At 67.1% G+C, this 57671-nt stretch carries 51 protein-coding genes (1 of these 51 running past the window's edge); 31 read left to right on the top strand and 20 right to left on the bottom strand.

Translation table 11 applies throughout. The features are described 5' to 3' along the window. The coding region (locus A5753_RS04580) for a PPE family protein (protein WP_156655943.1) at positions 1 to 976 on the bottom strand (976 nt) is incomplete at its 3' end. Positions 977 to 1070: 94 nt separating this feature from the next. After that, positions 1071 to 1979: an oxygenase MpaB family protein gene (locus A5753_RS04585; protein WP_067123888.1), complete on the bottom strand. Its 909-nt coding sequence runs from the start codon at positions 1977 to 1979 to the stop codon at positions 1071 to 1073. A 92-nt stretch (positions 1980 to 2071) separates the two neighbouring features. Here A5753_RS04585 and A5753_RS04590 point away from each other — a divergent pair, with 92 nt between their 5' ends. Beyond that, on the top strand, positions 2072 to 2725 hold the full coding sequence (locus A5753_RS04590; RefSeq protein ID WP_369829291.1) for a TetR/AcrR family transcriptional regulator: 654 nt from the start codon (positions 2072 to 2074) through the stop codon (positions 2723 to 2725). Positions 2726 to 2767: 42 nt separating this feature from the next. Here A5753_RS04590 and A5753_RS04595 read toward each other — a convergent pair whose 3' ends face one another. Further along, entirely contained in the window at positions 2768 to 3316 is a 549-nt protein-coding gene (locus A5753_RS04595) for a hypothetical protein (protein ID WP_067123892.1), read from the bottom strand. Positions 3317 to 3346: 30 nt separating this feature from the next. Next, complete coding sequence (locus A5753_RS04600; RefSeq protein ID WP_067123894.1) at positions 3347 to 3928, bottom strand: VOC family protein; 582 nt, start codon at positions 3926 to 3928, stop codon at positions 3347 to 3349. 141 nt (positions 3929 to 4069) lie between these two features. On the opposite strand from A5753_RS04600, the gene A5753_RS04605 reads away from it, so the two are divergent. The 4 genes from A5753_RS04605 (at position 4070) to A5753_RS04620 (ending at position 9494) form a co-directional block, all read left to right on the top strand. After that, the gene (locus A5753_RS04605) at positions 4070 to 4660 is read left to right on the top strand and encodes a TetR/AcrR family transcriptional regulator (RefSeq protein WP_197694585.1); all 591 of its coding nucleotides are present in this window, start codon (positions 4070 to 4072) and stop codon (positions 4658 to 4660) included. Positions 4661 to 4674: 14 nt separating this feature from the next. Then, the gene (locus A5753_RS04610) at positions 4675 to 5805 is read left to right on the top strand and encodes an alpha/beta hydrolase (RefSeq protein WP_067123897.1); all 1131 of its coding nucleotides are present in this window, start codon (positions 4675 to 4677) and stop codon (positions 5803 to 5805) included. A 130-nt stretch (positions 5806 to 5935) separates the two neighbouring features. After that, positions 5936 to 8137, top strand: coding sequence for an acyl-CoA dehydrogenase (locus A5753_RS04615; protein ID WP_067123899.1), 2202 nt, complete (start codon positions 5936 to 5938; stop codon positions 8135 to 8137). A 997-nt stretch (positions 8138 to 9134) separates the two neighbouring features. Beyond that, positions 9135 to 9494, top strand: coding sequence for an ATPase (locus tag A5753_RS04620; RefSeq protein ID WP_067124124.1), 360 nt, complete (start codon positions 9135 to 9137; stop codon positions 9492 to 9494). Positions 9495 to 9549: 55 nt separating this feature from the next. On the opposite strand, the gene fadD2 is transcribed toward A5753_RS04620, so the two are convergent. Then, complete coding sequence (fadD2, locus tag A5753_RS04625) at positions 9550 to 11229, bottom strand: long-chain-fatty-acid--CoA ligase FadD2 (RefSeq protein WP_067123901.1); 1680 nt, start codon at positions 11227 to 11229, stop codon at positions 9550 to 9552. Positions 11230 to 11288: 59 nt separating this feature from the next. On the opposite strand from fadD2, the gene A5753_RS04630 reads away from it, so the two are divergent. Further along, entirely contained in the window at positions 11289 to 12542 is a 1254-nt protein-coding gene (locus A5753_RS04630) for a DNA polymerase domain-containing protein (RefSeq protein WP_067123902.1), read from the top strand. Between the two features lie 14 nt (positions 12543 to 12556). On the opposite strand, the gene A5753_RS04635 is transcribed toward A5753_RS04630, so the two are convergent. Further along, on the bottom strand, positions 12557 to 13963 hold the full coding sequence (locus A5753_RS04635; RefSeq protein ID WP_067123903.1) for a NarK family nitrate/nitrite MFS transporter: 1407 nt from the start codon (positions 13961 to 13963) through the stop codon (positions 12557 to 12559). A 293-nt stretch (positions 13964 to 14256) separates the two neighbouring features. On the opposite strand from A5753_RS04635, the gene A5753_RS04640 reads away from it, so the two are divergent. From A5753_RS04640 to A5753_RS04680, 9 genes are all read left to right on the top strand, one after another. Continuing rightward, positions 14257 to 15210: an alpha/beta fold hydrolase gene (locus tag A5753_RS04640; protein WP_067123905.1), complete on the top strand. Its 954-nt coding sequence runs from the start codon at positions 14257 to 14259 to the stop codon at positions 15208 to 15210. A gap of 94 nt (positions 15211 to 15304) precedes the next feature. Continuing rightward, the gene (locus A5753_RS04645; RefSeq protein ID WP_067124126.1) at positions 15305 to 15889 is read left to right on the top strand and encodes a TetR family transcriptional regulator; all 585 of its coding nucleotides are present in this window, start codon (positions 15305 to 15307) and stop codon (positions 15887 to 15889) included. Positions 15890 to 15946: 57 nt separating this feature from the next. Then, on the top strand, positions 15947 to 16951 hold the full coding sequence (locus A5753_RS04650) for an ABC transporter substrate-binding protein (protein ID WP_067123907.1): 1005 nt from the start codon (positions 15947 to 15949) through the stop codon (positions 16949 to 16951). 113 nt (positions 16952 to 17064) lie between these two features. Continuing rightward, on the top strand, positions 17065 to 17739 hold the full coding sequence (locus A5753_RS04655; RefSeq protein WP_067123909.1) for an allophanate hydrolase subunit 1: 675 nt from the start codon (positions 17065 to 17067) through the stop codon (positions 17737 to 17739). 60 nt (positions 17740 to 17799) lie between these two features. Next, positions 17800 to 18711: a 5-oxoprolinase/urea amidolyase family protein gene (locus A5753_RS04660; RefSeq protein ID WP_067123911.1), complete on the top strand. Its 912-nt coding sequence runs from the start codon at positions 17800 to 17802 to the stop codon at positions 18709 to 18711. A gap of 444 nt (positions 18712 to 19155) precedes the next feature. After that, the gene (locus A5753_RS04665; protein ID WP_067123913.1) at positions 19156 to 20574 is read left to right on the top strand and encodes a NarK/NasA family nitrate transporter; all 1419 of its coding nucleotides are present in this window, start codon (positions 19156 to 19158) and stop codon (positions 20572 to 20574) included. Positions 20575 to 20663: 89 nt separating this feature from the next. Next, a complete protein-coding gene (locus A5753_RS04670) occupies positions 20664 to 21815 on the top strand; it encodes a uroporphyrinogen-III synthase (protein WP_156655949.1) in 1152 nt (383 codons plus the stop codon). Further along, entirely contained in the window at positions 21806 to 22579 is a 774-nt protein-coding gene (locus A5753_RS04675) for a sirohydrochlorin chelatase (protein WP_067123915.1), read from the top strand. Before A5753_RS04670 ends, A5753_RS04675 begins: the two co-directional genes overlap by 10 nt. Positions 22580 to 22658: 79 nt before the next feature. Further along, complete coding sequence (locus A5753_RS04680; protein WP_067123916.1) at positions 22659 to 23111, top strand: hypothetical protein; 453 nt, start codon at positions 22659 to 22661, stop codon at positions 23109 to 23111. Positions 23112 to 23125: 14 nt separating this feature from the next. Here the strand turns inward: A5753_RS04680 and nirD are convergent, their stop codons facing one another. Together nirD and nirB are read right to left on the bottom strand one after the other, a co-directional pair. Beyond that, positions 23126 to 23494 carry a nitrite reductase small subunit NirD gene (gene nirD, locus A5753_RS04685; protein WP_067123917.1) on the bottom strand — a complete coding sequence of 123 codons (369 nt, stop codon included), beginning with the start codon at positions 23492 to 23494 and terminating at the stop codon, positions 23126 to 23128. A 10-nt stretch (positions 23495 to 23504) separates the two neighbouring features. Continuing rightward, on the bottom strand, positions 23505 to 26084 hold the full coding sequence (gene nirB, locus A5753_RS04690; RefSeq protein WP_082971172.1) for a nitrite reductase large subunit NirB: 2580 nt from the start codon (positions 26082 to 26084) through the stop codon (positions 23505 to 23507). A 227-nt stretch (positions 26085 to 26311) separates the two neighbouring features. On the opposite strand from nirB, the gene A5753_RS04695 reads away from it, so the two are divergent. Next, positions 26312 to 26752 (top strand): Hsp20/alpha crystallin family protein, encoded by a 441-nt coding sequence (locus tag A5753_RS04695; protein ID WP_067123922.1) that lies wholly within the window; start codon positions 26312 to 26314, stop codon positions 26750 to 26752. Between the two features lie 67 nt (positions 26753 to 26819). Here the strand turns inward: A5753_RS04695 and A5753_RS04700 are convergent, their stop codons facing one another. Next, entirely contained in the window at positions 26820 to 27581 is a 762-nt protein-coding gene (locus tag A5753_RS04700) for an isocitrate lyase/phosphoenolpyruvate mutase family protein (RefSeq protein ID WP_067123924.1), read from the bottom strand. Positions 27582 to 27687: 106 nt separating this feature from the next. On the opposite strand from A5753_RS04700, the gene A5753_RS04705 reads away from it, so the two are divergent. From A5753_RS04705 to A5753_RS04720, 4 genes are all read left to right on the top strand, one after another. After that, complete coding sequence (locus A5753_RS04705; protein WP_064953694.1) at positions 27688 to 27993, top strand: hypothetical protein; 306 nt, start codon at positions 27688 to 27690, stop codon at positions 27991 to 27993. An 81-nt stretch (positions 27994 to 28074) separates the two neighbouring features. Then, positions 28075 to 28902 carry a hypothetical protein gene (locus A5753_RS04710; RefSeq protein ID WP_067123926.1) on the top strand — a complete coding sequence of 276 codons (828 nt, stop codon included), beginning with the start codon at positions 28075 to 28077 and terminating at the stop codon, positions 28900 to 28902. 43 nt (positions 28903 to 28945) lie between these two features. Next, entirely contained in the window at positions 28946 to 30865 is a 1920-nt protein-coding gene (locus tag A5753_RS04715; protein WP_067123928.1) for a fumarate reductase/succinate dehydrogenase flavoprotein subunit, read from the top strand. After that, positions 30862 to 31608 carry a succinate dehydrogenase/fumarate reductase iron-sulfur subunit gene (locus tag A5753_RS04720; protein ID WP_067123930.1) on the top strand — a complete coding sequence of 249 codons (747 nt, stop codon included), beginning with the start codon at positions 30862 to 30864 and terminating at the stop codon, positions 31606 to 31608. Before A5753_RS04715 ends, A5753_RS04720 begins: the two co-directional genes overlap by 4 nt. A 287-nt stretch (positions 31609 to 31895) precedes the next feature. On the opposite strand, the gene A5753_RS04725 is transcribed toward A5753_RS04720, so the two are convergent. Both A5753_RS04725 and A5753_RS04730 read right to left on the bottom strand, forming a co-directional pair. Continuing rightward, positions 31896 to 32384: a flavin reductase family protein gene (locus tag A5753_RS04725; RefSeq protein ID WP_067123936.1), complete on the bottom strand. Its 489-nt coding sequence runs from the start codon at positions 32382 to 32384 to the stop codon at positions 31896 to 31898. An 83-nt stretch (positions 32385 to 32467) separates the two neighbouring features. Further along, the gene (locus tag A5753_RS04730; protein ID WP_067123941.1) at positions 32468 to 33499 is read right to left on the bottom strand and encodes an isopenicillin N synthase family oxygenase; all 1032 of its coding nucleotides are present in this window, start codon (positions 33497 to 33499) and stop codon (positions 32468 to 32470) included. Positions 33500 to 33699: 200 nt separating this feature from the next. On the opposite strand from A5753_RS04730, the gene A5753_RS04735 reads away from it, so the two are divergent. Further along, a complete protein-coding gene (locus A5753_RS04735; RefSeq protein WP_067123943.1) occupies positions 33700 to 35535 on the top strand; it encodes an acyl-CoA dehydrogenase in 1836 nt (611 codons plus the stop codon). Between the two features lie 335 nt (positions 35536 to 35870). On the opposite strand, the gene A5753_RS04740 is transcribed toward A5753_RS04735, so the two are convergent. Then, positions 35871 to 37205, bottom strand: coding sequence for an acetyl-CoA C-acetyltransferase (locus A5753_RS04740; protein ID WP_067123944.1), 1335 nt, complete (start codon positions 37203 to 37205; stop codon positions 35871 to 35873). Positions 37206 to 37358: 153 nt separating this feature from the next. Here A5753_RS04740 and A5753_RS04745 point away from each other — a divergent pair, with 153 nt between their 5' ends. Both A5753_RS04745 and A5753_RS04750 read left to right on the top strand, forming a co-directional pair. Beyond that, entirely contained in the window at positions 37359 to 38723 is a 1365-nt protein-coding gene (locus A5753_RS04745; RefSeq protein WP_067123945.1) for a 3-oxoacyl-ACP reductase, read from the top strand. Between the two features lie 26 nt (positions 38724 to 38749). Continuing rightward, positions 38750 to 39592: a MaoC/PaaZ C-terminal domain-containing protein gene (locus A5753_RS04750; RefSeq protein WP_067123946.1), complete on the top strand. Its 843-nt coding sequence runs from the start codon at positions 38750 to 38752 to the stop codon at positions 39590 to 39592. Positions 39593 to 39609: 17 nt separating this feature from the next. Here A5753_RS04750 and A5753_RS04755 read toward each other — a convergent pair whose 3' ends face one another. From A5753_RS04755 to A5753_RS04765, 3 genes are read right to left on the bottom strand one after another with little or no spacing between them, the layout of a single operon-like run. Next, on the bottom strand, positions 39610 to 40863 hold the full coding sequence (locus A5753_RS04755; RefSeq protein ID WP_067123947.1) for a chloride channel protein: 1254 nt from the start codon (positions 40861 to 40863) through the stop codon (positions 39610 to 39612). 20 nt (positions 40864 to 40883) lie between these two features. Next, positions 40884 to 41522, bottom strand: a complete 639-nt coding sequence (locus A5753_RS04760) for a TetR/AcrR family transcriptional regulator (protein ID WP_067123949.1) — start codon at positions 41520 to 41522, stop codon at positions 40884 to 40886. Between the two features lie 60 nt (positions 41523 to 41582). After that, on the bottom strand, positions 41583 to 42740 hold the full coding sequence (locus A5753_RS04765; RefSeq protein WP_067123951.1) for a glycoside hydrolase family 3 N-terminal domain-containing protein: 1158 nt from the start codon (positions 42738 to 42740) through the stop codon (positions 41583 to 41585). A 110-nt stretch (positions 42741 to 42850) separates the two neighbouring features. Here A5753_RS04765 and A5753_RS04770 point away from each other — a divergent pair, with 110 nt between their 5' ends. The 4 genes from A5753_RS04770 to A5753_RS04785 all read left to right on the top strand — a co-directional run bounded on the left by A5753_RS04770 (position 42851) and on the right by A5753_RS04785 (position 49209). Then, positions 42851 to 43054, top strand: a complete 204-nt coding sequence (locus A5753_RS04770) for a DUF2613 family protein (protein WP_067123955.1) — start codon at positions 42851 to 42853, stop codon at positions 43052 to 43054. An 87-nt stretch (positions 43055 to 43141) separates the two neighbouring features. Continuing rightward, positions 43142 to 43315: a DUF2613 domain-containing protein gene (locus tag A5753_RS04775; protein ID WP_007769006.1), complete on the top strand. Its 174-nt coding sequence runs from the start codon at positions 43142 to 43144 to the stop codon at positions 43313 to 43315. 160 nt (positions 43316 to 43475) lie between these two features. After that, positions 43476 to 47669, top strand: coding sequence for an alpha-(1->3)-arabinofuranosyltransferase (locus tag A5753_RS04780; RefSeq protein ID WP_067123958.1), 4194 nt, complete (start codon positions 43476 to 43478; stop codon positions 47667 to 47669). Between the two features lie 88 nt (positions 47670 to 47757). Next, positions 47758 to 49209 carry a lipase maturation factor family protein gene (locus A5753_RS04785; RefSeq protein WP_067123959.1) on the top strand — a complete coding sequence of 484 codons (1452 nt, stop codon included), beginning with the start codon at positions 47758 to 47760 and terminating at the stop codon, positions 49207 to 49209. Between the two features lie 7 nt (positions 49210 to 49216). Here the strand turns inward: A5753_RS04785 and A5753_RS04790 are convergent, their stop codons facing one another. Both A5753_RS04790 and A5753_RS04795 read right to left on the bottom strand, forming a co-directional pair. Continuing rightward, positions 49217 to 50371 (bottom strand): NAD-dependent formate dehydrogenase, encoded by a 1155-nt coding sequence (locus A5753_RS04790; protein WP_067123960.1) that lies wholly within the window; start codon positions 50369 to 50371, stop codon positions 49217 to 49219. A gap of 109 nt (positions 50372 to 50480) precedes the next feature. Further along, the gene (locus A5753_RS04795) at positions 50481 to 51392 is read right to left on the bottom strand and encodes a LysR family transcriptional regulator (RefSeq protein WP_067124128.1); all 912 of its coding nucleotides are present in this window, start codon (positions 51390 to 51392) and stop codon (positions 50481 to 50483) included. 104 nt (positions 51393 to 51496) lie between these two features. Between A5753_RS04795 and A5753_RS04800 the strand changes: the two genes are divergently transcribed. Continuing rightward, a complete protein-coding gene (locus A5753_RS04800; protein WP_067123961.1) occupies positions 51497 to 51709 on the top strand; it encodes a DUF2945 domain-containing protein in 213 nt (70 codons plus the stop codon). An 18-nt stretch (positions 51710 to 51727) separates the two neighbouring features. Beyond that, complete coding sequence (locus A5753_RS04805) at positions 51728 to 52321, top strand: DUF488 family protein (protein ID WP_067123962.1); 594 nt, start codon at positions 51728 to 51730, stop codon at positions 52319 to 52321. Here the strand turns inward: A5753_RS04805 and A5753_RS04810 are convergent. Further along, positions 52298 to 52771, bottom strand: coding sequence for a DUF309 domain-containing protein (locus A5753_RS04810; protein WP_067123965.1), 474 nt, complete (start codon positions 52769 to 52771; stop codon positions 52298 to 52300). The genes A5753_RS04805 and A5753_RS04810 overlap by 24 nt on opposite strands. 258 nt (positions 52772 to 53029) lie before the next feature. On the opposite strand from A5753_RS04810, the gene A5753_RS04815 reads away from it, so the two are divergent. Beyond that, positions 53030 to 53455, top strand: a complete 426-nt coding sequence (locus A5753_RS04815; RefSeq protein WP_156655945.1) for a hypothetical protein — start codon at positions 53030 to 53032, stop codon at positions 53453 to 53455. 22 nt (positions 53456 to 53477) lie between these two features. On the opposite strand, the gene A5753_RS04820 is transcribed toward A5753_RS04815, so the two are convergent. After that, on the bottom strand, positions 53478 to 55124 hold the full coding sequence (locus A5753_RS04820) for an acetolactate synthase large subunit (RefSeq protein ID WP_067123974.1): 1647 nt from the start codon (positions 55122 to 55124) through the stop codon (positions 53478 to 53480). A gap of 89 nt (positions 55125 to 55213) precedes the next feature. On the opposite strand from A5753_RS04820, the gene A5753_RS04825 reads away from it, so the two are divergent. Continuing rightward, positions 55214 to 56632: an NADP-dependent succinic semialdehyde dehydrogenase gene (locus A5753_RS04825; protein WP_067123975.1), complete on the top strand. Its 1419-nt coding sequence runs from the start codon at positions 55214 to 55216 to the stop codon at positions 56630 to 56632. A gap of 119 nt (positions 56633 to 56751) precedes the next feature. Here A5753_RS04825 and A5753_RS04830 read toward each other — a convergent pair whose 3' ends face one another. Continuing rightward, positions 56752 to 57671: the 3' portion of a R2-like ligand-binding oxidase gene (locus A5753_RS04830; protein ID WP_067123981.1), read on the bottom strand. Its footprint extends 22 nt past the window's final position; the window shows 920 of its 942 coding nt (coding positions 23-942); its start codon lies beyond the right edge, outside the window; it ends in the stop codon at positions 56752 to 56754.

Raw genomic sequence — 57671 nt, forward strand, 5'->3', positions numbered from 1 at the left:
GTGCCGGGGCGACCGCGGGGACGGGCATTGCCGCCAGGCCGGCGAACCCGGCGAAGCCGCCGACGGCGCCGAAGGGAGCGGCCGCGAGCAGGAGCGCGGGCGCCAACAGCTCCGGCATGCTGGTGAAGATCTCCAGGATGTGCGTCGGCCAGTCGAACAATGCCAGCTGGACCAGGTACTGGAAGGCCAGCGCGGGATTGTGCATCAGGTAGTAGCCGAACTGCTCGAAATCCTCCAGCAGTTCCAGGGCGCGCACCACCCAGAAAATGGGGTCCCCGGCGTTGGTGTAGGCGTCATAGTCCAGCCCGTTCACCGTGCCCTTGGCAGGGTCCCAGTCGATCCCGAAGTTTTTCAGGATCTGCGCGATGAAGTCGTTGAGCGGATTGTCGATCTTCGGATCGTGAAACGGGCTCGCTGAATCATCGCTCGTGGCATCGGATTTCACGATGGGTGGCGCCGGATCGGGTTGCGGTGTCGATGCGACGGCCGCGGTGGACACCGCTTGATAGGTGGACATGGTGGTGGCCGCCTGGGTCCACATTCGCGCATAGTCGGCCTCGTTGACGGCGATGGGAATCGTGTTGACGCCGAAAAAGTTCGTCGCCAGCAGGACTCCGTGCACGGCGTGGTTGGTGGCGAGCTCCGGCAGTGTGGGCATGGCGGTCAAGGCCGCGGTGTAGGCCGCAGCGGCCACCTCGTGCTGGCTGGCGGCCGTGGCGCTGTCGGCGCTCGATTTCGTCAACCAGGCCAGGAACGGCGCGTGCGCCACCGCGTAGGACTCGCTCGTGGGCCCCTGCCACGCCCCGGCTTGGACTCCCGCCAGCAGCGTGCTCAATTCCTCCGCGGCAGAAGCATATTCGGCGCTCAGTTGCGACCACGCACCGGCCGCGGCCAGCAAGGGCCCGGGTCCGGGGCCGCTGCTGAGCAGCGCGGAATGCAGTTCGGGCGGCGAGGCCATCCAAATTGGCGCGGTCATAGGCACTCCTCAGGCTGGAAGGGTTACCAGACTGAGGAGACTAATGAATATGATTGTCGTTTTCAACTAGCGGGAGGCCGCGCGCCTTCCGCATCTACACGAGCGGGCGGCCCTTTTTGATCCTGCGGTCCAGGTCCCAAAGCATCAGGTTGAACGGGAACTGCCGGATGATTCGCGGCAGCTTGCGGTTCACCGCGCCTACCACCGCCATCAGCCGGTCGAAGCGACGCTGCATGGTGGCGTCCCAGGGCAACCGCATCTCGTCCCGAAACCGTTGCGGCAGAAAGCCGGTGGTGATCAGCAGGTTGAAGTTCTCCATCGGTTCCCGCAGCCGGCGCGGTAGGCGGACACCGCGCACTCGGGAGACGGCGATCGGGTGCAGGAATTCGCGCACGGTGTCGTCGATGTGTACCTTTGCCAGCGACTCCTGCCAGTACCGATCGAAGGCTGCCCGATCCGCCGGCCACATCTCCGGGGGCACCTGCAACGTGGTGCCCAGCGTCATCGCCTCGCGGTACATGCGGTCGGCGTCCTCGTCGTCCATCTCGCCGACAAAGGTGCGGTAGATGTCGATCCCGCCCTTGTAGATGCAGGCGGCCACCCACAATTGCAGCTCAGGATCGAACGCGTTGTACTCCACCGGGTCGCCAGGCCTGGAGTAGACCTCCGCATGCGACCGGTTGACGGCGCGGCGATAGGCGGCCTTCTGCTCATCGGTCCCGCCATTGGCGACCGCGATATAGGTGAACGTGGTGCGGGCCCGCTTGATCGGATGGCGGTCAATGCGGCCGCTCTCGACGCGACTTTCCGCGACGCCATGGCCGACGCCGGGGCGCGACAGCTCCATGATCACGTTGGCCGGGCCGGCAAGCAGCGCCACACCCATCAGCCCATAGTCCTTCGCCACTCGGCGGGGCCGTCGAGCCGGGTACGGCCGGGGCGAGTCCGCCATCGGGCGCTCGACGTGCGGGATGAGCGGGTGAATCGTCTCTCGAATTGCCATCCAAAAGCCTCCCCGGCACTGGCCGCGCTAAATCTGATAACGTCCGTTTCCTGATATTGCCGCGAGCTGCCGCCGGTGTCAAGATGGAGCACATGGCCGAGGCCCCACGCGAGCGTCCGTATCGGGGCGTCGAGGCCGACAAGCGGGCGGCCGATCGCCGCGCCCGGTTACTGAACGCCGGCCTGGACGTACTGGGAACCGAGCAACAAGGCACCTCCGCCTTGACGGTTCGCGCCGTGTGCCGCCGAGCCGGGCTGACGCCGCGCTACTTCTACGAAGGCTTTGGCGACAAGGATGAATTCGTCGGCGCGGTCTTCGACTGGGTGGTCGCCGGTCTGGCCGCCACCACACAGGCCGCCGTCGCGGCGGCACCGGCGGCCGAACAGGCCCGCGCCTGCATGGCCAACATCGTGCGCACCATCACCGAAGACCCACGCGTGGGGCGGCTGGTGTTCAGCACGCAGCTGGCCGATCCGGTGATCGTGCGCAAACGCGTCGAGTCCAGCGCGCTGTTCGCCATGCTGTCCGGTCAGCACGTCGGCCAGGCGCTAAAGGTTCCGGCGAACGAACGCATCAAGGCCGCCGCGCATTTCGTGGTCGGCGGCGTCGGACAAACCATCAGCGCCTGGCTGGCCGGTGACGTCCAACTCGAACCGGATCAGCTCGTCGATCAGTTGGCGGCGCTGCTCGACGAGCTCGCCGAACCAAACCTGTACCGCCTCATGGAAACACGCGCGGACGCCTAGCGCCACCGCAACTTCACCCTCGGCTGAGCTCGGGCGCAACATTCAAGGGAACAGCGGCAGATTCCAGAGCCGCATGCCGGGATGCAGCAGCCACAACCGCATCATGGTGAGCCGCATGATGCGCACCGCGCTGGTGATCATGAAGACCGCCAGCGGCACCTCGATCAGCAGCGCCGTGATCAGGGACAGCCAGATGTCTTTGGGTCCGGCGGTCATCAGGTCGAACCACGCGTCGCAGATCAGCAGGACCCCGGTGGTGAAGGCGGCGAGCACCAGCAGCTGACGACGCAAGTACCCGAGCGCCGCCGTCGTCAGCATGAACCCGACTAGCAGCACGTCGAAACCGATCCAGGTGATGGGCCAGTTGTGCGCGACGTAGTTCTCGGGCAGCGTCACCGACAGATAGCCCAGCCACGGGACCATCGCCATGGAGCCACCGATCATCAGGCTCAACCGGATGCGCCGCACTCGCGCCAGAAATTCCGGGTCGATCACGTCACCGAGCGGCTGCTCCAGCCTGGTGATCAGATCCCGGCGTTGCTGGGGCGTGAGCGCCGCGATCTGCGCGTCGGTCAGAATGCCGTCGGTCATGAAACCATCCTCCGGCTCGGCCCGGTCGGATCAGTGAGCCGCACCCACCGGGGGTCGGCGGTCGGCCGCGGTCTTGGGCACCGCCTGGGCGTCGTCGATCGCGAATTCCTTTACCCAGCAGGCGAATTCGAGGGTAATGCCGTCGGGGTCCTGGAAATAGAACGAGCGCACGTAGACGCCGGGATGCACGGTCGCGGACACCTGCATGGGGCTTTCGTCGTGATTGAGCACGGGCCCGACCCGCACCCCTTTGTCCTTGAGGAGTTGGCGGTAGGCGTCGAACTTCTCGGGCGGCACGTGGAAGGCCAGATGATTCATGGTGCTGACGGCGCTGGTGATGTCGCCGATGCCCGGAATGGCACCCGGCGACGAGATCCCCGGCACCCGATCGGCGGCGTCGGCGAACCAGAAGAAGGCGACGCAGTCCCCGTTGCCGGCGTCGAAGAAGAAATGCTGACCCGCGCCGCCGGGTAGATCCAGCGATTTGATCAGCGGCATGCCGAGGACATTGCTATAGAAGTCCACGGTTTTCGCCATGTCCGAACACACCAGGGCGACATGGTTGATCCCGCCGAGTTCGAATTCGGTGTTGGTGTTGTGCGGCTTGATCATCTGGTGGCTCCCCTCGGTCCCCGGCTTGACGATCCTGGCCAAGATCCAAATCTGAATCTAACATCAGTTTCAGTTTTAGCCCAGGGAGGTGCGCAGGTGTCGACCGCGGCGACCCCGGCCGGCCGGGACGGCCAGCCCACCATGCTTCCCACCGTTCGGGGCCGGCGCACGCAGGCCGCCATCGATATGGCCGCCCGAACCGTCATCGCGCGCAAGGGCGTCCTGGCCACGACCATCGCCGACATCGCCGCCGAAGCCGGACGGTCGGCGGCGTCGTTCTACAACTACTACGACTCCAAAGAGGCGATGGTGCGTCAGTGGGCGCTGCGCTTCCGCGACGAGGCCAACGAGCGCGCGCTCTCGGTGACGGGACATGGTTTGTCCGATCGGGAGCGCGCGCACGCCGCCGCTTCCGCACACTGGCACACCTACCGCCATCGGCTCGCCGAGGTGATCAGCGTGTCGCAGCTGGCGATGATCAACGACGACTTCGCCCGATACTGGGCCGAGATCTGCGAAATACCAACTTCTTTCATAGCCGAATCGGTCCGACGCGCCCAGGCCCAGGGCTATTGCCCCGACGACGATCCGCGGCTGCTCGCCGAGGCCATCGTGGCGATGTTCAACCAGTTCTGCTACATCCAGCTCGGTGGGGGCCGTGCGGGGGAACCCGACGACCAGGCCTGCATCCAAACCCTGGCCAACATCTACTACCGAGCGATCTATGCGTAAGGAGAACCGCTGAATTGACTCGCCGTACCGGTGCCGGAGTGATCCGCGAATTCGTCGGGCTGCCGTCGCCCACCGCGGGACGGGCGGGAGCGGGCGGACACCCGTGCCAGGGTTTGTATCACCGGGGGGTGGGGCGCAAACCCAAAGTGGCGATGATCGCCACGCACTACCAGATCGACTTCTCCGAGCACTATCTCGCCGACTACATGGCCACTCGCGGCGTCGGGTTTCTGGGCTGGAACACCAGGTTTCGCGGCTTCGAAAGCAGCTTCCTGCTCGACCACGCACTGGTCGACATCGGCGTCGGCGTGCGCTGGCTGCGTGAGGTCCAGGGCGTGGATACCGTTGTGCTGTTGGGCAATTCGGGTGGCGGCTCGCTGATGGCCGCGTACCAGTCGCAGGCCGCCGAACCGAACGTCACCCCCCTGGACGGAATGCGTCCCGCGGCCGGGCTGACCGAATTGCCCCCCGCCGACGGCTACGTGGCCACCGCCGCCCATCCCGGGCGCCCCGAGGTGCTCACCGCCTGGATGGACGCCGCGGTCGTCGACGAGAACGACCCCGTCGCCACCGACACCGACCTCGACCTGTTCAACGAGCGCAACGGCCCACCCTACTCACCGGAGTTTCTCGTCCGCTACCGCAGCGCGCAGACCGCGCGCAATCACGCGATCACCGACTGGGCCGAAAACGAGCTCAAACGTGTTCGCGCGGCGGGGTTTTCCGATCGCCCATTTTCCGTGATGCGAACCTGGGCCGATCCCCGCATGGTCGACGGCGGCATCGAGCCCACCAAACGGCAGCCCAACATGTGCTACGCGGGCGTCCCGGCGAAGGCGAACCGCTCGGCGCACGGAATCGCCGCGGCCTGCACGCTGCGCAACTGGCTGAGCATGTGGAGCCTGCGGGTGGCGCAGACCCGCGCCGAACCGCACCTGGCCCGAATCGCCTGTCCCGCACTGGTGATCAACGCCGATGCCGATACCGGGGTGTTTCCCTCGGACGCTCAACGCATTTTCGACGCACTCGCCAGCACCGACAAAACGCAGGCATCGGTGGACACCGATCACTACTTCACCACCCCGGGAGCACGCAGCGAGCAGGCCGACATCATCACGCAATGGATCGGCGAGCGATGGCGCTGACACTGCTCGCCCGTGTGGTCGGGGCGCCTGCGCGATGGACGGCCCGGCCCATCTCGTCAACCAACCGACTGGTTGTTAGCTTGAAAGGTACGTGGCCGACGCGGCCTCCTGCAGCAACGGAAGGCGACCAATGCCGATCGCGATAAATCCCGAGCATCAAGACCTGGCCGATTCCGTGCGATCGCTGGTGACGCGCGTCGCGCCGTCGGAGATGCTGCACGCGGCCATGGAGACGCCCCTCGAGAACCCCCCGCCGTACTGGCAGGCCGCGGCCGACCAGGGGCTGCAGGGCGTTCATCTCGCCGAATCCGTCGGCGGGCAGGGCTTCGGCATCCTCGAGTTGGCCATCGTGCTGGCCGAATTCGGTTACGGGGCGGTGCCGGGTCCGTTCGTGCCGTCGGCGATCGCCAGTGCACTGATCTCCGCGCACGATCCGGACGCGAAAGTGCTCTCCGGGCTGGCGTCGGGCGCCGAAATCGCCTCCTACGGCCTGAATTGCTGTGCGCTGACCGCCACCCGGCACGGCAACTCGCTGGTGATCCGTGGCGAAGTCCGGGCGGTCCCTGCCGCGGCGCAGGCCTCGCTGCTGGTGCTGCCCGTTGCGATCGACAGCGGCGAGGCATGGGTCGTGCTGCGGGCCGACCAGCTCGAGATCGAACCGGTGAAAAGCCTGGACCCGCTGCGCCCCATCGCCGATGTGCAGGCCAACGCCGTCGAGGTCGGCGAGGACGTCGTGCTGACCAACCTGAGCATGGCGACGGCGCACGCGCTGATGACCACGCTGCTGTCCGCCGAAGCCATCGGCGTGGCCCGCTGGGCCACCGACACGGCCTCTCACTACGCCAAGATTCGCGAACAGTTCGGCCGCCCGATCGGTCAGTTCCAGGCCATCAAGCACAAATGCGCCGAGATGATCGCCGACACCGAGCGGGCCACCGCGGCCGTCTGGGACGCCGCGCGCGCTATCGACGAGGCCCGCGAAAACCGTTGGGACACAGCGGGTTCGCACGTCGACTTCGCCGCCGCGGTGGCGGCGACGCTGGCGCCGGCGGCGGCCCAACGATGCGCCCAGGACTGCATTCAGGTGCACGGCGGGATCGGCTTCACCTGGGAGCACGACGCAGGCGTCTACTACCGCCGGGCGCTGATGCTGGCCGCCTCCTTCGGCCGCAGTTCGGACTACCCACAGAAAGTCGTCGACACCGCGACCACCACCGGCATGCGTGCGGTGGACATCGACCTCGACCCTGACACCGAGAAATTGCGGGCCGAGATCCGGGACGAAGTCGCCGCGCTCAAGGAGATCGAGCGTGAGCAGCGCAAGGTCGCCCTCGCCGAGGGCGGCTGGGTGCTGCCCTACCTCCCGAAGCCATGGGGCCGGGCCGCCAGTCCGGTGGAGCAGATCATCATCGCCCAGGAGTTCTCCTCCGGGCGGGTCAAGCGGCCGCAGGTCGGCATCGCCGCATGGATCATTCCGTCGATCGTCGCGTTCGGGACCGAGGAGCAACAGCAACGGTTCCTGCCGCCGACCTTCCGCGGCGAGATGATCTGGTGTCAACTGTTTTCCGAACCCGGCGCCGGATCGGACCTGGCCGGGCTTTCCACCAAAGCCACCCGGACCGACGGCGGCTGGCGCATCACCGGCCAGAAAATCTGGACCACCGCAGCGCAGTTCTCGCAGTGGGGCGCGCTGCTGGCCAGGACGGACCCCAGCGCCCCGAAACACAATGGCATCACCTACTTCCTGCTGGACATGCGCAGCGAAGGCGTGACGGTCACGCCGCTACGCGAGCTCACCGGCAACGCGATGTTCAACACCGTCTACATCGACGACGTGTTCGTGCCGGACGACTGCGTGCTCGGTGAGGTCAACCGGGGTTGGGAGGTGAGCCGTAACACGCTGACCGCGGAGCGGGTGTCGATCGGCAACAGCGACGCCAACTTCCTGGCGACCCTGCCCCAGTTCGTCGAGTTCGTTCGCGACGGCCACTTCGACCAGATCGCCCAGCATCGGGCGGGCCAATTGATCGCCGAGGGGCATGCGGCCAAGGTGCTCAACCTGCGTTCGACGCTGTTGACGCTGGCCGGCGGGGACGCCATGCCGTCGGCGGCGATCTCCAAACTGCTGTCCATGCGCACGGGCCAGGGTTACGCCGAGTTCGCGGTCTCGTCGTTCGGCACCGATGCCGCGATCGGCGACACCGACCAGTTACCGGGCAAGTGGGGCGAATACCTGTTGGCCAGCCGCGCCACCACCATTTACGGCGGTACCTCCGAGGTGCAGCTGAACATCATCGCCGAACGGCTGCTGGGTCTGCCCCGCGACCCATAACGGGTCGCAAAGGTCCCGAACAGGGCCATGCCGACCTGACTAGGTCAGGCCGGCATGGTTCCCCGGACGCGGTCGGCCATCCCGAGGGTTGGCGTGTCGGCGACGGCCGTTACCGCGCGGAGATGGTGGTTACCACCACCAGTTCCACCAGTGCTGGGGGCCCCAGTAGCCACCGCCACGGCTCCAGTTGCCGTGCCCCCCATTGCCATTTCCCCGACCATCATGGCTACCCCATCCGCGACCGCCGGGGCGATCGGGGATGAAGCCCGGTCCGCTGTGCGGCCCAGCACTGGCGAAGCTCGTGGTGGGTGCGGGCGCAGGGGCAGCCTGAGCCATGGGAGCGCCGCCGAAAAGCAGTGCGCCGACCACAGCTCCGGCACCTATGGCGCCTGCGCCCGCGCCGCGTAATGATCGCCGGGAGATCATCGAAGCCATTCCTTCCAACCACTTGCATCGCTAACAAAAACGGTAGATGCACATTCCTGGGCAAACAAGGGTAATTTGCTTTTTTCTTGCTGTGAATTGGATAACATTCTCGTCGACATGCCGATTATTTGGCTCCATTTCTTGTGCCGCATTTATGCAATTCATGCATTCACAAAATACTGAGATTTTGCTCAGGTCATCCTATTAACGCAGTTCAAATGGCATCTACTGACATACTGGCGAGCGGACTGCGCGTTTACTGATATCAGGTTTTCCGCATCGGCGGATACCTGAACCCACAGCCTTTTTCGAGAAATAGTGCGCCGCGCCGTTGAGTACGCCGACTTAACCATTTCCGACCAGACAGCTACTTTCATGATTTGCGCCACGACCTGCGGCGCTGAGGCGCCGCCGCCCTCCGCAACTGCGTCCCCGGCCGTGCGGCACCCAGACGGGGGACGCGGGCGGCCCGGCGGCGGGACTTACGCTGGCGGCGGTGACAGAATCAGTATTGACACAATGGCACCGAGCGCTGATTTACTGATTGGCACTCACGGAGGAAGACACCGAAGTGAACTTCAACAGCAGCCAGAACGGACCCAGCGTCGGAGCCTTTCGCGCGCCCAAGTCGGCCAACGGGCCCTCCGGAGACGCCGCCCCCACCGAGCGGCTCAGCCTCGGGCACGGCGGCCCGCGGATCGCGAGTCCGCCGCCGGCCGCCCAGCAGGGACGCACCCAACGAACGCGTCGAACCGTCGACCTGCCGGCACCCACCCATCGTGCTCTCGACATCTGGCAGCGTGAAGCCGCCGACCGGCTGGGAGTCGCCCGGGTGACCGGGCAAGAGGTGCTCACCGCGCTGATCGACCAACTACTGGTCGACCCCAAACTGACGGCGCAGATCACCCGCGCCATCAAAGACCGCCGCTGACCCCGCGAACCACGCCGGGCCCGCCAGCCAGGCCGGGCCCGCCAGCCAGAATGAATTAATCGACGTCCATTTCGCGCAACTCGCGCTTGAGGATCTTGCCCGTCGGGTTGCGCGGCAGTTCGTCGAGGAAGATCACTTCGCGCGGCACCTTGTACTTGGCCAACTGGTCCTTCACGTGCTTCTTGAGGGTGTCCTCGTCGACATCGGAGCCGTCCTTCTTGACCACGAAGGCGCGCAGGCGGTGACCCCACTCCTTGTCTTCAACACCGAGGGCGGTGGCCTCCACCACCTCGGGATGCCCGCTGAGGCAATCCTCGACTTCGGCTGGGAACACGTTCTCGCCCCCGGACACGATCATCTCGTCGTCGCGGCCGCTGATGAAGAGCAGGTCGTTTTCGTCGAAGTAACCCACGTCGCCCGAGGACAACAGCCCATCGATGATCTGCTTCTTGCCGCCGCCGGTGTAGCCCTCAAACGGGAAGGCGTTGCCGACGAAGATCCGGCCGACCTCGCCCTGAGGCAGCTCCTTGCCGTTGTCGTCGTAGATCTTGATCTTGACACCTTTGACAACCGGTCCGGCCGTGGACGGGTTGTACTTCAAGTGCTTGGGCTCGGCGATGGTGGCGAATGCGATCTCGGTCGAGCCGTACATGTTGTAGATGACGTCCCCGAGCTCCTTGAGACCCCGTTCGGCCACATCGGCATTCAACGCGGAGCCGGAGACGAACACAATTCGCAGGCAAGACAGATCGGGCTTCTCATCCATCTTCTCCAGGGCTTCCAGCATCCGGGACAACATCACCGGGACGACGACGATTGCGGTCGTCTTGTACTTCGCGATGTCCGTCAACACCACGTCGGGCTTGAACTTTCGGTGCAGCACCAGCGTCGAGCCCAGGAACGCTCCTATGGTGGCGTGCAGGAAGCCCAGCGCATGGAACATCGGCGCGGGAAGCGCCGTCACCTCGCCGGCCTTGAACGGGACATGCGACAGGATGCCGCCGATCGGTGCGAGAGTCGGCGGCGTACTGCGGTTCGCACCCTTCGGGGTGCCGGTGGTGCCGCTGGTCAGGATGATGATCGACGAATGCTTATCCGCCTTGGGCGCGGGCTTGCCGCTGCTGCCTTCGATCAGGTCGGCAAGTGTCTCGTCTTTGCTGCCCGACTTCTTATCGGAGTCGGGGTTGGTGCCCAGCGCGCGCAGCTTGCCCAGTGGCGGGTCGGCCTTGCTGACGTCCTCGCAGTATTCGTCGTCGTAGATGATCAGTTTGGCGTCCTCGCGCTCAGACACCTCCTTGATCTGTGGCCCGGAGAACGAACTGTTCAACAGGATGATGCGCGCACCGACCCGGGCGCACCCGAACTCGGCGATCGCAAACCAGCGACTGTTGCGGGCCAGGATCGCGACGCCATCCCCACCCTTGACGCCCTTGTCCAGCAGGCCATGGGCAACCGCGTTGGCGGCGTCGTCGAGCTCCTTCCAGGTCAACTCGCCGTCATCGTCGATGATGGCTACCTTGTCCGGGCTGCGCCGGGCGTGCATGGCGGGAAGCATCCCGATCTCGCCCCATTTGCGGATGTCGCCCACCATCGCGGCAAGGTTCTGGGGAGGCTCCAGCGGAAAGCCTCCGGCTTCGAGAATTTTGCGGACATAGTGCAGCTCCGCTAAACCACGCTCCGCATATTGCTGAACCTTGGAAACCGCCTGCCCAGGCAGGCCGATCAGATTAGGCATGGATCCCACCCTATGTGACGTCCGTCGCATTATGAGGGGTAAGTACCCACCGACTTACGATGATGAACATGGGTCCGGTTTCGCTACAGGTGGCCGGGCGCGAGGTCACCATCACCCATCCGGACAAGGTCATGTTCGAAGCGCACCGCGGCTCGGGTCCGTACACCAAGCTCGACCTGGTCCGCTATTACCTGTCCGTCGCCGACGGGGCCCTGCGCGGCGTTGCGGATCGACCGATGATCCTCAAGCGCTTCGTCAAGGGCATCGCCGAGGAAGCCGTCTTCCAGAAACGGGCGCCGGTCAACCGGCCGGACTGGGTCGACGTTGCCGAATTGCGTTACGCCCGAGGCACTTCCGCCGCCGAGGCGGTGATCCACGATGCGGCGGGACTGGCCTGGGCGGTCAACCTGGGGTGCGTCGACCTGAACCCCCACCCGGTACTCGCCGACGACCTGGATCACCCCGACGAACTGCGGGTGGACTTGGATCCGATGCCCGGGGTGCCTTGGCGGCGCATCGTCGACGTCGCGCTGGTGGCCCGGGAGGTGCTGGAGGATTACGGCCTGACGGCGTGGCCGAAAACATCGGGATCGCGCGGCTTCCACATCTACGCCCGCATCGCCCCGCGCTGGGAGTTCCGCCAGGTGCGGCGGGCCGCGCAGACCATCGCCCGCGAAGTCGAGCGTCGCCTGCCCGAGGCGGCGACCAGCCGCTGGTGGAAGGAAGAACGCGAAGGGGTGTTCGTCGACTTCAATCAAAACGCGAAGGACCGCACGGTCGCGTCGGCGTACTCGGTGCGGGCGACTCCCGATGCCCGTGTCTCGACCCCGCTGCGGTGGGACGAGGTCCCCAGCTGCGACCCCGCGGCATTCACCATCGACACCGTGCCCGATCGGTTTGCCGAACTGGGCGACCCGTGGGCGGCAATGAACGACGCCGTCGGCGAGCTCGACCGGCTGCTGGTGCTGGCCGAGGAGATGGGACCGCCCGAACGCGCTCCGAAAGGGTCGGGCAAGCGCACCGACGGCAGGCGGCAATCTTCAATGCCGCTGATCGAGATCGCGCGCACGAAGACCAAGGACGAGGCGCTGGCGGCGCTGGACGTCTGGCGCGGCCGCTATCCCGCGGTGGCCCGCCGACTGGAGCCGGTCGATGTCCTGGTCGACGGGATGCGCGGGCCCAGTTCGATCTGGTACCGAATCCGAATCAACCTGCAGCACGTTCCCGAAGACGAACGGCCACCCCAGGAAGGGCTGATCGCCGACTACAACCCTTGGGACGGATACGGCGGGAAGCAGAAGCCGTCGAGCTGACGCTTGGTCCTCGCCTAGATCCCCACCCGTGTAACCGCGTTGTGTTTGCGCAGGTAGCAATACCACGTGACGCCGAGCAGGCCGAGGAAGAACACGATGTAGAACCGCAGCGCCGGTTCGATGCTGCCGAATTGCGACTTCGACCACGAGTACGCCAGCGGAACCACGAACCCGCCGAAGGCACCCACCGCCGAGATGACGCCCAGCGCCCCGGCAGCCTGGCGGCGCATGCCCACCATGGTGTCGGGCTCGCCGCCGGCCAGCTCGCCCTTGATTTTGTAGATCCGCGAGATCATCCGGTAGGTCGAGCCGTTACCGATACCCGTCGCCACGAACAAAAACATGAAGCTGGCGAAAAAGGCCGGCAGGTTGACCGCCCGCACCGACCACAGCGCGGCCGCCGCCCCGATCGCGAGCATGACGAAGCTGGCGGCGGTGATGCGGGCGCCGCCGATCCGGTCGGCCAGCTTGCCGCCCAGCGGCCGGATCACCGATCCGATACCCGCACCTAGGAAGGCCCACGCCACGGCGATGTCACCGCGCCCGAAAACCGTCTTGAGCAGGGTCGGGAAGGCCGCCGAGTAGCCGATGAACGACCCGAAGGTGCCGATGTAGAGCAGCGACATGATCCAGGTGTCGGGGTGCCGCAGCGACTCCAGCACCGGCCGCACGTCGGCTCCCCCGGTTTTGGAGGCCTCGGTGAGGTTGTTCATGAACAGGAACGCGCAGACGGCGGCCACCACAGCCAGCGGCACGTAGAACAACCCGGCGCGCGACAGCGCCACCCCACCACCGGCGATGACGATGGGAGGAATGATCTTCTGCACCACCGCCACACCGATGTTGCCGCCCGCCGCGTTCAGGCCTAGCGCCCAGCCCTTGTCTTTCTCCGGGTAGAAGAACGAGATGTTGGCCATCGACGAGGCGAAGTTGCCGCCGCCGAAACCGGCGGTCGCGGCGATCGCCACCAGGGCGCCGAACGGTAGTCCGGGATGGCTCACCGCCCAGGCCAGCAGCAGGCACGGGATCAACAGCAGCGCCGCCGAGATCGTCGTCCAGTTGCGGCCGCCGAACAGCGGAACCGCGAAGGTGTAAGGCAATCTCAGGAACGCGCCGACGCCGCTGGGGACGGCGACCAGGAAAAGAGCCTGGCTCGCGGTCAAGGCCCAGCCGGACGCGGCGGGGTGCCCGGAACCGCCGATCGCGGTCATGTGGACGACCACGATGCTCCACAACATCCACACGCTGAACCCGACGTGCTCGGCGAAGATCGAGAAGATCAGGTTCCGGCGAGCGATCGGCTTGCCGGTCGTCTCCCAGAATTCGGGATCTTCGGGCCGCCAGTCATCGATCCAGTGCCGTCCCGCATGACGCTCGCGCGTAGGCGCGGGCTGCGTTACGGGGCTGATGGTCGTGGTCATCTGGTGGGACTCCTGAGTTGAATGGGGCGCGGGCAGTGACGACTCGACGCTAAAGACGCACTGTTACCGGTCGGGGTGTGCACAGTTACGTGGGCGATACGCAGAGATCGCAACGGCCCGTCCCCGTTTGTCAGAACTCTGCAACGCAACTGTCGAGACGCAGGGAAGATTGACGAGTGCTGAAAGGACCACCCGCGGAGTCCCCAGCGATCTCGACCACGACACTATGACTGTGCCGGAGGCGGCCTGCTGAGCACCTCAATGTTGCCGAGGCCCGGATAGGAACTGCGTTCATGAGCGATGTCGATGCCCCGCGCGCGGGCGAAGGGTCGGGTCTAGAACCCCCCGTCTCACCCCGCGTGCGCAGGGCATTCAGCATGCTGGAGCGCACGGCCCCTCGACTGGGTGCCCGCTGGGCGATCGAACTGTGGTGCACACCGCCCGAGACGACGTCGGCACGCATGCCGCCCGGCGTGGGCGCGAGTCAACCGGTGGAAGCGTCATGGTCCGGTCACAAACTCGTCGGCGAAGCCTGGGGCCAGGGACCGCCGGTGTACCTGATCCACGGCTGGGGCGGATGCCGTGCACACCTCGGAGTCTTCGTCAAACCCCTGGTGGCGGCCGGCCATCACGTGATTGCCTTCGACCTCCCCAGCCACCAGGAATCCGACCCCGGCGGATTGGCGCCCGGCCGCACGACGATCGGCGAATGTGCCCAAGCGGTGAAAGCCATGGTGGACGCTTACGGGCCTGCGCACGCGATCATTGCGCACTCGCTGGGCGCCAAGGCCACCGCATTGGCGCTGTCCTGGGGCGCACCCGCCGAGCGGCTGGTCTTCCTGGCACCGATGGGCGGGTTTGCGTACTACCTCGACTGGTTCGCGCAGCGGCACGGCTTCGGCCCGCGCATCCGCGACGCTCTGCACCGGCGACTCGACCGCCGACTGGGATTCCCGTTGCTGCATTCCGACCTGACACATCTGGCGTCGCGCATCGACGATCCGCCTCCACTGCTGATCCTGCACGACCCCGACGACCCTGACAGCCCCTTTGCGATGAGCCAGGACTTGGCGTCAACGTGGCCGGGGGCAAGCCTGACCGCCACGCACGGCCTTGGGCGCCTCGCGCACTACCGGATCCTGCGCAACCCCAAGGCCGTGCGCGCGGCAGTCGAATTCGCCACTAAGGCGGCGGCCACCGCAGCGCCGCGACCCGATGAAACCGTTCAAGCGCAGCTAGACCGGTAACACGAGCTCCAGAGGTGTTGTCACCCGCTTGCGACTGCTCACTTCCGCGACGCCGCTACCCCACGGCGAGCGGCCGATGCGCGACAATCGGCGCATGCAGGTGACTGAGGCTCCCCTGGGCCTACGGGAGCGCAAAAAGATCAAAACCCGCCGCGCCATCAGGCGCGAGGCGTTTCGCCTCATCGAGCAGAACGGGTACGCCGCTACCACGGTGGAACAGATCGCCGAGGCGGCCGACGTGTCGCCGAGCACCTTCTTCCGCTACTTCCCGTCCAAGGAGTCGCTGCTACTGGCCGACGACCTGGACCCGCTGATCCTCGACGCGCTGAAGGCCCAGCCACCCAACCTGTCTCCGGCGCAGGCCTTCCGCCGGGCCTACGAAGCCGTCATCGCGCAGCTGCCCGACGACCAGTTGGAGTTCGAGAGCACCCGGCAGCGTCTGATGTTCTCCATACCCGAACTCAAGGCGGCGATGTATGACGAGTACTACCGCACCGTGACCGTCGCCGCCGAGGCGATCGCGCACCGGATCGGCCGTGCCGCAGACGATTTCGAAGTCCGAGTGTTCGCGGGGGCGTTGACGGGTGCTATGATGGCCGCATTCGACGGCGCGCCGAAGACCGCCGACACGATCTATCGCGCCCTGGATTTCATGGACGCCGGCATGCCGCTGGGCTGAAGGGTCTCAACCGCGCGGCGATGCATCTGTGCGGGAGGAACGCGATACTCTCACACGATGCGACAGGGATGGAATCGACGGGGATTCTTGCAGCTCGCAGGGGCTGCCGGGGTTGCCGCGATCGGCGGCGTAACCGCGTTCTCCTCGGGATGCTCGTCACGCCAACAGGCTCCGGGAGCCACCCCCGGTTCGGTGACGGTCACGCACCTGTTTGGTCAGACCGTCATCAAAGAACCCCCTAAGCGGGTCGTCAGCGCCGGCTACACCGAGCAGGACGACCTGCTCGCGGTCGGCGTGGTGCCGATCGCGGTGACCAACTGGTTCGGTGACCAGCCCTTCGCGGTCTGGCCGTGGGCCGCGCCCAAACTCGGCGGGGCGCAACCGACGGTGTTGAACCTGGACAACGGCATTCCCGTCGATCAGATCGCCGGTATGAAACCGGATCTGATCGTGGCCGTGAACGCCGGCCTGGACGCCGACACATATCAAAAACTGTCCGCGATCGCCCCGACCGTCGCGCAATCGGACGGCGACGCCTTCTTCGAACCGTGGAAAGAACAGGCCGCCACCATCGGCCAGGCGGTCTTCCAGGCCGACCAGATGAAGTCGTTGATCGACGGCGTCGACCAGAAGTTCACCGACATCGGCAAGAAGAATCAACAATGGACCGGCAAGAAGGCGCTGCTGATGCACGGCGCGCTGGAGCAGGGCACCGTCGCCGCCACCATGGCGGGCTGGCGGACGGATTTCCTCAATCAGCTGGGGCTGGTCATCTCCGACACCATCAAGCCGTTCGGCACCGGTCAGCGGGCCGTGATTCCGCGCGATCACATCAAGTCGGTGCTCGAGTCCGCCGACGTGGTGATCTGGACAACCCAGAGCGCCGACGATCAGAAGGCGATCCTGGCCGACCCCGAAGTCGCCGGCTCGCTCACCACGGCGCAGAACCGCCACATCTTCACCACCAAGGACCAGGCCGGCGCGATCGCGTTCGCATCGCCGCTGAGTTACCCCGTCATCGCCGACCAACTGCCCCCGCTGCTGACCAAGATTCTGGGCTAGCCGCCCGGGCTCGGCGCGGCTGTTTGAGCGTTTGCTAAGGCAGCTCTGGCAGTGCTTGAAAAATCCGTCGCTACCCCTCGCACAAGCCGCGATCCCGGAGTTACCGTCGAGTAATGAGCGTGACGGATCTTAGCGGCAACCTCGCCCACAACCTGCCGACGGAGCTGGTCGGCAACACCGTTGTGGACTACGGCGACCGCGCGTTGATGGTGCAATGCGGTAGTACCGCCGAGGTTTTGGCTTGGGCGGACGCGCTGCGCGGCGCGGCGATACCGGGCGTGGTCGACGTCGTCCCGGCGGCCCGCACGGTGCTGGTGAAGCTGGACGGGCCGCGCTACCAAGGCGTCATCCGTCAGCGGCTGCGCAAGATGCGCGTGGCCGCCGCCCCGGACGCCCGCTCGGAGCGCCGCGCCGACGTGGTCATCGAGGTCGTCTACGACGGTCCCGACCTCGCCGAGGTCGCCGCCCACACCGGTTTGAGCATCGCGGCGGTGATCGACGCCCACACCGCCACGCCGTGGCGGGTCGGATTCAGCGGATTCGCACCAGGTTTCGCCTATCTGGTCGACGGCGACCCGCGGCTGCGGGTGCCGCGCCGCCCGGAGCCGAGGACCTCGGTGCCGGCCGGCTCCGTGGGCCTGGCCGGTGAATTCAGCGCCGTGTATCCGCGCCAGTCCCCCGGTGGCTGGCAACTCATCGGCCGCACCGACGCCGCGCTGTGGGATCTGCGGCGCCCGAACCCTGCGTTGTTGACGCAGGGCATGTGGGTTCAGTTCCAGGCAGTCTAGTCGTCGCGAGCGCGGCGCGGCCGCGCGAAGCGGGTCGCGACCATAGCTAAGGAGATAGCCGTGCCAATCCTGGAGATCCTCCGTACCGGTCCGCTCGCCGTCGTCCAAGACCTCGGCCGACCGGGACTGGCCCACATGGGGGTGAGCCGGTCCGGGGCCGCCGATCGGCGCGCGCACCGGCTGGCCAACCGGCTGGTGGCCAACCCCGACGACCGCGCGACGGTGGAGGTGACGTTCGGCGGTTTCGCGGCCAGGGTGTCCGGCGGCGACGTCGACATCGCGGTGACGGGTGCGGACGCCGACCCCACCGTCAACGGAATCAAGTTCGGCACCAACAGCATTCATCATGTGCGTCACGGCGAGGTGATCTCGCTGGGTACCCCCGGCGCCGGGCTGCGCAGCTACCTGGCGGTCCGCGGCGGCATCAGCGTGGAGCCGGTGCTGGGCTCGCGCAGCTATGACGTGATGTCGGCGATCGGCCCGTCGCCGCTGCGGGCCGGCGACCGGCTGCCGATCGGCGAGCACACCGACGCCTATCCGGAACTGGACCAGGCTCCGGTGGCGGCCATCAGCACACATGCCGTCGAGCTGTTGGTGGTGCCGGGGCCGCGCGACGAATGGTTCATCGACCCCGACGCGCTGGTGCACACCGATTGGGTCGCATCCGATCGCAGCGACCGGGTGGGGATGCGGCTGACCGGCCGGCCCCTGCAGCACTGCTACCCGGACCGGCAGCTGCCCAGCGAGGGAGCCACGCGTGGCGCAATCCAGGTGCCGCCCAACGGTTTACCGGTGATCCTGGGTCCCGATCATCCGGTAACCGGCGGCTACCCCGTGATCGGCGTGGTGGTCGACGAGGACGTCGACAAGGTCGCCCAGGTGCGGCCCGGCCAAACGGTGCGACTGCACTGGGCGCGACCCAGGGCTTTGGTGGGAGCCCAATCCGGTGCCGCGAGTTGGCCTTTCTCCTAACGCAATTCGTGCGGGCATCCTCGGCATCGGAACGGCACTGTATTCCACCTCACACGGGGCAGTGCCTATGCGTGAAATCACTTGCTGGCGGTGCCGATTCAGGCTGGATGGACCGCACGCTCGCGCGCTGACCGCCCTCAGCGATCTACCAGATAACTGGTAAGCAACTAACAGCCGATAACGGCCCGCTCCGGTTGACCCGTTCGCGTCCAAATGTGAGCATCGGACCATACGGCAGGGCATGCCCCGCGATTCCGGGCGCCCAAGCGTCGAAAGCCGGCCCCCGACAGCTCTCCCGATACCGGGCGAGCGCGGTGACCCTGCTGCGTCGGCCGGATGCGGTGATACGTGGGACCTGACGAGAGGGATCTGTATGCACGCCAACCGGTTTGGACTCCTTGGCACACAGTCGATTTCTACGATGGGCGGGCGAGCGTGAACGTCATGAAAGGTGGCGAAGATCGGCGGCGCCGCAACCGGCGCATCGCGGACTGGAATCCGGAAGACACGGCGGCCTGGGAGGCCGGCAACCAGAAGGTCGCCCGGCGCAACCTGCTGTGCACCATTGCCGGTGACCACGTGGCGTTTTCGATCTGGACCCTGTGGCCCGTGATGGCGCTGTTCATGCCGGGCTCCGTCTACGGCTTCTCCGCCGGCGACAAGCTGTTGCTGGGCGCGGTCGCGACCCTGGTCGGTGGTTGCGCCCGGATCCCCTACACGTTGGGCATCGCCGCCTTCGGTGGCCGCAACTGGACGACGTTCTCGGCCTTCGTGTTGCTGATCCCGACCGCCGGCACGATTGTGTTGCTAGCCAATCCCGGTCTGCCCCTGTGGCCGTTCGTGCTGTGCGCGGCCATGACCGGGCTGGGCGGCGGCAATTACGCGGCCTCGCTGGCCAACGTCAACGCCTTTTACCCGCAGCGGCTCAAGGGCGGCGCGCTGGCCGTCAACGCCGGCGTCGCCAACGTAGGGGTTTCGGTGATCCAGCTGGTCGGCCTGCTGGTGCTCGCCACCGCCGGGCACGAGGCGCCGTACTGGGTGTGCGCGGTGTACCTGGTGTTGCTGACCGTCGTCGGCATCGCGGCCGCGCTGTCCATGGACAATATCCACCACGGCACCCGGCTGAGCACCATGCGCTCGATCCTGTTCGAGCGCGACACCCATGTGATCTCGCTGCTCTACATCGCCACCTTCGGCTCCTGGATCGGCTTCTCCTTCGCCTTCGGGCAGGTGATGCAGGTCAACTTCGCGCAAAGCGGGGAAAGCCCGAAACATGCGGCGCTGCACGCCGCGCAGGTGGCCTTCATCGGTCCTCTGCTGGGTTCGCTGGCGCGCATCTACGGTGGCCGGCTGTCCGACCGCCTCGGCGGCAGCCGCGTCACCCTCGGCGTGCTGGCCGGCATGACCTTGGGCGCCGGGCTTCTGGTCACCGTCAGCACCCTGGACGATCACCACGCCGAGGCGCACTCCGCCAGCATGATCGGCTACCTCACCGGCTTCATGGTGCTGTTCATCCTGTCCGGCATGGGCAACGGCTCGGTCTTCAAGCTGATTCCCTCGGTCTATGAGGCGCGCAGTCGGTCGCTGGACACGAGCGAGGACGAGCGACGTCATTGGGCCCGCGCCATGTCGGGATCGCTGATCGGCATCTGTTCGGCCGTCGGGGCGTTCGGCGGCGTGGGAATCAACCTGGCGCTGCGCCAGTCCTATCTGAGCACCGGCACGGAAACGTCTGCCTACTGGGTGTTTCTGACCTCGTACATCGTGGCGGCGATCATGACCTGGACAGTCTACGTGCGCCGGCCCGCGTCGGCCCCGGGCTTGTCCGGGTCGGCGCCGCAAACCGAGGCCGCCCGCGTGTGAGCGGACTCGCAACGCGGGCAATGCCGCAGCAATTGACCGGTAACGCAACCGAAACGTCGCAGGCATACACAGTTCATATGGCCCCTCCACTGGCCCCACCAGACTCCGCGCCGCTGACCGGCTACCGGATCGCCGTCACGTCGGCGAACCGCGCCGAGGAGCTGTGCGCGCTGCTGCGCCGCAACGGCGCGGAGGTTTCCAGCGCCGCGGCCATCAACATCATCGCGCTGCCCGAAGACGCCGACTTGCAGAGCCACACCGAAGCCGTGATCGCCGAACCACCCGATATCTTGGTGGCGCACACCGGTATAGGCTTCCGCGGCTGGGTCGCCGCGGCCGACGGCTGGGGGCTGGCAACCCAACTGCTGGCGTCGCTTGCCAAATCGCGGATCGTGGCCCGGGGCCCAAAGGCGACCGGCGCGTTGCGCGCCGCCGGGCTGCACGAGGAGTGGTCACCGAAATCCGAGTCGTCGCGCGAAGTCCTGCGGTATCTCCTCGAGTCGGACGTCGCCGGTAAGCGCATCGCCGTCCAGCTGCACGGCGCGGCCGACGGATGGGATCCGTTCCCGGAGTTCATCAATGGATTGCGAGCGGCGGGCGCGCAGGCGGTGCCCATCCACGTATACCGCTGGAAGCCGACGCCGTCCGGCGGCGACTTCGACCAACTGGTCGCCTCGGTCGCGCGCCGGCAGTTCGATGCGGTGACCTTCACCTCGGCACCAGCCGGTGCCGCGCTGCTGGAACGCAGCCGCGACTTGGGCATCGAAGATCAACTGCTGCAAGCGCTTCGCAGCGATGTGCACGCGATGTGCGTAGGCCCGGTCACCGCGCAGCCGTTGATCCGCGCGGGAATTCCGACGTCGTCGCCCGAACGAATGCGGTTGGGCGCGTTGGCCCGCCACATCGCCCAGGAGCTCCCGCCCCTGCGGTCGTGCGCCATCCGCGCGGCCGGGCACGACATCGAGATCCGCGGAACCTGCGTGCTGGTTGACGGCTCGGTGCAGTCGCTGTCGGGATCGAGCATGGCGACCCTGCGCGCGCTGGCGCAACGTCCCGGCGATGTCGTCGCGCGCAACGACTTGCTACGCGTACTTCCCGGCAACAGCAACGACCCGCACGCCGTCGATACCGCAGTGCTGCGGTTGCGAACGGCGCTGGGCGACAAGAACATCATCGCGACGGTGGTCAAGCGCGGTTACCGACTCGCGATCGAGCATCCGGGAGAGTCCTCATGGCCTTGATCCTGGTAGCCCACGGCACCCGCAGGCCGGATGGGGTGGCGATGATCGAAGACCTTGCGGCACAGGTGAGTACGCTCGTCCGCAGCGCGGTGGACGTTGCCTTTGTGGACGTGGTGGGCCCTACTCCCAGCGAAGTGCTGGCATCCGTGAAGGCCGCCGAACGCCCCGCGATCGTGGTGCCGGCCTTCCTGGCGCGCGGATACCACGTGCGGGCCGACCTTCCCTCACACGTCGAGGTCAGTGGACACCCGAACGTGATCGTCACCCCCGCGTTGGGTCCGAGCGGTCAGATTGCGCGGATCGTCGGCGATCAGCTGGCCAAATGCGGTTGGCGGCCGGGTGATTTGGTGATCCTGGCCGCAGCGGGAACATCGGACGACAAAGCCCGCGCCGACCTGCACACCACCGCGACGCTGCTGTCGGCGCTCACCGGATCCCGGGTGAGCCTGGCGTTCGCGGCCACCGGTGATCCGCCGGTGCCCGAGGCCGTAGATCGGGCACGGGTCCGGGCGCGCCGCACCGGCGGACGTGTCGTGGTCGCCTCATATCTACTGGCCGACGGCCTGTTCCAACAACGGCTGCACGGCTGCGGTGCCGACCTGGTCAGCGAGCCGCTGGGCACCCATCCCGGGCTGGCGCGCCTGGTCGCGAACCGATTTCGCCGGGCCCTGCCGCCGGTCCTCGCCGCCACCGCCCGGCACGCGTCGCGCCGTTCGAGCCCGCATCAGCCGGGCCACGGCCGCTCGGCACTTTCGGCCTCCTAGCGGGAAATCGCCTGCCGTCGAGGCGCGCCGGTGCCCGTCGTTCCTTGATCTTTGGTCGCAGACGGGCGATCCTGGCACCATGCCCCGTCGCGAAGAGCAGTCGCATGGGATCCTCGACCCGGTCGCCAAGATGCTGCGGTTGCCTTTCGGCACACCGGAATTCATCGACCGGATCGTCACCGGCGGGGCCAACCAGGTGGGCCGGCGCACCCTGCGCATGCTGATCACGACGTGGGACGCCGCCGGCGGCGGCCCGTTTGCGGCCAGTGCCGTCGCGTCGACGGGCATGGCGAAGACCGCCGAGATAGTGCAGGGCATGTTCATCGGCCCCGTCTTCGGCCCATTGCTGAAGGTTCTGGGCGCCGACAAGGCGGCCCTGCGGGCCTCGTTGTGCGCCTCGCAGTTGGTGGGCCTGGGGATCATGCGCTACGGCATCCGATCCGAGCCGCTGCACTCCATGCCGGTGGACGCTCTCGTCGACGCGATCGGGCCGACGATGCAACGCTACCTTGTCGGCGACATCACCCGCTGAACCGGCGGTCGGGCTCAGGCGGCCCGCGGCTGGTAGTCGCGCGCGACCTGAACGTAGCCGTCCTCGGTGATCCGCACCGGGTACACCGGCACCGAAACGGTCGGATCATCCAGGCAGGAACCGTCTTCGAGCGAGAACGCCTGCTTCAAGATGGGCGACTGAACCGTGACGCAGCCGTCGCGGTCACCCACGATTCCGCGGGAAAGCACCGCGGCCCCGGAGAACGGGTCGACGTTGCCCACCGCGTACACCGAGCCGTCGTCGAGCCGGAACAACGCCGCCTGGGAACCGTCATCGAGCAGCACGCCGACGCCGCGGCCCGGGATGAGGTGCTCGTACGCGCACGCGCTGGTCCACACCGCAATGTCGTTGAGAAGTGTCATGATCGGTTCCTCATTCCTCCGTTGTCGCTTCACGGACCCGCGGCATGCCAATGGACACAGGGATTTTGCGACCGGCATGCTCGGTGAACGTCACGGTTGAGTCGACGGCGTCCGGGGCGTTGACGAACGACACGAACCGCGACAGCTTGTCCGGGTCGTCCAGCACGCCCTTCCATTCGCACTTGTAGTTCTGCACATGCCGCTCCATTGCGGCCTCGAATTCCCCGGCCAGGCCGAGCGAGTCGTCGCACACGACCTCGCGCACGTGGTCGAGCCCGCCGTCGAGCGAGTCGACCCACGGCGCCGTGCGTTGCAGCCGATCGGCCGTCCGGATGTAGTACATGACGAACCGGTCGACGTAGCGGACCAGCGTTTCGGTGTCCAGATCGCTGGCCAACAGCTGCGCGTGCTTGGGCGTCATGCCGCCGTTGCCGCCGACGTACAGGTTCCAACCCTTTTCGGTGGCGATGACGCCGACGTCCTTGGACCGGGCTTCGGCACACTCCCGCGCGCAACCCGAGACGCCCATCTTGATCTTGTGCGGTGCCCGCAAGCCGCGGTAGCGCAGTTCCAAATCGATGGCCAGCTGCACCGAATCCTGCTGCCCGTAGCGGCACCAGTCGGTGCCCACGCAGCTCTTCACCGTGCGCAGCGCCTTGCCGTACGCGTGGCCGGATTCCATGCCGCCGTCGACCAGGCGCTTCCAGATCTCCGGAAGTTGGTCCACCCGGGCGCCGAACATGTCGATCCGCTGGCCGCCGGTGATCTTGGTGTAGAGCCCGAAGTCCTGGGCGATCTGGCCGATCAGGATCAGGTGCTCTGGCTTGATGTCCCCTCCGGGGACCCGGGGCACTACCGAGTAGCTGCCGTTCTTCTGAATGTTGGCCAGGAAGTGGTCGTTGGAATCCTGCAGCGAGGCCTGCTCGCCTTCGAGGATGTGATCCGACCCGGTGGAGGCCAGGATCGAGGCGACCACGGGTTTGCAGATGTCGCAACCCTTTCCGCGGCCAAAGCGCTCCAGCAGCCCGGAGAAGGTGCGGAGCTCGGTGGCGGAGATGATCTCGAAAAGCTCCGCCCGCGATTGGCTGAAGTGCTCGCAGAGCGCCTTGGACTGTTCCACGCCCTCGGCTTCCAGCAGCTGCTTGAGCAGCGGCACGCACGACCCACACGAGGTGCCGGCCGAGGTGCACGCCTTGAGCGCGGGGACATCGGCGCAGCCGTCGGCGATCGCACACTTCAGATCGCCCTTGGTGACGTTGTTGCACGAGCAGATCTGCGCCGAATCCGGCAGCGCCCCAACGCCCAACGCGGTACCGCTGCCGGAGGATGCCGGCGCGATCAGCGCCAGCGGGTCGCCGGGCAGCTCGCTGCCGACCATGGGCCGCAGCACCCCGTAGGACGAGGCGTCGCCGACCAGCACACCGCCGAGCAGCGTCTTGGCGTCGTCGGAGAGCACGAGCTTGGCGTAGGTGCGGTTGACCGCATCGTTGATGGCGACCTCGAGACAGTTCTCGGTCGTCCCCATCGCGTCGCCGAAGCTGGCCACGTCGACGCCGAGCAGTTTGAGCTTCGTGGACAGGTCCGCCTCGCCGAACTCCGCGACGCCGTCCAGCAGCCGATCGGCCACCACCTCGGCGGAGGTGTAACCCGGACCAACCAGGCCGTAGCAGCGACCGCCGATCGCGGCGACCTCACCGATGGCGTAGATGTCGGGATCGCTTGTCTGGCAAGCCACGTCGGTGAGCACCCCGCCACGCTCGGCGCGGGTCAGTCCGGCCGCGGTCGCCAGCTCGTCGCGCGGCCGGATGCCGGCGGCGAAGATCACCAGACCGGCGTCGATGACCTGGCCGTCGGTCAGGCTCACCCGCACCGAGGTGGTGCCGTCCGAATGCTCGACCGCCTCGATCGATTCGGTTCCAGTGCCGACGTGCACCGAGATGCCGAGCTCGCCGATCATTCTGGCCAGCAGCCCACCGCCGGCCTCGTCGATCTGCTGGGCCATCAGCCGCGGCATCATCTCGATGACGTGGGTCTGCAACCCGAACTGGCGCAGCGCATTAGCGGCTTCCAGGCCGAGCAGGCCGCCGCCGATCACGACACCCGCGGTGGCGTGCGAGGTTTCGGCCGTGCGCTGGGCGTCGGCGCGGATCGCGTCGAGGTCGTCAAGCGTGCGGTACACGTGGCATGCGGGCAGATCGTGGCCCGGCACCGGCGGCACGAAGGCGTACGAGCCGGTCGCCAGGACCAACGTGTCGTAGCCGTGTCGCTGACCGTCCGCCGTCACCACCGTCTTTGCGGCGCGGTCTATTTCGGTGACGCGTTCGTTGAGCACCAGCCGGACCAGCTCGTCACCCTCGTATTCGTTGCCGGGCAACGCCAATAGCTTGCGATCCCAGCTTTCGGTGTAGGAGGTCAGGCCCACGCGGTCGTAGGCCGCGTCGGTCTCCTCGGCGAAAACCGTGACACGCCAGAGTCCCTCGGTGTCACGGGCGCGGAGCGCCTCGACGAATCGGTGACCCACCATGCCATGTCCGACTACGATGATGTGACGGCGCGCACAGCTGGCGCCCGAAATCCCGTCTGCAGACATGGCTTTGAGAGTAACGGCCAGAAATTACGTTCTTTTCGCGCAATGTGACGGTCCTATGACGAGGATCTCACAACTCACAGGAAGGCCTGTGATTGATCGTTCGCTGCCGGCGAACGACAAGGTGGAACTTTAGCGGGGTCGACTCATGTTTGCCCTAGTAGCCGGTCGCGCAGGCACCGGTCACAGGAATCTCACAATCAAGCTCAAGGAATTAGAAGGGAAGCGCCATGAGTAGCCTCGCATTGTGGTCGCGGCCGGCCTGGGACACCGACCGGTGGTTGCGCGACTTTTTCGGACCCGCCGCCGCGGCGGATTGGAACAGGGCGGCGACCAGCGGTTTCAAGCCCGCCGCCGAGATCGTCAAGGACGGCGACGACGCGATAGTACGGGTCGAACTCCCAGGCGTTGACGTCGACCAGGATGTCAACGTGGAGGTCGATCGCGGCCGGTTGGTCATTCACGGCGAGCACCGCGATCAGCGTTCGGAAGAGAAGGAAGGCCGCACGCTGCGCGAGATCCGGTACGGATCGTTCCGCCGCTCCTTCCAGCTGCCCGGCCACGTCACCGGCGACGCCATCACGGCGACCTACGACGCCGGTGTGCTGACGGTGCGGGTGGCCGGTGCGTACGCCGACAACCAGGCGCAGCGCATCGAGATCACCAAATAGTCTCCGGTCAGTCCGGAGCAACAGCCGAATCCGGCGGAGTCGCAACGGCTCCGCCGGATTAGGCGCGTCAGCCCCAGCGGGCCAGCAACTCCTTGGCCCGCGTCGCCAGCGCTGCCTGCAGGAACGGCCCGAAGCTGATGCGCGCCACACCCAACGGACCGAAGGGCGCCGGGTCGTCCTGGTCGGGCAGCGCGATCGCGTTGACCGGCAACTCCAACTCGGCGGTCAAGCGCCGCAACGTGTCGGGGTCGTGGCGACCCACCGGGTACAACACATCGGCGCCGGCGGCCGCCGCCTGATTCAGGCGCGCCACCGCCCGTTCGACGCGATCGGACGCCTCGCCGTCCTGGCGCAGGAACAGATCCGTCCGGGCATTGATGACGACGTGCACCCCGGCCGCGTCGGCGGCCGACCGCAGCTCGCCGACCAACGCGGCGTGTTCGTCGGCCGACCGCAACCGCTTGCCCTCCGAATGCACGGTGTCTTCGATGTTGAGCCCGACGGCGCCGACGCTCAGCAGGCCCTCGATCAGCCGGGCCGCCGACTGCCCGTACCCGGATTCGATGTCCACCGATATCGGGACGTCGACGGCGGCGGTGATCTGTGCGACCCGGGTGAGGACGTCGTCAAACGACATGCCCTCGTTGTCGGGTTTGCCGATCGAGTCCGCCATCGGGTGACTGCCCACGGTCAGGGCGGCGAATCCGGCGTCGGTCGCCAGCCGCGCCGACCAGGCATCCCACACGGTCGGCAGGATGACCGGGTCGCCCGGCCGATGCAGTTCCAGCAGCGTGGCGGCCCGCTCGGCCGGTGTGGTGCGTCCCGTCATAGGTGTCTGCTCCCTCGGCATCCGGGCTCAACGGACTGACGTGTGGCGTGTGCCGTGGATAGTATCGAGGGCGTACTGTGATCCGAAACACTGCCGAGGAGATCCGTTGACGAGCACGACTGGCACGACCGAATTCGCCGAACTCCACGACCTCATCGGCGGCCTGCGGCGGTGCGTGAGTTCCCTGCGGGCCCGATACGGTGACAGCCCGGCCATGCGGCGCATCGTCATCGACGCCGACCGCATCATGTCCGACGTCGACCTGCTCGACACCGACGTGTCCGAATTGGACCTGGCCGGCGCCACCGTGCAGCAGTCCGGCGAGAAGATCGTCATTCCAGACACCCAGTACGACAGCGAATTCTGGCGCGACGTCGACGACGAGGGTGTCGGCGGTCACAACAGGGCCTGAACAACCCAAGCCCCCCAGAAAAGGGGGGCTTTCCTCTGTGTACCCTTCGACCTACAGCCCGTTCGAAGAGGAACACACTAAATGAGCGCACCCACGGCGAACCGTCCTGCGTCCGGTGTCTTTTCACCCACGCGCGCCCGTATCCAGCAACGCACCCTGCGCACCGACCGGTGGTGGATGTCGCCCCTGCGAATCGATCTCGGCTTCGCCGCTTTCCTTATATATGCGACAGCGCGAGCGTTCCAACAGAATTACTTCTTCGTCCCCAAATACCACTACCTGACGCCGTTCTACTCGCCCTGTGTGAGCAAGGGTTGCGGTGAGGCCGGCGACATCTGGCCGCAGTTCCTGCCCGACGTGTGGTGGCTGCCGTACGCGGCGCTATCGCTGCCGTTTCTGCTGCTGTTCCGGTTGACCTGCTACTACTACCGCGGCGCCTACTACCGCACGGTGTGGCAGTCGCCCAGCGCCTGCGCCGTGGCCGAGCCGCGCGCACACTACACCGGCGAGACGAGGTTCCCCCTGATCATCCAGAACACGCACCGGTACTTCTTCTACATCGCCGGCATCATCTCGGTGATCAACACCTACGACGCCATCGTCGCTTTCCACTCCGACAGCGGGCCCGGCGGATTCGGTTTCGGTCTGGGCAATCTGATCCTGCTCGGCAACGTCATCATGCTCTGGATCTACACGCTGTCCTGCCACTCCTGCCGGCACGTGACCGGCGGGCGGCTCAAGCATTTCTCCAAGCACCCTGTGCGGTACTGGATCTGGACACAGGTCAGTGTCATCAACACCCGACACAAGATGTACGCCTGGATCACGCTGGGCACGCTGATGCTCACCGACTTCTACGTCGCGCTAGTAGCCAGCGGTACCATTCCTGACCTGAGATTTATTGGCTGACAAGCCATTTCGAAATTAATCAGAATTTAGTAGCGAGGGTTTCATGGTCGAAATCGAGCGGCACACCTACGACGTGGTCGTGATCGGTGCCGGCGGCGCCGGGCTGCGTGCGGTTATCGAAGCGCGCGAACGGGGTCTGCGGGTCGCGGTGGTGTGCAAGTCGCTGTTCGGCAAGGCCCACACGGTGATGGCCGAGGGTGGCTGCGCGGCGTCCATGGGCAACACCAACCCGAAGGACAACTGGACGACCCACTTCGGCGACACGATGCGCGGGGGGAAATTCCTCAACAACTGGCGCATGGCAGAACTGCACGCCAAGGAAGCCCCGGACCGCGTCTGGGAGCTGGAAACCTATGGCGCGCTGTTCGATCGCCTCAAGGACGGAAAGATCAGCCAGCGCAACTTCGGCGGGCACACCTACCCCCGGCTGGCCCACGTCGGTGACCGCACCGGCCTGGAGCTGATCCGCACCATGCAGCAGAAGATCGTGTCGCTGCAGCAGGAGGATTTCGCCGAGCTTGGCGACTACGAAGCCCGGATCCGCGTGTTCGCCGAAACCACGATCACCGAGCTGATCAAGGACGGCGACGCGATCGCCGGGGCGTTCGGCTACATCCGCGAAAGCGGAAACTTCATCTTGTTCGAGGCGCCCGCGGTGGTGCTGGCCACCGGCGGGATCGGCAAGTCGTTCAAGGTCACCTCGAACTCGTGGGAGTACACCGGCGACGGCCACGCTCTGGCCCTGCGGGCGGGCGCGTCGCTGATCAACATGGAGTTCGTCCAATTCCACCCGACGGGCATGGTGTGGCCGCCGAGTGTGAAGGGGATCCTGGTCACCGAGGGCGTTCGCGGCGACGGTGGGGTGCTGAAGAACTCCGACGACAAGCGGTTCATGTTCGATTACATCCCGTCGGTGTTCAAGGGGCAGTACGCCGAGTCCGAACAAGAAGCCGATCAGTGGCTCAAGGACAACGACTCAGCCCGCCGCACCCCGGACCTGCTGCCGCGCGACGAGGTCGCGCGCGCGATCAACTCCGAGGTCAAGGCCGGACGGGGCAGCCCACACGGCGGCGTATTCCTCGACATCGCGTCGCGGCTGACGCCGGCGGAGATCAATCGCCGCCTGCCGTCGATGTACCACCAGTTCAAGGAGCTGGCCGGCGTCGACATCACCAAGGAGCCGATGGAAGTCGGGCCGACCTGCCACTACGTGATGGGCGGCGTCGAGGTGGACGCCGACACCGGCGCCGCCACGGTCCCCGGGCTCTTCGCCGCCGGCGAATGCTCCGGCGGCATGCACGGCTCGAACCGGCTGGGCGGCAACTCACTGTCGGACCTGCTGGTGTTCGGCCGGCGGGCCGGTTTGGGCGCGGCCGACTACGTGCGGGCCTTGAGCAGCCGTCCGGCGATCGCCGACGACGCCGTCGAGGCGGCGGCGAAGCGGGCGCTGTTGCCCTTCGAGGCGCCGGCCAACGGCGCCGCCGGGGAGAACCCCTACACCCTGCAGCTGGAACTGCAACAGTCGATGAACGACCTGGTGGGCATCATCCGTAAGTCCGACGAGATCACGGAGGCCCTGGCGCGGCTCGACAAGCTGCGGGCGCGGTTCAAGAACCTCCACGTGGAGGGGCAGCGCCGCTACAACCCGGCCTGGAACCTCGCCATCGACCTGCGCAACATGCTGCTGGTCAGCGAGTGTGTCGCCAAGGCCGCGCTGCAGCGCACCGAGAGCCGCGGCGGACACACCCGCGACGACCATCCGTCGATGGACTCGTCGTGGCGCAAGGTGCTGCTGGTGTGCGAGGCGGCCGACAGCGACGACGTGATCCCCGACATCACCATCACGAAGAAGGATCAGACGCCGATGCGGCCTGATCTGCTGGAGCTGTTCGACATCGCCGAGCTGGAGAAGTACTACACCGACGAAGAACTCGCCGGGCACCCAGGACGGAGTGGCAAATGACCTACAACGCGACGATGCGGGTGTGGCGCGGCGATGACGCCGACGGTGGTCTGCAGGACTTCACGGTTGAGGTCAACGAGGGCGAGGTCGTCCTCGACATCATCCACCGCCTGCAGCAGACCCAGACGCCCGACCTGGCGGTGCGGTGGAACTGCAAAGCGGGCAAGTGTGGCTCCTGCTCGGCGGAGATCAACGGCAAGCCGCGGCTGCTCTGCATGACCCGGATGTCCACGTTCGCCGAGGACGAGGTCGTCACGGTCACACCGCTGCGGACGTTCCCGGTGATTCGTGACCTGGTCACCGACGTTTCGTTCAACTACGAAAAGGCCCGCGAGATACCGTCTTTCGCGCCGCCGAAGGACCTGCAGCCCGGGGAGTACCGGATGGCGCAGGAAGACGTCGGACGCTCCCAGGAGTTCCGCAAGTGCATCGAGTGCTTCCTGTGCCAGAACGTGTGCCACGTGGTGCGCGACCACGAAGAGAACAAGAAGGCGTTCGCCGGCCCGCGCTTCCTGATGCGGATCGCCGAGCTGGAGATGCACCCGCTGGACACCCGCGACCGGCGCAACGACGCTCAGGACGAGCATGGGCTGGGCTACTGCAACATCACCAAGTGCTGCACCGAGGTCTGCCCGGAAAACATCAAGATCACCGACAACGCGCTGATTCCGATGAAAGAGCGGGTCGCCGACCGCAAGTACGACCCGGTGGTGTGGCTCGGTAACAAGCTGTTCCGTCGCTGAGCCGCCGGGCGTTAAGGTCCGGGCGGCTTCGGGTAGCCGAACTGCGTCCTGTCGCGCCGCCGGCAACGGCGGTCGAGTGACGACCGGAAGGCAGTGAATGAATCCGACGCGAGAAACCCCCAGCATCAACCAGATTCGCACGGCGATCCGGCAGCTGTCGGTGCGGGCCCAGCTGGCCCACAAGGAGGGGCGGCAGGGCGACGCCGCCGATATCGAACACCGTATCGACGACTTCCGCCACGAGCTGAGTCGGCGGCCCAAGCCGGTCGGCCGGCTGAGCAACGCGATTACGCGCCGAGGCGGCGGAATACGCTCCGATGGAACACGATGGGCGCCACCTCGGCGTCCACCGTCACCTCGCTGACCCGCAACACCACGATGGTGTGATCGCCCGCCGGGATGAGCTGCTCGATCGCGCTTTCCAGCCAGAGGCCGGTGCCCTTGATGAACACCGCGCCGGTGGACCGTGAGACCGTTTCCAACCCCGCGAACCTGTCGCCGGTCTTGGCGGCCAGCGAGCGCGCGGCCTCGTCATGCTCCTCGCCCAGCACGCTGATGCCGAGCATCGGCAGATCCTTGAGCTTGGGCCATGTCGTCGAGGTGTTCTGCACGCAGAACGACACCAACGGCGGATCCAGCGATACGGGCACAAAAGTGCTGGCGGCCAAACCTTCCCGCGTTCCATTCACCTCGGCGGCGATCGCCACGACACCGGACGGGAAATGACCAAAGGCCTCCCGAAGTGACGACGCTGTCAGCTTGTTATTCGAGTTCACCGGACTTATTCGCCCCTAGAGCCGGAGACGGGACTTGTCGGATTTGACCCTACCCGGCGTCACTCGCCCGGGCGCGGCCACCCTTACCCGTTTTCTAAGCGTTCTGCCGAATATCCGTGCGCCGCGGCGACATCCGGATGGGCCCGCAGTCTGCTCTTCCACGCGTTGCGGCCGTAGACCGCAAAGATCGGATCCGATGGATCGTCCACCCGCCGCGCGCGTGCCTCGAGTTCTTCGGGCAGCGACAGCACCGGTATCCGCGCATCCAAGCGGGGGTTGAAGAAGAAGGGCACCGAGATGCGGTCGGTAGCCGGCCCCCGCAGGTTGACGCGGTGCTCGGTGGCCCGTAGGTAGCCGCGCGTCGCCACCTCCAGTAGTTCACCGATGTTGACGATGAATGCGCCCTCGCGCGGCGCCACGTCGATCCAGCCGCCGTTCGAATGTCGTCCTCCGGGCAGCCGCACCTGCAGGCCCCTGCTGCCCGGCTCGGCCAACAACAGCGTCAGCACCCCGGAGTCGCGGTGCGCGCCCACGCCCTGCGGGCTGGCCGCGCCGCCGGGGTAGCGGATGATCTTGATCAGCGTGGCCGGCGCGTCGGCGAAGGCCGCGTCGAACACATCGGCCGGACTGCCCAGCGACGTCGCCCAGTGCTGCAGCAGCGTGCGGGCCACCGTGGACAGCGCGGCGTCCCACTCCCCGACGATCCCGGGCAGGTCCGGCAGCGCGGCCGGCCACTGGTTGGGCCCCTGCAGCCACCGATAGTCGGACCCGTCCAGCCCACCGATCGGCGTGCGCTCCGGCCCGACGTCGATCTGCTCGCGCCAATCGACCTTGCCGCGAGTCAACTCGCCGCCGAGCCGGGTGTAGCCGCGGAAATGGGGGCTGCGCACCATCGCGACGGCGTCCTTGTCCCGTTGCGGCAACGCGAAGAGCCGGCGGGCGGCGTCCAGGACCCGCGTCACCAAATCCGGCGGTACGTCGTGACCGGTGAGGTAGAAGAACCCGATTTCGTGGCCGGCCGCGCGCAGGCCGTCCCGCAGGCGGCCCGGGTCGGCCCGCAGGTCCACCGTGGCCAGCTCCGGGGGCGGCACAGTGACGGCGGGCACATCGGTCATGCGCGCATCATCGCCGCAGGTAGATCGGATTTCAACGGCATGACCAGCAGCTTCCCAACCGGTTGGTTAATTAGGTAATGAAATCTAGCTCACATTGACTTGCATACCACTGACGCGAGCGATATTTTAGTGTTGTTACTGGTGGGTAACTTAGACCTAGTACCCAACCACAAGTGGCATTCTCAACGAGGAGGACCGTAGTGAGCCACTACAAGAGCAACGTCCGCGACCAAGTATTCAACTTGTTCGAAGTTCTGGGCGTTGACAAGGCGCTGGGCCAGGGCGAATACGCCGACCTGGACGCCGAAACAGCCCAAGAAATGCTGAGCGAGATCAGCCGACTGGCCGAGGGGCCGGTCGCGGACTCCTTCGTCGAGGGTGACCGCAATCCGCCGGTCTTCGACCCGAAGACGCACTCGGTGACGCTGCCGGATTCCTTCAAGAAGTCCGTCCAGGCCGTCATCGAGGCGGGTTGGGACAAGGTCGGTCTTGACGAGGCTCTGGGCGGAGTGCCCGCGCCCAAGGCGCTGCTGTGGGCTTTGCACGAACATCTTCTGGGTGCCAACCCGGCGGTGTGGATGTACGCCGGTGGGGCTGGCTTCGCCCAGATCCTTCACCACCTCGGCACCGACGAGCAGAAGAAGTGGGCCGAGCTGGCCGCCGAGCGCGGCTGGGGGTCGACCATGGTGCTCACCGAGCCGGACGCCGGCTCCGACGTGGGCGCCGGGCGGACCAAGGCAGTCCAGCAGGAGGACGGTTCGTGGCACATCGACGGTGTGAAGCGATTCATCACCTCCGCCGACTCCGGCGACCTGTTCGAAAACATCTTCCACCTGGTGTTGGCGCGCCCCGAGGGCGCCGGACCTGGCACCAAGGGCCTGTCGCTGTTCTTCGTGCCAAAGTTCCTGTTCGACTTCGAGACCGGTGAACTGGGCGAGCGCAACGGCGTCTACGTCACCAACGTCGAGCACAAGATGGGCCTGAAGGTATCGGCGACATGTGAGCTGAGCTTCGGCCAGCACGATGTCCCCGCCAAGGGCTGGCTGGTCGGCGAGGTACACAACGGCATCGCGCAAATGTTCGAGGTGATCGAGCAGGCCCGCATGATGGTCGGCACCAAGGCCATCGCGACCCTGTCGACCGGTTACCTGAACGCGCTCGAATACGCCAAGTCTCGCGTCCAGGGTGCCGACATGACCCAGATGACCGACAAGACCGCACCGCGAGTGACCATCACGCACCACCCGGACGTGCGCCGCTCGCTGATGACCCAGAAGGCCTACGCCGAGGGTCTGCGCGCGCTGTACCTGTTCACGGCGACCTACCAGGACTCGGCCGTCGCCGAGGCACTGCACGGCGTGGACGCCGAGCTGGCGGTCAAGGTCAACGACCTGATGCTGCCGGTCGTCAAGGGTGTGGGCTCGGAGCAGGCTTACGCCAAGCTCACCGAGAGCCTGCAGACCTTCGGCGGCTCCGGCTTCCTGCAGGACTACCCGATCGAGCAGTACATCCGGGACGCCAAGATCGACTCGCTCTACGAGGGCACCACGGCCATCCAGGCGCAGGACTTCTTCTTCCGCAAGATCGTCCGCGACAAGGGCACTGCGCTGGCTCACGTGTCCGAGCAGATCCAGAAGTTCGTCGACAGCGAGTCCGGCAACGGGCGGCTGAAGACCGAGCGGGAGCTGCTGGCCAAGGCTCTGGACGACGTCCAGGCGATGGCGGCGACGCTGACCGGCTACCTGATGGCGGCGCAGGAGGACGTGACCAGCCTGTACAAGGTGGGTCTGGGTTCGGTGCGCTTCCTGATGAGCGTCGGTGACCTGGTCATCGGCTGGTTGTTGCAGCGCCAGGCGGCGGTTGCCGTGGCGGCGCTCGACGCCGGCGCCAGCGGCGAGGACAAGTCCTTCTACGAGGGCAAGATCGCGGTGGCATCGTTCTTCGCCAAGAACTTCCTGCCCCTGCTGACCAGCACTCGCGAGGTCATCGACACGCTGGACAACGACATCATGGAGCTCGACGAGGCCGCCTTCTAGGCCAACCTCGAACACCACGCGCAAATCCCCCGCTTCGACCGCGAAGCGGGGGATTTGTCGTTAGGGAAACCGCGCGCCGAAGCCTCGGGTGCAGCGAAAAGGCCGCCGCTGGATCCCCTCACTCCAGCGGCGGCCGTTTTCGTACGCCAGTCCGATGGCGACGGGCCGGCGCTCGCATTCGGGGGATGCCCCGTATTGCCGTCGGGGTCGGGGGGTCAGACCACAACACGGGGCCATCCAGTGGATCGAATACCCGCGCCCTCATTCGACTAACCAGGAGTGACCTAACTCATTACCAGCGTCAAGCCCGCGCCGGTGACGCGCCGACGAACCCGTCAGGCCTCCAAAATCGCGGCGACACCCTGGCCGCCGGCGGCGCAGATCGAGACCAGGGCGCGCACGGTGCCGCCGCCCTTCTGCTCGGCCTTGCGCTGGGCGAGCTGTTTGGACGCCTGGGCCAGGATCCGGCCGCCGGTGGCCGCGAACGGGTGGCCGGCGGCCAGCGAGGACCCGTTGACATTGAGCTTGGACCGGTCGATCGAACCGAGCGCGGCGTCCAGGCCGAGGCGTTCCTTGCAGTACTCCTCGGATTCCCACGCCTGCAGGTGACACAGCACCACCGACGCGAACGCCTCATGGATCTCGTAGAAGTCGAAGTCCTGCAGGCTCAGACCGTTGCGGGCGAGCAGCCGCGGCACCGCGTAGGTCGGGGCCATCAGCAGGCCATCGCGGCCGTTGACGTAGTCGACCGCTGCGGTCTCCGAGTCCACCAGGTAGGCCAACGGGGTCAACGAATGCGCGGCCGCCCACTCGTCGCTGGCCAGCAGCGCCACCGACGCGCCGTCGGTCAGCGGGGTCGAGTTACCGGCCGTCATCGTCGCGTCACCGGCCTTCACGCCGAACACCGGACGCAGCTTCGCTAGCTTCTCCGCCGACGAGTCCGCGCGCAGGTTGTCGTCGCGGTACAGCCCCAAGAACGGCGTGACCAGGTCGTCGAAGAACCCGCGGTCGTAGGCGGCGGCCATGTTGCGGTGGCTGGCGGCGGCCAGCTCGTCCTGGGCGACCCGGCTGATGCCCATCTTCTTGGCGGTCAGCGCCTGGTGTTCCCCCATGGACAGCCCGGTGCGGGGTTCGCTGTTGACCGGGATCTCGACGCCCAGCGTCGCGGGCAGCGTGCCCGCCAGCTTCAGCCGTTGCACGTTGGACTTGGCGCGGCGCAGCTTGAGCAGCGTGCGGCGCAGGTTGTCGCCCAGACCGATGGGCGCGTCGGAGGTGGTGTCCACACCGCCGGCGGCGGCCACGTCGTAACGACCCGCCGCGATGCCCTCGGCGGCGTTGACGGCCGCCTGCAGCCCGGTCCCGCAGGCCTGCTGCAGGTCGAACGCGGGCGTGTGGGACGACAGCTGCGAGCCGAGCACGCATTCACGCGTCAGGTTGAAGTCCCGGCTGTGCTTGAGGACGGCGCCGCCGACCACCAGGCCCAGCCGTTCGCCGGCCAGCCCGAAGCGATCGACCAGCCCTTCCAGGGCGGCGGTGAACATGTCCTGGTTGGACGCCTCCGCGTACGCACCATCGGATCGCGCGAACGGGATGCGGTTGCCGCCGAGGACGGCCACGCGCCGCCGCTCGGAACTGCGTTGTTTGCTTGCCTCAGAACTTGCAGCGGCCACTATTTTTTCTCCGTGTTTCTGCGGTCTACCGGTTTGGGAATCCCCCGTCTGGGGCCATACTACCCACTGTTCTTACTCTGCAGTAAGTTCGTCCTCGATACGGTTGTGCTGTAGGCATACCCCGACTTCGAAAGAATATGGAAGGTAGCTCCGGTGGCTCCCAAGGCTTCATCCGATCTGTTCTCTCAGATCGTCAACTCCGGTCCTGGATCGTTTCTCGCCAAGCAGCTCGGCGTACCCCAACCCGAGACGCTGCGCCGCTACCGGGCCGGTGAACCGCCACTCGCCGGGGCCCTGCTGATCGGCGGGGAGGGCAGGGTCGTCGAACCGCTGCGCGCGGCGCTGGACGCCGATTACGACCTGGTGGGCAACAACCTGGGCGGTCGGTGGGCCGACAAGTTCGGCGGCCTGGTGTTCGATGCCACCGGCATCACCACGCCCGAGGGGCTCAGGGGGCTCTACGAGTTCTTCACGCCGCTGCTGCGCAATCTTGGCCATTCGGCGCGCGTTGCCGTGGTCGGCACCACGCCCGACGCCGCCGCCAGCCCGCACGAACGGATCGCGCAGCGCGCGTTGGAGGGCTTCACCCGCTCGCTGGGCAAGGAGGTGCGCAACGGCACCACGGTGGCCCTGGTCTATCTCTCACCGGACGCCAAACCCGCTGCCACGGGCCTGGAATCGACGATGCGGTTCATCCTGTCGGCCAAGTCCGCCTACGTCGACGGCCAGGTCTTCTACGTCGGTGAAGCGGATTCCATGCCCCCGGCGGACTGGGAGCGCCCGCTGGACGGGAAGGTCGCCATCGTCACGGGCGCGGCCCGGGGAATCGGCGCGACGATCGCCGAGGTGTTCGCCCGCGACGGCGCACGCGTGGTCGCGATCGACGTGGAATCGGCCGCCGAGGCGCTGGCCGAGACCGCCAGCCGGGTCGGGGGCACCGCGCTGTGGCTCGACGTCACCGCCGAAGACGCCGTCGACAAGATCACCGAACACCTGCGCGAACACCACGGCGGCCGCGCCGACGTGCTGGTCAACAACGCCGGCATCACCCGCGACAAGTTGTTGGCCAACATGGACGACGCTCGGTGGGACGCCGTCCTGGCGGTCAATCTGCTTGCCCCCCTGCGACTTACCGAAGGGCTGGTGTCTAACGGCACCCTCGGCGAGGGTGGTCGGGTGATCGGCTTGTCGTCGATGGCCGGCATCGCCGGCAACCGCGGCCAGACTAACTACGCGACAACGAAGGCCGGCATGATCGGTCTCACCCAGTCGCTGGCCCCGGAGCTCTACGACAAGGGCATCACGATCAATGCCGTCGCGCCCGGATTCATCGAAACCCAGATGACGGCCGCCATCCCGCTGGCCACCCGCGAGGTCGGACGCCGGCTGAACTCGCTGCTGCAGGGCGGTCAGCCAGTGGACGTCGCAGAAACCATCGCCTACTTCGCAAGCCCGGCTTCAAACGCGGTGACGGGCAACGTCATTCGCGTCTGCGGCCAGGCCATGCTGGGCGCATAGAGCAAAAGGCTGTCAAGGAGAACGCCATGAACCAGCCAAGCGGCCTGAAGAACATGCTGCGTGCGGCTGCCGGGGCCCTGCCGGTGGTGTCACGTGGAAGCGAACTGCCCGCCCGCGAGGTGACCATCGAGGAACTGCCCATCGACCGCGCCAACGTGGCCGAGTACGCGGGGGTGACCGGCCTGCGCTACGGCAATCACGTCCCGCTGACCTACCCGTTCGCGCTGACCTTTCCGGCGCTGATGTCGCTGGTGACGGGGTTCGACTTCCCTTTCGCCGCAATGGGATCGGTGCACACCGAGAACCACATCACCCAGTACCGTCCGATCGCCGTCACCGATACCGTCGGGGTGCGGGTGCATGCCGAAAACCTACGCGAGCACCGCAAGGGTCTGCTGGTGGATCTGGTGACCGACGTCAGCGTGGGCAACGACACCGCCTGGCATCAGGTGACGACCTTCCTGCACCAGCAGCGGACCAGCCTGTCCGACGAACCAAAGCCGCCCCCACAGAAGCAGCCCAAGCTGGCGCCACCGTCCACCGTGCTGCGCATCAGTCCGGGGCTGATCCGGCGCTACGCCGACGTCGGTGGCGATCACAACCCGATCCACACCAATTCGGTCGCGGCCAAGCTGTTCGGGTTCCCGACGGTGATTGCGCATGGAATGTTCACGGCGGCAGCCGTATTGGCCAACATCGAAGCGCAGATTCCCGATGCGGTCCGGTATTCGGTGCGGTTCGGCAAGCCGGTGGTGCTGCCCGCGACCGCGGGCCTCTACATCGACGAACACGATGGCGGCTGGGACATTTCGCTGCGCAATATCGCCAAGGGATACCCGCATCTGACCGGCACGGTCCGGGCGCTCTAGGCGACCGTGGCGACCCGCTAGCCCGCGTGCGTCGGACTGCGGCCCTGGACAAGCACTTTCAAACCGTGGGCGGTGGTCGCGGTCAGCAGGAAAAGCAGGAACAACCACAGCGGTGGCCGGGCGAGCTCCCAGACGAAGATCGCCGCCCAGATCGGTGAGCCCTGCGTCACCGCGAGCACGCCCGCGGCCCCGGCCAGCGACACCGCCGGCACGTGCAGGTCTGTCCCGGCAGCCCAGTTGATCGTGAGCACCAGCGCCGAGCCGGCGGCGGCGCCGGTCGCCAGCGAGGGCGTCAGCAATCCGCCCGCCCCGCCGGCCCGCAGAAACAGCGCTGTCAGAAGGGGTTTCAGCGCCAGAATCGCCAGCGCCGACAGCAGGGTCATGCCGCTGGCCAGGCTGACCGTCAGGATGCTTCGGCCGTTGCCGGGCAACTCGGGCCACCAATGCGAACACATCCCCATCACCAGGCCCGCCCCGGCAAGCGCGGGGATCAGCAGCACCGTCCGCATCGGGCGGGCGGGCCGTGCCAGGGCCATCAACCGGTTGAAGGCCAGTCCCACCGCGAAAGTCACGGGCGCCAGCAGCAATCCGTGCGCGGTCAGCAGATACGTCGACTCCTCGGGCGGCCACTGCAGGTTGGGCTGATCGCGAGTGATCGCCGAACCGACGGCGACCGCCAGGCCCGAGGAGAGAAACGCCGCGCCCACCGCGCGGGGCTGCCAGGTGCTGAGGAGGATCCGGATCGAGAACAGCGCCCCCGCCAGCGGCACCGCATACACCGCGCCCAGCCCGGCCCCCGCCGCGCAGGCCAACAGGACCTCACGATCGCGCGCTGAGAGCCGCCTGAGCCACCCGGTGCCCAAATCGCTTAGCGCTGCGGCGAATTGACGCGGCGCCCCTTCTCGCCCCAGCGACGCACCCGATCCGACGAGCAGCACCTGCAGCAAGGCGTCGACGCTCCAGGAAAGCCTCGGCACGGGTTCCCGCGCGGCGATGGTCTGCGCCAGTGGCGGCACCTCCGCCCGGCGCCGCAACAGCCACCACCCCAGGCCCGCAAGGGCGGCGCCGATCATCGGGCCGACGATCCGGCGGATCGGGCTGCTGGCGGCGACCCCCGCCAGCAGCGCGCCGAAACTGTAGTTGTAGGTGGCGTGCTGGACTGCTCGCAGCACGAACGTCGTCGCCAATCCGGCAACTCCGGCGAGCAACCCGACGATGATTACCGCGCAGAAGAAATCGACGTTGCCGCGGTCCGAGTTGGCAGCGCTCATCCGGGCCAACGAATGTAGGCCTAGTCGCTCGCGGCGTCCGAGCCGCCCGCCGCGGCCGCTTCCCGTTCCGCCGGTGAGCCCTTGAGGCCGTACCAGAACAGGTCGACCATCAGCTGGGCCGCCTCCTCGACATCCACGTCGCCGGTGCTGAGCCGGTTGGCGACCGCCTCGCCCGCCCCCACCAGGGCCACGGCCATCATCTCGTGCTCCCGCTCGGAGCGCGGGTTGCGACTACCCGCCCGCATCAGCCCGGCCACCAATTCGATGATCTGTTCGCGTCCCTCGCGGACCATGTGGGCGAACGCCTGCGAGCTGGTGGCCTGGGTGTACATCACGATCCAGGACGCCCGGTTGGCGTCGATGTAGCGCATGAACGACGCGATGGTGTTGCGCAGCATGTCGCTGGGGCTCTGCTGGAAATCGACGTCGGCGCGCACCACGTCGATGAACCGGCCCATCTCCCGGTTCAGGCAGGCGCCGAACAGGTCTTCCTTGGAGCCGTAATACAGGTACAGCATTGGCTTGGAGATCTGCGCCTCGGCGGCGATGGCGTCCATCGAGGTCTCGTGATAGCCGTTGACGGAGAACATCTGCACGGCGGCGTCGAGCATCTGCTGCTCGCGAACGGCACGCGGTAACCGCTTGGTACCACCGGCCATCGCTTGCCTCTCCGTCCTATCTGACTCAAGAGTAAGCAACGCGGCCCCGCCGCACACCCACTAGTGCCCGCAGGTGGCGCTGCGGCCCTTCATCGTCGCCACCCGCACTAGCGACTCGTCGACCTGTTTGGCCGGTAATTCGCCTGAGGCCACAGCCTTTTGCAACCGGTCCAAGACCGCAGGCACCTCGTCGGTGGTGACCCACAGCGCGACGTCGACACCGGCCCGCAGGCTGCGCAGCACCGCCTCCGATACCCCGTACCGGTCGGAGATGGCGGCCATGCTGGACAGGTCGTCGCTGAACACCGGCCCGGTGAACGGCGGGCCCTTGTAGCCGACGCCGTTGCGCAGCAGCTGGACCGCCTCGGGGCTCAGGCTGGCCGGGGCGTCGCCGGTGAGTCCGGGAACCTGCAAGTGGCCCACCATCACCGCGACCGGCGCCGTCGCCACCAGAGACCGGTACGGCACCAGATCGCTGTTCTGCAGACTGTCCAGCGGCGGCGTGACGACACCCCCGGTGTGCGAATCACCCGAGCCGTGCCCGTGGCCCGGGAAGTGCTTGAGCACCGGCAGCAGGCCGGCCTCCCGCAGCCCCTGCGCATAAGCCCCGGCATAGTCGGTGACGGTGGCCGGATCCGAGCTGAACGAGCGGTTGCCGATCACGGCGTCGTCGGGCTCGTCGCTGACGTCGACGACGGGGGCGAAGTCGACGGTGATGCCCAGGTCGTGCATCTTCTTGCCGCGGTCGGCGGCCAGGTCATGTACCTGCTGGACGGTTTGCGTCTGCGCCAGCTCGCGGGGCGACGGCGACGTCCCGATCAGCGATTTCAGCCGCGAGACCCGACCGCCCTCTTCGTCGACGCTGACCGCCAGCGGCAGGGGCCCCGCCTTGGCCGTGATGTCGGCCAGCGGGCCGTGGAAGATCGACAGGTCGGTCCAGCTGCCGATGAAGATCCCGCCCACGTGGTAGCCGTTGACCACGGCCCGGGCGTCGTCGGCGTTCTTGACGCCCACCATCAACAGCTGGGCCAGCTTGTCGCGGATATCCAAAGTCGCCGGAACCGCCGACGGGTCGGCGCACACCGGCGGAGCCGGGGCGGCCACCGGCTTGCTCGGCGCGGACGTCGACGAGCGGGGCGGGTGGGCGGTGTGGTGGCCGCAGCCGGCCACCAGGGTCGACGCGGCTGCGAGCACGGCGAAGGTGCGCGAAAATGCCATCGGGCCATGCTTTCACGACGGGCGTTTCGTACCCGGCTCCAGGGGGCATCAGCGGTACGTTGCTGATCAGGGGTCTGCGCGCCTGTTGACTGGCAGGGAGGAAGCCAGCGATGAACGGTTTCACGTTGGCCGCCGCGGTCAGCGTCGCGGTCGGTTTGTCCGTCGGGGTGGCGACGACGGTCGGAATCACCCTGGCCGTCGCCGACCACAGCTTGGTGCAGGTGCCAACCGTTCAACGCCCCGCGCTGACGGCCGGTCCCTATCAGGTCGAATACGGCGACCGCTGTGTCCACGGACACTGTCTGCACTGGTGACCAGCGGCCCGGCGGCCGGGCGGGCTTCTGCTAGGTTGGCGCTAGGTTGAAAGTCACGACCGCAAGCCGACACTCAGGAGCCGTCGAATGAACCGGATCGTTGCGCCCGCCGCAGCGAGCGTTGTGGTTGGCCTGTTGCTCGGCGCGGCCGCGATCTTCGGGATCACGCTGATGGTCCAGCAAGACACGAAGCCGCCACTTCCCGGGGGCGATCCGCAGTCGTCAGTGCTCAACCGGGTCGAGTACGGCAACCGTAGCTAGCGGCGATCGCAAGCGCGGCCGTGGCGATCGCAAGCGCGGCGTAGCCGGGCGCAGCGGGTCGCCATTACAGGACGAAGCCGGCCGTAGCGGGTCGCCGCCGTCGCGTTCAGCGCCGCGGACGGGGCCCGCAACCTCGCTCTCCTGCTCGACCGCCGCGCCAGTGTCGCGACGGTGGTTGTGGTTGGTCGGCGCGATCGCGCTGGCCCTGGCGTTCATCCAATCGTCCGGGCGGGTCTCCCCCGACACCAAGCTCGACCTGACCGCCAACCCGCTGCGCTTTCTGGCCCGGGCGACCAATCTGTGGAACAGCGAGCTGCCGTTCGGGCAGGCGCAGAACCAGGCCTACGGGTACCTGTTTCCACACGGCACCTTCTTTCTGCTCGGCCATGCGCTGGGCGTGCCCGGCTGGATCACCCAGCGACTGTGGTGGGCGCTGCTGCTCACGGTCGGCTTCTGGGGACTGTTGCGGGTCGGCGAGGCGCTGCGGATTGGCAGCCCGGCGTCACGGGTGATCGCCGCGGTCGCATTCGCGTTGTCGCCGCGAGTGCTGACCACCCTCGGATCGATCTCCTCGGAGACGTTGCCGATGATGTTGGCGCCGTGGGTCTTGCTGCCCACGATCCTGGCGCTGCGGGCCACCGGCGGCCGCTCCGTGCGGGCGCTGGCCGGGCAGGCGGGCCTGGCCGTCGCGCTGATGGGCGCGGTGAACGCCATCGCGACCCTGGCCGGCTGCCTGCCGGCGGTGATCTGGTGGGCGTGCCACCGGCCGAGCCGGTTGTGGTGGCGCTACACCGGCTGGTGGGTGGTGGCGCTGCTGTTGGGCACGCTGTGGTGGGTGGTGGCGCTGGTGATGCTGCGCGCCATCAGCCCTCCGTTCCTGGACTTCATCGAGTCCTCCGGCGTGACGACGCAATGGTCGTCACTGGTCGAGATGTTGCGCGGTACCGACAGCTGGACCCCGTACGTTGCGCCGACCGCCACCGCGGGCGCTCCACTGGTGACCGGGTCGGCCGCCGTGCTTGGGACCTGCCTGGTCGCGGCTGCCGGACTGGCGGGGCTGGCCAGCCCGGCCATGCCGGCGCGCGGGCGGTTGGTGACGATGTTGTTCGTCGGGGTGGTCCTGATGGCCGCCGGATACAGCGGCGGGCTGGGCTCGCCGGTGGCGCACGCGGTGCAGGCCTTCCTGGACGCCGGAGGCGCCCCGCTGCGCAACGTGCACAAGCTCGGCTCGGTGATCAGGATCCCCGTGGTGCTGGGGCTCGCGCAGCTGCTGGGCCGGATACCGCTGCCGGGCAGCGCGCCAATGTTGGTGTGGCTGCGTGCCTTTGCGCATCCCGAGCGTGACAAGCGGGTCGCGGCGGCGATCGTCGTCGTGGCGGCGCTGATGGTCAGCACGTCACTGGCGTGGACCGGTCGGCTGGCCCCGCCGGGGACCTTCACCGCGATCCCGCAGTACTGGCACCAGGCCGCGGACTGGCTGACCGAACACAACACCGGGACGCCGACACCCGGCCGGGTACTCGTGGTTCCGGGGGCACCATTCGCCACTCAGGTGTGGGGCACCAGCCACGACGAGCCGCTGCAGGTGCTGGGCGCCAGCCCGTGGGGGGTGCGTGATTCCATCCCGCTGACCCCGCCGCAGACCATCCGGGCGCTCGATTCGGTGCAGCGCTTGTTCGCCGCCGGCCGACCCTCAGCCGGCTTGGCCGATACCCTTGCCCGCCAAGGCATTTCCTATCTGGTGTTGCGTAACGACCTGGACCCCGACACGTCGCGCTCGGCGCGCCCGATCCTGGTGCACCGCGCCGTCGACGGATCGCCGGGGCTGCGCAAGGTCGCACAGTTCGGTGCGCCGGTGGGGCCGGGCACCCTGGCGGGTTTCGTCGCGGACAGCGGGCTGCGGCCCCGATACCCGGCGGTCGAGATTTATCGGGTGGGCGGCGACACCGACCCCGCCACACCGTATTTCGTCGACGCCGACCGGATGGCCCGGGTCGACGGCGGGCCCGAGGCGCTGCTGCGTCTCGACGAGCGCAGGCGGCTGCTGGGTCAGCCGCCGCTGGGCCCGGCGCTGCTGACCGCGGACGCCCGGGGCGCCGGGCTGCCGATGAATGCCGGGGTGACGATCACCGACACCCCGGTCGCCCGCGAGACGGATTATGGTCGGGTTGACCAACATTCGTCGGCGATCCGGGCCCCCGGCGATGCGCGACACACGTACAACCGGGTGCCCGACTACCCCGTCCCCGGCGCCGACCCGGTCACCGGCGCCTGGACCGGCGGGCGGATCACGGTATCGAGTTCGTCGTCGGATTCCACCGCGATGCCCGACGTCGCACCGGCGAACTCGCCGGCCGCGGCAATCGACGGGGACTCGGCGACCGCCTGGGTGTCGAACTCGCTGCAGGCCGCCGTCGGTCAGTGGATGCGGGTCGACTTCGACCACCCGGTGACCAATGCGGCGATCACGGTGACGCCCAGCGCGACCGCCGTCGGCGCCCAGGTGCGCCGCATCCTGATCGAAACGGCCACCGGCAGCACCACTTTGCGCTTCGACGAACCGGGCAAGCCGCTTGCCGCGGCACTCCCCTACGGCGAGACGCCGTGGGTGCGAATCACCGCCGCGGGCACCGACGACGGATCCGCCGGGGTGCAGTTCGGCATCACCGACCTGTCGATCACCCAATACGACGCATCCGGATTTGCCCATCAGGTCGAACTCCGGCACACCGTGCGGGTGCCGGGGCCGCCGCAGGGATCGGCGGTCACCGCGTGGGACCTGGGATCGGAGCTGCTCGGCAGACCGGGTTGCGCCCAAGCTCCCGACGGCATGCGCTGCGCGCCGTCGATGGCCCTGGCCCCGGAGGAACCGGTCAATTTCAGCCGGACCCTGACCGTGCCGACGGCGAGGTCGGTGACCCCGACGGTGTGGGTGCGGCCGCGCCAGGGCCCCAAGCTGGCCGACCTGATCACCGAGCCGAATATCACTGTGGCTCATGGTGATTCGGATAACGTCGTCGACGTCCTCGGCTCCGCGTACGCGGCCGCCGACGGCGACCCGGCCACCGCATGGACGGCGCCGCAGCGTGTGGTGCAGCACAAAACGGCGCCGACCCTGACGCTCACGCTGCCCCGCCCCACCGAGGTCACCGGGGTGCGACTGGCTCCGAGCCAGTCGACGTTGCCCGCGCACCCGACGATGGTGGCCGTCAACCTGGGCGATGGCCCGCAGGCCGCCGCGGTGCGACCCGACGGGGCGCAGATCGTGTCGCTGAAACCCCGGGTGACCGACACCGTGACGATCAGCCTGCTGAATTGGCAAGACGTCATCGACCGCAACGCGTTGGGTTTCGACCAGCTCAAACCGCCGGGGTTGGCCGAGGTCGCCGCGCTGGGCGCCGACGGCAACCCGATCGCGCCCGGCGACGCGGCCCGCAACCGCGCCCGGGAAATCACCGTCGGCTGCGACCGCGGACCGGTCATCGCGGTCGCGGGCCGGTTCGTGCACACCGCGATACACACCACCGTCGGCGCCATCCTGGATGACGCACCGCTGGCGGCCGTGCCCTGCGACCGCGACCCGATCGCGCTGCCCGCGGGCCAACAGGAGCTGTTGGTCAGCCCCGGCGCTCAGTTCGTCGTGGACGGAGCCGAGCTGGCCGCGTCCGCCTCCACCGAAGGCGCGCGGCCCGTGAGTATTTCGTCATGGCGGGCCTGGGGGCCGGCTCGCCGCGAGATGCAGGCACCGGCCTCGGCCACGTCCCGGGTGCTGGTCATCCCCGAAAGCATCAACCCGGGCTGGGTGGCGCGCACTAGCTCCGGGGCGCACTTGACGCCGATCGCCGTCAACGGGTGGCAACAGGGCTGGGTGGTGCCCGCGGGCGACCCGGGCACCATCACGCTGACGTTCGGCTCCAACTCGGTCTACCGTGGGGGCCTGGCGGTGGGGCTGGCCCTGCTGCCGCTGCTGGCGCTGCTCGCGCTCTGGCGCACCCGGCGAGAGGACGACGCAGCCGCGCCGGCGCGGCCATGGCGGCCCGGCGCATGGGCGACCGTCCCGGCGCTGACCGCCGCCGGGCTGATCGCCGGCTGGGGCGGTCTGGTGGTGATGGGGGTCGCCCTTGGCCTGCGCTACGGGCTGCGCCGGCGGCGCTGGCAACGCCTGAGCGTGGTGTGCAGCGCCGGCGGGCTGATCCTGGCCGGGGCGGCGCTGTCACGGCAGCCCTGGCGCTCGGCCGACGGCTACGCCGGCCATTCCGCCGGTGTCCAGCTGCTTGCGCTGATTTCGCTTGCGGTGCTTGCCGCTTCGGTGGTCGCGGTGCCCGAACGGACGCGGGGCCCGCGCGACGAATAGTTGGCGAGGCTATTGGCTACCCGTCTACCGGCTGATTCACTGGATACGCGGGCCGGCGTAACCGTCACCGACCGAGGAGTCACGCGCCATGGACTGGTTCTCCGCACCCGAATATTGGGTGGGCAGACTGGTGCTCGAGCGCGGCGCCGCGGTGATCTACCTGCTCGGCTTCGTCGCGGCCGCGGTGCAGTTTCGCCCGCTCATCGGCGAGCGCGGCATCCTGCCCATTCCGCAATACCTGGCCAGGCAATCCTTCTGGCGCACGCCCAGCCTTTTCCATCTGCGTTATTCCGATCGGCTGTTTTCGGCCATCTCGTGGTTCGGCGCGGCACTGTCGGCGGCGATCGCCGTCGGGGCCGCCGACGCGGTGCCGCTGTGGGCGGCGATGTCTATGTGGCTGACGCTGTGGGTGCTTTACCTGTCAATCGTCAACGTCGGGCAGACCTGGTACTCGTTCGGCTGGGAATCGCTGCTGCTCGAGACCGGGTTCCTGATGATCTTCCTCGGCAATCACGACGTGGCACCGCCGGTGCTGACGCTCTGGATGGTTCGGCTGCTGTTGTTCCGTGTCGAGTTCGGTGCGGGACTGATCAAGCTGCGCGGCGACCCATGCTGGCGCGACCTGACGTGTTTGTACTACCACCATGAGACACAACCGATGCCGGGGCCGTTGAGCTGGTTCTTCCACCATCTGCCCAAACCACTGCATCGAATCGAGGTGGCGGGCAATCATTTCGCGCAGCTGGCCGTGCCGTTCGGATTGTTCGCGCCGCAACCGGTGGCCAGCGTAGCCGCCGTGATCATCGTCGTCACCCAGCTGTGGCTGGTCGCCTCGGGCAATTTCGCCTGGCTCAACTGGGTGACGATAGTGCTGGCGTTCAGCGCAATCGACGACGCCTCGGTGGCGCTGCTGCTGCCCAAGGGGCTCGTTCCCGCGCATGCGGGTATGGCCGCGACGCCGCTGTGGTTCGTCGGCCTGGTGGCCGCCGTTACGGCCGCCGTGTTGTTTATGAGTTACTGGCCACTGGCGAACATGTTGTCGTCACGGCAGCGAATGAACATGTCGTTCAATTCGTTTCACTTGGTCAACACCTACGGGGCGTTTGGCAGCATCGGACGGATCCGCCGCGAAGTGGTGATCGAAGGCACCGACGACGCGCTCATTACCGCCCAAACCGTCTGGAAGGAATACGAATTCAAGGGCAAGCCGGGCGCGGTGCGCCGGCTGCCGCGACAATGGGCCCCCTATCATCTGCGCCTGGACTGGCTGATGTGGTTCGCCGCGATCTCGCCCGGCTACGCTCAGCCATGGCTGAGGCCTTTCTTGCAGCGGTTGCTGCAAAACGATCGCGCGACCCTACGCTTGTTGCGCCACAATCCTTTTCCCGAATCGCCACCCCGGTTCGTGCGGGCCCAGCTCTACCAGTATCGCTTCACCACGCCGGCCGAGCTGCGCCGTGACCGGGCCTGGTGGCATCGCGCCCTGGTCGGCGGTTACGTGCCGCCGATGGCCCTGTCGACGGCGACCAGCGCCGGGTGAGGCTGTCCTACTTCTGGTAGGACAGCGCTCCGGTGCCCGCGAGCCTTCCGCCTTCGACGATCAGGTACTCGGGACGGATGGGCTTGCCGGCGAACCAGCTCTCCAAGATCTCCCGGGTGCCGGCGGCATAACGCGCCTGAGCGGACAACGTGGTGCCCGAAACATGCGGTGTCATCGCGTTATTCGGCATGGTCCGCCAGGGGTGGTCCGGCGGCGGCGGCTGCGGGTACCACACGTCTCCGGCGTAGCCCGCCAGCTGCCCGGATTTCAGGGCGGCCACGATCGCTTCCGGGACGGTTTCCTCGGCGCGGGCGGTGTTGACGATGTAGGAGCCCCGCCGCATCGTCGAGATCAGCTGCTCGTTGAACATCCTGCGGGTGTCGTCGTACAGCGGCGAATGGACGGACACCACGTCGACGGCCTTCACCAGCGACTCCACGTCCGGGTGAAACGTTACGTTCAGTTGTTTCTCCACGTCCGGTGCCAGCCTGCGGGTGTCGGTGTAGTGCAGCTTGACGTCGAACGGCGCCAGCCGGCGAAGTACCGCACGCCCGATCCGGCCGGCGGCGATGACGCCGACGTCCATGCCCTCGAGGTCGTAAGCGCGCTCGACGCAGTCGGCGATGTTCCAGCCGCCTTCGGCGGCCCACCGATGCGACGGCACGAAATTGCGCACCAGCGCGAGGATTTGCATCACCGCGTGCTCGGCGACGCTGATGCTGTTGCTGAACGTCACCTCCGCCACGGTGATCCCGCGTTCTTTCGCCGCGTCCAGATCCACGTGGTCGGAGCCGATGCCGGCGGTCAACGCCAGCTTGAGTTTGGGCGCCTTGGCGATGCGTTCCTTGGTCAGGTAGGCCGGCCAAAACGGCTGCGAGATCACGATCTCGGCATCGGCCAGCTCACGCTCGAATTCCGAGTCGGGTCCGTCCTTGTCCGACGTCACCACCAATTCGTGCCCGGCATCTTCGAAAAACTTGCGCAGCCCCAGCTCACCCGAGACGCAGCCGAGCAGCTCGCCGGGCGTGAAGTCGATCTTGGACGGAGTCGGCACGGTGCTGCCGTCGGGATATTCGTGGATCGTCGGGATGCTGTCGCGCGCATAGCTCGGCGGGTAGCCACCGACGGGGTCGGGGTAGAGCACCATCACACACTTGGCCATTGAAGTCCTCCTTGAGCGGAATCAACCCCAGTCTTGGAGGCCGCCAACGCGCTGTCAAAGACGCGATTCCGACCGGCTGATAGGCAGCGCCGATCACACGAGGCGGAGCTTAGGGCGTCTCGCTGAGCGTCGCACCGATGCGGGCCTCACGCGCGGTCCGCCGCAACGCGCGGGCCAACAAGGAGCCTGGCTTCGCCCTGTTGGTCACCAGCGCTATCAAGGCGGTGACGGCGGGACGCCGCAGCCGCAGCACGCTGACCCTGGGGGGCACACCCAGGGTGTGAATCCACGGTTGCGGCACGATGCTCGCCCACCGACCAGTGCGAACGTGAGCGAACAGCGCGGCCACCGAATCGGTTTCTAGCTGCGGGGCGACCTGCAGGCCGTGGGTGGCCAGCGCGTCGTCGACGAGCCGGCGTCCCCGCATGCCCTGCGTCAGCAGACACAGCGGTAATTGCACGGCCTCGGACCACGCGATGGTTTCCGACTCACCGCCGAGCAGCTCGGCGGCGGCGATGAGCACCGGCTGTTCGTGGTACAGCGGGGTGACGAGCAAATCGGCGGTGTCCTGCTGGTCGGGATACAGGATGCCGGCGTCCAATTCGAATTTGCGCACCCGTTCGACGATCCCGGCCGAGCGCAGGTTGACCTCGAGCTGGACGCGCACCAACGGATGTGCCGCACAAAACGGATCCGTAAGCAGTGCAACGGTAGTCGAGGCGGCCGGCACCGCGCCGAGCCGCAGTTCGCCGGTCAGGCCGGCCCGCAACGCGGTGACTTCCTGTTTGAGGGCGTCGCGGTCGGCCAGAATGCGCCGCGCCCACGGTACCAACCGCTCACCTTCTGGAGTCAGGCCCTCGAATTTTTGTCCGCGGCGCACCAGCGGGACGTTGAGTTCGGATTCGAGCTTGCGAATGGCTTCCGACAGCGCGGGCTGCGACACATAACAGGCGCTCGCGGCGCGTGCGAAGTGGCGCTCTTGGGCGAGCGCGACGAAGTATTCGAGCTGACGGAACAGCATGAGCCATTCGATCATGTCGCGGGCCGCTAGCGGGTACTCGTCTCGGTGGCCGAAGGGGTGCAGCGCCATGGTTGGTGACGCGAAGCATGTGAAGGAGACGCACGGTGCCGAAACAGTTCGAGGTCGGAGATCACGTCAGATGGAATTCCGAAGCCGGGCAGGTGAGCGGCACCATCGTGAAAAAGCACACCCGCGACACCGAGTACAAAGGCCACAAACGGCACTGCACCAAAGACGACCCGCAATACGAGATCAGAAGCGACAAAACCGACCACGTCGCGATGCACAAGGGCGACGCCCTGGAGAAGATCGACTAGAGCCCGCGCGGCACGACCATGAGCGACCATCGCGAGATCTGGACCATCGGTCATTGGACCTGCCCGGTGCCGACCTTCTTGGAACCCCTGGATCACGCCCGCATCGACCTGCTCGCCGATGTGCGCGCTCAGCCTGGCTCGCGACGCAGCCCCCAGTTCGGCAGTGCGGAGATGTCACGCTGGCTGGGTGACGCCGGCATCGGTTACATTCACCTTCCCGAACTCGGCGGGCGCCGCCGTCAGCAAGGCGTCGATCCCAGCATCAACGCCGGGTGGCAGAACGCGAGCTTCAAGAACTACGCCGACTACACCCTTTCCGACGAATACCAGCGCGGGCTCACCCGACTGATCACCCTGGCACGCTCGAACCGGCTGGCGATCATGTGCGGCGAGCCCATGCCATGGCGGTGCCACCGGCAACTGATCGCGAACAACCTTGTCGCGCAAGGCTGGACGGTATGGCACCTCATGAGCGGGTCCGCCCCGCGTCAGCACCGGCTCGGACAATGGGGGGCCACACCCGTCGTCGACGAGCGCGGGCACGTGACGTACCCGGCGGAGCCGACGTTGTCGGGACTATCCGACGTGTCAGACCAGGAGGCGGGGCCGTAGCCGCGACGCGGTGACATCAACCCCGGCGGCAACATCGTCGATCAGAGCGTTGACGTACTCCACCAATCCGGCGACGTCGATGTCGTGCGGTGCCGGCCGATCCGCGTGGGCGAGATGGCCGGAGGCGCGGCGAAGCAACGTCATTGCCCCCTTGGGGTTGCCCCGCTGCAGGTGCGTGATCCCCACCGCGAGCTGCGTCAGGCCTTGCCACAGTGGCTGTTCGTTGGCCGGACCGTTCTTCCACCCCGCCTCTAAAACCTCGTGAGCGTTGAAGGCGAGACCTCGATCCAACAGATCTTGGGCGTACGCGAGGGTCTCGGCCGGCGCCAGCGCCAGGTCATCCGGAACGCGTGGCACCCCCGCACTGCCGGGCGAAAGTGGTCGGCCCAGAGCGTCGCGCGGTCGCGCATTGCGCGGCCGACCCGATTCGTCACGATCACGCTCCGTCATCTATCCATCATCACCCGTCACGCGGTCCCGAGCGCAACTTCGACGAACACCGCACGGCGGCACCCTCATTCCCGTCTGTCAATTACGTTGGCAGTAAACAGTTTTCATTGCCATGCCGCAACCGCGGCCGTCACCCTGCGCATCGCCAACCGCACCGCCGGCGGCGGCGAAGTTCGCCGAATCGCGACGGACGCCAACCTGTGATACACCATCGTCAACGCTCGATGCCTCGGTGAGCTCGACGGAAGGAAAATGGTCATGGCCTTCGCACGGGTTTTCGCGACAACCGCCATAGTCGCCGCCTTGGCCGTCTGTACCGACGGCGCGGCGTCGGCCGACGCACCGACGATGAATGGCAACTACACCGAGACCGCGACGACGCCGTCGGGCCAAACCTTCAACAGCTCCTGGACGGTCAACTCGTGCGGCGACGGTTGCGTCTTCATCAAGGCCGGGGTGGGCGGCAGTCAAGCGCGGTTGGTCGACGGTCAGTGGGTCCTGGACACGATGAACAACGTCACCTGCTCCGACGGCGCATACATCCTCTACGCCACCAGCTCCCATATGACGTGGGATCCGAACACCCTCGCGGGCACTGCGCAACAGACCTACCTCATCCCGGCCTGCGGTCACCCGGCCGGCTACTCCTACACCGACCAGATTCAGATCAAGCAGTCGTCCTGACCCCTGTCCGCCGGCGCGGCTCTTACAGCGTTTCGTCGAGTTCACCGAGGCGGTCGGTCAGCCGCAGATTCTCGGAATAGTCCACCGGGCAACTGATCAGCGAGACGCCGTCGTCGTCGAGCGCGGTCCGCAACGCCGGCAGCAGCTCCTCGGCGCTGTTGATCCGGTATCCCCTGGCGCCGAAGCTTTCCGCGTACTTCACCACGTCGGGGTTGTTGAACTTCACGTAGTAGTGCGCCCCGAGTTCGAGGTCCATCTTCCATTCGATGAGGCCGTAACCGCCGTCCTCCCAAATCAGCACCACCAGCGGGATCCGTTCGCGCACGGCGGTCTCGATTTCTTGCGAGTTCATCAGGAACGCGCCATCACCGACGACCGCGAGTACCTTGGCCTCCGGTTGCGCCAGCTTGACACCCAGCGCCCCCGGCAGGGCAAAACTCATGGTGGACAACCCGTTTGAGATCAAACAGGTGTTCCGCTCATACGTCGGGTAGAGCCGGGCCATCCACATCTTGGTGGCGCCGGTGTCGACCAGGACGACATCGCTGCGGCCCAGCGCCGCCCGCGTGTCGGCCACCACCCGCGCGGGCGCCAGCGGGTAGCGCGAATCCTGTTGGCCCCGTTCGAATTCCTCCGCCAGCAGGCCCGACCCGGGCACCTCGGCGGCGTGCGCGAAGCTGTGGCCGGACAGTGCATCGGTGAGGGCGTTCAACGAATCGCTGATGTCGCCGATGATGCCCACGTCGACCGAGTAGTGCGCGTCGACCTCGGCCGGGAACCGGTGAACGTGGATGATCTTCTTGTCGGCCTGCGGGTTGATCCGCACCGGGTCGAATTCCTGCAACTCGTAGCCGACGGCGATGACGGCGTCGGCGTTGTCGAACCCGAAGTTGACGTAGTCGTGCCCCATGAAGCCCAGCGTGCCGATGCTGTTGGGGTGGTCGTCGGGCATGACGCCCTTCCCGTGGAAGGTGTTGGCCACCTGGATGCCGAATTCCTCGGAGAAGCGCACCAGGGCTTTGGTGGCGTCGGCGCGCGCGGCGCCGTGCCCGGCTAGCAGCACCGGGCGCTTGGCGTTGCGCAGCACGTCGACGGCGCGGGCGACCTGGCGTGGCGCCGGGGCGTCGGCGCGGACGACATTGCGCGGCAACGGTCCCAGGTCGTAGTCGGTCTCGTCGGCGTCGATGTGCTCGGGCACCGCAAGGTAGACCGCGGCCGGACGTTCGGCCTCGGAGACTTTGAACGCCTTGCGGACCATCTCGGGGATGGCGCGCGCTGTCGGGACGCCGGCCGCCCACCGGGTGATGGGGGCGAACATCGAGACGAGGTCGACGTACTGGTGTGACTCCTTGAACTCCCGGTCGTGACCCACCTGCGCGGAGATCGCGACCAGCGGGGTGCTGTTGGTGGTGGCGTCGGCCACCCCAAGCTGCATGTTGATCGCGCCCGGCCCCAGCGTCGCCGAGACCACCGCGGCCCGCCCGGTGACCCTGCCGTACATCTCCGCCATGAACGAGGCGGCCTGCTCATGGCGGGTGAGCACATACCGGATGCTCGACGACGCGAGCGCCTGCACGAACCGGATATTCTCTTCGCCGGGCACCCCGAACACGACGGAAACACCCTCGTTTTCCAGGCACTTGACGATCAGCTCAGCAGCTTTGCTCATCCGACACCTCCCTTAGGGGAACGATAGTGGCAGGCTAGGTGTTGGACTTTAGCCACTACGCACCACGAACCTGATGAAGGAGGGCCGACGTGCCCATCGCCACCATTAACCCGGCTACCGGCGAGACAGTGAAGACCTTCACCCCGGCCACCGATCAAGAAGTCGACGCCGCGATTGCCCGTGCCTACGAACGCTTCCTCGACTACCGCCACAACACCACGTTTGCCCAGCGCGCCCAGTGGGCAAACGCGACGGCCGACCTGCTGGAGGCCGAGGCCGACGACGTCGCCGCCATGATGACACTGGAGATGGGTAAGACCCTGAAGTCGGCCAAGGCCGAAGCGCTCAAGTGCGCCAAGGGTTTTCGCTACTACGCCGAAAATGCGGAGCAGCTGCTGGCCGACGAGCCGGCCGACGCCGAGGCGGTGGGTGCGAAGAAGGCCTACACCCGCTACCAACCGCTCGGGGTGGTGCTGGCCGTGATGCCGTGGAACTTCCCGCTCTGGCAGGCCGTGCGGTTCGCCGCGCCGGCGCTGATGGCCGGCAACGTCGGGATCCTCAAGCACGCGTCAAACGTTCCCCAGAGCGCGCTCTACCTCGCCGACGTCATCACCCGCGGCGGTTTCCCCGAGGGGTGTTTCCAAACCCTGCTTGTCTCCTCCAGCGCGGTCGAGCGCATCCTGCGCGACCCTCGGGTCGCGGCGGCCACGCTGACCGGCAGCGAGCCGGCCGGCCAGTCGGTGGCGGCCATCGCCGGCGACGAGATCAAGCCGACCGTGCTGGAACTCGGGGGTAGTGACCCGTTCATCGTGATGCCGTCGGCGAATCTGGACGAGGCCGCCAAGACCGCGGTCACCGCCCGGGTGCAGAACAACGGCCAGTCCTGCATCGCCGCAAAGCGGTTCATCGTGCACACCGACATCTACGACGCGTTCGTCGACAAGTTCACCGAGCAGATGGAGGCGCTGACGATCGGCGACCCGACCGACCCGGACACCGATGTGGGTCCGCTTGCCACCGAGTCGGGCCGCGACGAGATCGCCAAGCAGGTCGACGACGCCGCCGCGGCGGGCGCCAAGATCCGGCTCGGCGGCAAGCCCATCGACCGGCCGGGGTGGTTCTACCCGCCGACGGTGGTCACCGACATCACCAAGGACATGGCCCTCTACACCGAGGAGGTGTTCGGGCCGGTCGCGTCGATGTACCGGGCGGCCGACATCGACGAGGCCATCGACATCGCCAACGCCACCACGTTCGGCCTGGGGTCCAACGCCTGGACCAACGACGAGGCCGAGCAGCAGCGCTTCATCGACGACATCGAGGCCGGGCAGGTCTTCATCAACGGAATGACCGTGTCCTATCCCGAATTAGGCTTCGGCGGCGTCAAGCGGTCCGGATACGGACGCGAGCTCGCGGGCCTGGGCATCCGGGCGTTCGTCAACGCCAAGACGGTGTGGGTCGGGGAGACCGAGAGCGGCTCCTCGGCCGGTGGCAACAAGGTCGAGTGACCGCGCGCTAGGCAGGGCGGCGGTCGCAAGCGCGGCGCAGCCGGGCGCAGCGGGCCGCCGCCACTAGGCAGGGCGGCGGTCGCAAGCGCGGCGCAGCCGGGCGCAGCGGGCCGCCGCCACTAGGCGGAGGCCCCGGCCAGTACCTTCTCGTCCTCCTCGGCGAAGGTGTCCTCGAGTTGCACCGGCGAGTAGTCGAGATCGATCTCGCCGACCGGGCGTCCGCGGGCGCTCGAGATGGTGCCGAAGCGCCGCATCCCCTTGTCGGCGGCGTATTGCATGAACTCGTCCACCGACAGGCCGAACGGCATCGGATCGTAGAGGGCGAAGCCTTCCTCGATCAGGCGCAGGCCGAGCGGCATCAGCTCGTTCATCCGCGTTTCGAAGACGCCCCAGTTGGCGTCGTCGGCGGCGATGTGGCGCCGACAGGTGAAGGTGCCCCACGCCATGTGCCGTCGCTCGTCGTCGCCGATGCGCCGCACCAGCTCCTGCATGCCGGGCAGGATGCCGCGTTCCACGCAGATCTTGTGCCAGCCGAAGTAACCGGTGAGCGCCAGCATGCCTTCGACCATGTGGTTGTAGGTCACCGACGCCCGCACCTGGGCGGCCGGCGACGGATCGACCGTCAGCGCGTTCAGGCAGTCCGGCAGCTCCTCGTAGAAGATCGTGCGGTAGGTCGGCACGTCTTCGAGGAAGTTGTGCAGATCCTCGGTGATGCCGACGGCGTCGAGCCACATGCGGAACACCTGGACGTGTTTGGCCTCCTCGAAGGCGAACTGCGTCAGATACATCTCGTCGCCGAGCCGGCCTTCGGCCCGCATCGCGGCCATGAACGGCTGGATGTCCTGGGTCACCGATTCCTCGCCGGCGATGAACTCGGCGCACAGCCGGGTCGCGTAGTGGCGTTCGTCCTCGGTGAGGCGGTCCCAGTCCTCGCGATCGCGGGAGAAGTCGATATCGGCCGGATTCCAGAACTTCGCGTTGCCGCCCGCAAAAAGCTTGAGCGGCAAGCTGTCCCAGTTGAGACCGCCCTGGACCATCG

Source organism: Mycobacterium sp. 852002-51971_SCH5477799-a (assembly GCF_001667145.1).
GTDB lineage: Bacteria > Actinomycetota > Actinomycetes > Mycobacteriales > Mycobacteriaceae > Mycobacterium.

Coding starts and splice junctions, on each gene's coding strand:
- A5753_RS04815 (WP_156655945.1), top strand. CDS start 53,030: ATGGCCTTCGCACGGGTTTTCGCGACAACCGCCATAGTCGCCGCCTTG.
- A5753_RS04645 (WP_067124126.1), top strand. CDS start 15,305: ATGCAGGTGACTGAGGCTCCCCTGGGCCTACGGGAGCGCAAAAAGATC.
- A5753_RS04585 (WP_067123888.1), bottom strand. CDS start 1,979: ATGGCAATTCGAGAGACGATTCACCCGCTCATCCCGCACGTCGAGCGC.
- A5753_RS04750 (WP_067123946.1), top strand. CDS start 38,750: ATGAACCAGCCAAGCGGCCTGAAGAACATGCTGCGTGCGGCTGCCGGG.
- nirB (WP_082971172.1), bottom strand. CDS start 26,084: ATGTCTGCAGACGGGATTTCGGGCGCCAGCTGTGCGCGCCGTCACATC.
- A5753_RS04675 (WP_067123915.1), top strand. CDS start 21,806: ATGGCCTTGATCCTGGTAGCCCACGGCACCCGCAGGCCGGATGGGGTG.
- A5753_RS04630 (WP_067123902.1), top strand. CDS start 11,289: ATGATGAACATGGGTCCGGTTTCGCTACAGGTGGCCGGGCGCGAGGTC.
- A5753_RS04760 (WP_067123949.1), bottom strand. CDS start 41,522: ATGGCCGGTGGTACCAAGCGGTTACCGCGTGCCGTTCGCGAGCAGCAG.
- A5753_RS04810 (WP_067123965.1), bottom strand. CDS start 52,771: ATGACGGAGCGTGATCGTGACGAATCGGGTCGGCCGCGCAATGCGCGA.
- A5753_RS04605 (WP_197694585.1), top strand. CDS start 4,070: ATGCTTCCCACCGTTCGGGGCCGGCGCACGCAGGCCGCCATCGATATG.
- A5753_RS04790 (WP_067123960.1), bottom strand. CDS start 50,371: ATGGCCAAGTGTGTGATGGTGCTCTACCCCGACCCCGTCGGTGGCTAC.
- A5753_RS04665 (WP_067123913.1), top strand. CDS start 19,156: ATGAAAGGTGGCGAAGATCGGCGGCGCCGCAACCGGCGCATCGCGGAC.
- A5753_RS04820 (WP_067123974.1), bottom strand. CDS start 55,124: ATGAGCAAAGCTGCTGAGCTGATCGTCAAGTGCCTGGAAAACGAGGGT.
- A5753_RS04640 (WP_067123905.1), top strand. CDS start 14,257: ATGAGCGATGTCGATGCCCCGCGCGCGGGCGAAGGGTCGGGTCTAGAA.
- A5753_RS04730 (WP_067123941.1), bottom strand. CDS start 33,499: ATGACCGATGTGCCCGCCGTCACTGTGCCGCCCCCGGAGCTGGCCACG.
- A5753_RS04795 (WP_067124128.1), bottom strand. CDS start 51,392: ATGCTGTTCCGTCAGCTCGAATACTTCGTCGCGCTCGCCCAAGAGCGC.
- A5753_RS04595 (WP_067123892.1), bottom strand. CDS start 3,316: ATGACCGACGGCATTCTGACCGACGCGCAGATCGCGGCGCTCACGCCC.
- A5753_RS04615 (WP_067123899.1), top strand. CDS start 5,936: ATGCCGATCGCGATAAATCCCGAGCATCAAGACCTGGCCGATTCCGTG.
- A5753_RS04635 (WP_067123903.1), bottom strand. CDS start 13,963: ATGACCACGACCATCAGCCCCGTAACGCAGCCCGCGCCTACGCGCGAG.
- A5753_RS04680 (WP_067123916.1), top strand. CDS start 22,659: ATGCCCCGTCGCGAAGAGCAGTCGCATGGGATCCTCGACCCGGTCGCC.
- nirD (WP_067123917.1), bottom strand. CDS start 23,494: ATGACACTTCTCAACGACATTGCGGTGTGGACCAGCGCGTGCGCGTAC.
- A5753_RS04590 (WP_369829291.1), top strand. CDS start 2,072: ATGGCCGAGGCCCCACGCGAGCGTCCGTATCGGGGCGTCGAGGCCGAC.
- A5753_RS04775 (WP_007769006.1), top strand. CDS start 43,142: ATGAACCGGATCGTTGCGCCCGCCGCAGCGAGCGTTGTGGTTGGCCTG.
- A5753_RS04805 (WP_067123962.1), top strand. CDS start 51,728: ATGAGCGACCATCGCGAGATCTGGACCATCGGTCATTGGACCTGCCCG.
- A5753_RS04600 (WP_067123894.1), bottom strand. CDS start 3,928: ATGATCAAGCCGCACAACACCAACACCGAATTCGAACTCGGCGGGATC.
- A5753_RS04655 (WP_067123909.1), top strand. CDS start 17,065: ATGAGCGTGACGGATCTTAGCGGCAACCTCGCCCACAACCTGCCGACG.
- A5753_RS04720 (WP_067123930.1), top strand. CDS start 30,862: ATGACCTACAACGCGACGATGCGGGTGTGGCGCGGCGATGACGCCGAC.
- A5753_RS04770 (WP_067123955.1), top strand. CDS start 42,851: ATGAACGGTTTCACGTTGGCCGCCGCGGTCAGCGTCGCGGTCGGTTTG.
- A5753_RS04695 (WP_067123922.1), top strand. CDS start 26,312: ATGAGTAGCCTCGCATTGTGGTCGCGGCCGGCCTGGGACACCGACCGG.
- A5753_RS04785 (WP_067123959.1), top strand. CDS start 47,758: ATGGACTGGTTCTCCGCACCCGAATATTGGGTGGGCAGACTGGTGCTC.
- A5753_RS04765 (WP_067123951.1), bottom strand. CDS start 42,740: ATGGCATTTTCGCGCACCTTCGCCGTGCTCGCAGCCGCGTCGACCCTG.
- A5753_RS04715 (WP_067123928.1), top strand. CDS start 28,946: ATGGTCGAAATCGAGCGGCACACCTACGACGTGGTCGTGATCGGTGCC.
- A5753_RS04700 (WP_067123924.1), bottom strand. CDS start 27,581: ATGACGGGACGCACCACACCGGCCGAGCGGGCCGCCACGCTGCTGGAA.
- A5753_RS04650 (WP_067123907.1), top strand. CDS start 15,947: ATGCGACAGGGATGGAATCGACGGGGATTCTTGCAGCTCGCAGGGGCT.
- A5753_RS04755 (WP_067123947.1), bottom strand. CDS start 40,863: ATGAGCGCTGCCAACTCGGACCGCGGCAACGTCGATTTCTTCTGCGCG.
- A5753_RS04710 (WP_067123926.1), top strand. CDS start 28,075: ATGAGCGCACCCACGGCGAACCGTCCTGCGTCCGGTGTCTTTTCACCC.
- fadD2 (WP_067123901.1), bottom strand. CDS start 11,229: ATGCCTAATCTGATCGGCCTGCCTGGGCAGGCGGTTTCCAAGGTTCAG.